Origin of the sequence: Vibrio floridensis, assembly GCF_021852965.1 — a bacterium.
In the GTDB taxonomy this organism is placed as follows: domain Bacteria; phylum Pseudomonadota; class Gammaproteobacteria; order Enterobacterales; family Vibrionaceae; genus Vibrio; species Vibrio floridensis.
Genome location: NZ_JAKGCY010000008.1, coordinates 57,082 through 114,752, shown reverse-complemented (window position 1 = coordinate 114,752; position 57,671 = coordinate 57,082). Strand labels below are relative to the sequence as shown.

The 57,671-nt window shown below is 47.3% G+C and carries 43 protein-coding genes, 1 other RNA gene and 1 other annotated feature (2 of these 45 only partly in view); of the genes, 29 read left to right on the top strand and 15 right to left on the bottom strand.

Features of this window, described 5'->3' with window-relative positions; translation table 11 throughout:
• Nucleotides 1-139 carry the 5' end (the start) of a penicillin-binding protein activator gene (locus tag LZU85_RS13545; RefSeq protein WP_237287267.1) on the bottom strand. It extends 1,673 nt beyond the left edge of the window, so 139 of the gene's 1,812 nt are visible here — the first part of the coding sequence; the start codon lies at nt 137-139; the stop codon falls past the left edge of the window.
• 68 nt (nt 140-207) lie between these two features.
• Between LZU85_RS13545 and rsmI the strand changes: the two genes are divergently transcribed.
• From rsmI to lpxC, 16 genes are all read left to right on the top strand, one after another.
• Nucleotides 208-1,071: a 16S rRNA (cytidine(1402)-2'-O)-methyltransferase gene (gene rsmI, locus LZU85_RS13540; protein WP_176298433.1), complete on the top strand. Its 864-nt coding sequence runs from the start codon at nt 208-210 to the stop codon at nt 1,069-1,071.
• A 99-nt stretch (nt 1,072-1,170) separates the two neighbouring features.
• Nucleotides 1,171-1,612: RNase P RNA component class A (gene rnpB, locus LZU85_RS13535), an RNA gene on the top strand.
• A 181-nt stretch (nt 1,613-1,793) separates the two neighbouring features.
• Complete coding sequence (gene rsmH / locus LZU85_RS13530; protein ID WP_237287266.1) at nt 1,794-2,744, top strand: 16S rRNA (cytosine(1402)-N(4))-methyltransferase RsmH; 951 nt, start codon at nt 1,794-1,796, stop codon at nt 2,742-2,744.
• Between the two features lie 9 nt (nt 2,745-2,753).
• Nucleotides 2,754-3,071: a cell division protein FtsL gene (gene ftsL, locus LZU85_RS13525; protein WP_176298435.1), complete on the top strand. Its 318-nt coding sequence runs from the start codon at nt 2,754-2,756 to the stop codon at nt 3,069-3,071.
• Nucleotides 3,068-4,798 carry a penicillin-binding transpeptidase domain-containing protein gene (locus LZU85_RS13520; RefSeq protein ID WP_237287265.1) on the top strand — a complete coding sequence of 577 codons (1,731 nt, stop codon included), beginning with the start codon at nt 3,068-3,070 and terminating at the stop codon, nt 4,796-4,798. Before ftsL ends, LZU85_RS13520 begins: the two co-directional genes overlap by 4 nt.
• A gap of 31 nt (nt 4,799-4,829) precedes the next feature.
• Nucleotides 4,830-6,311, top strand: a complete 1,482-nt coding sequence (murE, locus tag LZU85_RS13515) for a UDP-N-acetylmuramoyl-L-alanyl-D-glutamate--2,6-diaminopimelate ligase (RefSeq protein ID WP_176298437.1) — start codon at nt 4,830-4,832, stop codon at nt 6,309-6,311.
• Nucleotides 6,308-7,669 carry a UDP-N-acetylmuramoyl-tripeptide--D-alanyl-D-alanine ligase gene (locus tag LZU85_RS13510; protein ID WP_176298438.1) on the top strand — a complete coding sequence of 454 codons (1,362 nt, stop codon included), beginning with the start codon at nt 6,308-6,310 and terminating at the stop codon, nt 7,667-7,669. The genes murE and LZU85_RS13510 overlap by 4 nt, the downstream gene beginning before the upstream one ends.
• The gene (mraY, locus tag LZU85_RS13505; RefSeq protein ID WP_176298439.1) at nt 7,666-8,748 is read left to right on the top strand and encodes a phospho-N-acetylmuramoyl-pentapeptide-transferase; all 1,083 of its coding nucleotides are present in this window, start codon (nt 7,666-7,668) and stop codon (nt 8,746-8,748) included. The genes LZU85_RS13510 and mraY overlap by 4 nt, the downstream gene beginning before the upstream one ends.
• A gap of 35 nt (nt 8,749-8,783) precedes the next feature.
• Nucleotides 8,784-10,106 carry a UDP-N-acetylmuramoyl-L-alanine--D-glutamate ligase gene (murD, locus tag LZU85_RS13500; protein WP_237287264.1) on the top strand — a complete coding sequence of 441 codons (1,323 nt, stop codon included), beginning with the start codon at nt 8,784-8,786 and terminating at the stop codon, nt 10,104-10,106.
• A gap of 58 nt (nt 10,107-10,164) precedes the next feature.
• Entirely contained in the window at nt 10,165-11,358 is a 1,194-nt protein-coding gene (gene ftsW, locus LZU85_RS13495) for a cell division protein FtsW (RefSeq protein WP_176298496.1), read from the top strand.
• Nucleotides 11,345-12,412 carry an undecaprenyldiphospho-muramoylpentapeptide beta-N-acetylglucosaminyltransferase gene (gene murG / locus LZU85_RS13490; RefSeq protein ID WP_176298441.1) on the top strand — a complete coding sequence of 356 codons (1,068 nt, stop codon included), beginning with the start codon at nt 11,345-11,347 and terminating at the stop codon, nt 12,410-12,412. The genes ftsW and murG overlap by 14 nt, the downstream gene beginning before the upstream one ends.
• A 12-nt stretch (nt 12,413-12,424) precedes the next feature.
• Nucleotides 12,425-13,885, top strand: a complete 1,461-nt coding sequence (gene murC / locus LZU85_RS13485; protein WP_176298442.1) for a UDP-N-acetylmuramate--L-alanine ligase — start codon at nt 12,425-12,427, stop codon at nt 13,883-13,885.
• Nucleotides 13,886-14,077: 192 nt separating this feature from the next.
• Nucleotides 14,078-14,863 (top strand): cell division protein FtsQ/DivIB, encoded by a 786-nt coding sequence (locus LZU85_RS13480; RefSeq protein ID WP_237287263.1) that lies wholly within the window; start codon nt 14,078-14,080, stop codon nt 14,861-14,863.
• Nucleotides 14,856-16,118 (top strand): cell division protein FtsA, encoded by a 1,263-nt coding sequence (ftsA, locus tag LZU85_RS13475; RefSeq protein ID WP_011078660.1) that lies wholly within the window; start codon nt 14,856-14,858, stop codon nt 16,116-16,118. Before LZU85_RS13480 ends, ftsA begins: the two co-directional genes overlap by 8 nt.
• 32 nt (nt 16,119-16,150) lie before the next feature.
• Nucleotides 16,151-17,365, top strand: a complete 1,215-nt coding sequence (gene ftsZ, locus LZU85_RS13470; RefSeq protein ID WP_176298444.1) for a cell division protein FtsZ — start codon at nt 16,151-16,153, stop codon at nt 17,363-17,365.
• Between the two features lie 98 nt (nt 17,366-17,463).
• Nucleotides 17,464-18,381, top strand: a complete 918-nt coding sequence (gene lpxC / locus LZU85_RS13465) for a UDP-3-O-acyl-N-acetylglucosamine deacetylase (RefSeq protein WP_017421303.1) — start codon at nt 17,464-17,466, stop codon at nt 18,379-18,381.
• A 77-nt stretch (nt 18,382-18,458) separates the two neighbouring features.
• Here lpxC and LZU85_RS13460 read toward each other — a convergent pair whose 3' ends face one another.
• Nucleotides 18,459-18,911 (bottom strand): DUF721 domain-containing protein, encoded by a 453-nt coding sequence (locus LZU85_RS13460; protein ID WP_237287262.1) that lies wholly within the window; start codon nt 18,909-18,911, stop codon nt 18,459-18,461.
• Nucleotides 18,912-19,241: 330 nt separating this feature from the next.
• Here LZU85_RS13460 and secA point away from each other — a divergent pair, with 330 nt between their 5' ends.
• The 5 genes from secA to carB all read left to right on the top strand — a co-directional run bounded on the left by secA (nt 19,242) and on the right by carB (nt 28,205).
• Nucleotides 19,242-21,965 carry a preprotein translocase subunit SecA gene (secA, locus tag LZU85_RS13455; protein ID WP_176298446.1) on the top strand — a complete coding sequence of 908 codons (2,724 nt, stop codon included), beginning with the start codon at nt 19,242-19,244 and terminating at the stop codon, nt 21,963-21,965.
• A gap of 68 nt (nt 21,966-22,033) precedes the next feature.
• Nucleotides 22,034-22,432 (top strand): 8-oxo-dGTP diphosphatase MutT, encoded by a 399-nt coding sequence (mutT, locus tag LZU85_RS13450; RefSeq protein ID WP_176298447.1) that lies wholly within the window; start codon nt 22,034-22,036, stop codon nt 22,430-22,432.
• A 92-nt stretch (nt 22,433-22,524) separates the two neighbouring features.
• Nucleotides 22,525-23,334 carry a 4-hydroxy-tetrahydrodipicolinate reductase gene (dapB, locus tag LZU85_RS13445; protein WP_013572424.1) on the top strand — a complete coding sequence of 270 codons (810 nt, stop codon included), beginning with the start codon at nt 22,525-22,527 and terminating at the stop codon, nt 23,332-23,334.
• A gap of 481 nt (nt 23,335-23,815) precedes the next feature.
• Nucleotides 23,816-24,955, top strand: a complete 1,140-nt coding sequence (carA, locus tag LZU85_RS13440; protein ID WP_011149509.1) for a glutamine-hydrolyzing carbamoyl-phosphate synthase small subunit — start codon at nt 23,816-23,818, stop codon at nt 24,953-24,955.
• Between the two features lie 16 nt (nt 24,956-24,971).
• Complete coding sequence (gene carB / locus LZU85_RS13435) at nt 24,972-28,205, top strand: carbamoyl-phosphate synthase large subunit (RefSeq protein ID WP_237287261.1); 3,234 nt, start codon at nt 24,972-24,974, stop codon at nt 28,203-28,205.
• A gap of 102 nt (nt 28,206-28,307) precedes the next feature.
• Here the strand turns inward: carB and LZU85_RS13430 are convergent, their stop codons facing one another.
• A complete protein-coding gene (locus tag LZU85_RS13430; RefSeq protein ID WP_225485685.1) occupies nt 28,308-28,772 on the bottom strand; it encodes a hypothetical protein in 465 nt (154 codons plus the stop codon).
• Nucleotides 28,773-29,095: 323 nt separating this feature from the next.
• Between LZU85_RS13430 and LZU85_RS13425 the strand changes: the two genes are divergently transcribed.
• Nucleotides 29,096-29,875: a TSUP family transporter gene (locus LZU85_RS13425; protein WP_206635380.1), complete on the top strand. Its 780-nt coding sequence runs from the start codon at nt 29,096-29,098 to the stop codon at nt 29,873-29,875.
• On the opposite strand, the gene LZU85_RS13420 is transcribed toward LZU85_RS13425, so the two are convergent.
• The 10 genes from LZU85_RS13420 to gltB (LZU85_RS13375) all read right to left on the bottom strand — a co-directional run bounded on the left by LZU85_RS13420 (nt 29,826) and on the right by gltB (LZU85_RS13375) (nt 46,922).
• Nucleotides 29,826-30,671 carry a LysR family transcriptional regulator gene (locus tag LZU85_RS13420; RefSeq protein ID WP_011078649.1) on the bottom strand — a complete coding sequence of 282 codons (846 nt, stop codon included), beginning with the start codon at nt 30,669-30,671 and terminating at the stop codon, nt 29,826-29,828. The genes LZU85_RS13425 and LZU85_RS13420 overlap by 50 nt on opposite strands.
• Nucleotides 30,672-30,783: 112 nt before the next feature.
• A complete protein-coding gene (locus LZU85_RS13415; protein WP_011078648.1) occupies nt 30,784-31,404 on the bottom strand; it encodes a TRIC cation channel family protein in 621 nt (206 codons plus the stop codon).
• Between the two features lie 71 nt (nt 31,405-31,475).
• Nucleotides 31,476-32,297, bottom strand: coding sequence for a vitamin B12 ABC transporter substrate-binding protein BtuF (btuF, locus tag LZU85_RS13410; protein ID WP_176298449.1), 822 nt, complete (start codon nt 32,295-32,297; stop codon nt 31,476-31,478).
• Nucleotides 32,294-33,247: a cobalamin biosynthesis family protein gene (locus tag LZU85_RS13405; RefSeq protein ID WP_176298450.1), complete on the bottom strand. Its 954-nt coding sequence runs from the start codon at nt 33,245-33,247 to the stop codon at nt 32,294-32,296. Before LZU85_RS13405 ends, btuF begins: the two co-directional genes overlap by 4 nt.
• Nucleotides 33,248-33,258: 11 nt before the next feature.
• Nucleotides 33,259-33,954 (bottom strand): 5'-methylthioadenosine/S-adenosylhomocysteine nucleosidase, encoded by a 696-nt coding sequence (gene mtnN, locus LZU85_RS13400; protein WP_011149517.1) that lies wholly within the window; start codon nt 33,952-33,954, stop codon nt 33,259-33,261.
• Between the two features lie 96 nt (nt 33,955-34,050).
• A complete protein-coding gene (locus LZU85_RS13395) occupies nt 34,051-34,479 on the bottom strand; it encodes a DUF1499 domain-containing protein (protein WP_225484168.1) in 429 nt (142 codons plus the stop codon).
• 112 nt (nt 34,480-34,591) lie between these two features.
• Nucleotides 34,592-36,004: an FAD-dependent oxidoreductase gene (locus tag LZU85_RS13390; RefSeq protein ID WP_237287260.1), complete on the bottom strand. Its 1,413-nt coding sequence runs from the start codon at nt 36,002-36,004 to the stop codon at nt 34,592-34,594.
• Nucleotides 36,005-36,022: 18 nt separating this feature from the next.
• Nucleotides 36,023-40,486: a glutamate synthase large subunit gene (gltB, locus tag LZU85_RS13385; RefSeq protein WP_237287259.1), complete on the bottom strand. Its 4,464-nt coding sequence runs from the start codon at nt 40,484-40,486 to the stop codon at nt 36,023-36,025.
• Between the two features lie 428 nt (nt 40,487-40,914).
• Nucleotides 40,915-42,384, bottom strand: coding sequence for a glutamate synthase subunit beta (locus LZU85_RS13380; protein ID WP_176298452.1), 1,470 nt, complete (start codon nt 42,382-42,384; stop codon nt 40,915-40,917).
• Entirely contained in the window at nt 42,384-46,922 is a 4,539-nt protein-coding gene (gene gltB / locus LZU85_RS13375; protein ID WP_176298453.1) for a glutamate synthase large subunit, read from the bottom strand. The genes LZU85_RS13380 and gltB (LZU85_RS13375) overlap by 1 nt, the downstream gene beginning before the upstream one ends.
• A gap of 549 nt (nt 46,923-47,471) precedes the next feature.
• On the opposite strand from gltB (LZU85_RS13375), the gene mnmL reads away from it, so the two are divergent.
• From mnmL to LZU85_RS13355, 4 genes are all read left to right on the top strand, one after another.
• Nucleotides 47,472-48,428: a tRNA modification radical SAM protein MnmL/YtqA gene (gene mnmL, locus LZU85_RS13370; RefSeq protein ID WP_237287258.1), complete on the top strand. Its 957-nt coding sequence runs from the start codon at nt 47,472-47,474 to the stop codon at nt 48,426-48,428.
• Between the two features lie 41 nt (nt 48,429-48,469).
• On the top strand, nt 48,470-50,266 hold the full coding sequence (locus tag LZU85_RS13365; RefSeq protein WP_176298455.1) for a diguanylate cyclase domain-containing protein: 1,797 nt from the start codon (nt 48,470-48,472) through the stop codon (nt 50,264-50,266).
• Nucleotides 50,267-50,400: 134 nt separating this feature from the next.
• The gene (arcB, locus tag LZU85_RS13360) at nt 50,401-52,749 is read left to right on the top strand and encodes an aerobic respiration two-component sensor histidine kinase ArcB (protein WP_176298456.1); all 2,349 of its coding nucleotides are present in this window, start codon (nt 50,401-50,403) and stop codon (nt 52,747-52,749) included.
• A gap of 4 nt (nt 52,750-52,753) precedes the next feature.
• On the top strand, nt 52,754-53,203 hold the full coding sequence (locus tag LZU85_RS13355; protein ID WP_237287257.1) for a hypothetical protein: 450 nt from the start codon (nt 52,754-52,756) through the stop codon (nt 53,201-53,203).
• Nucleotides 53,204-53,272: 69 nt separating this feature from the next.
• On the opposite strand, the gene arcA is transcribed toward LZU85_RS13355, so the two are convergent.
• On the bottom strand, nt 53,273-53,989 hold the full coding sequence (gene arcA, locus LZU85_RS13350; RefSeq protein ID WP_176298458.1) for a two-component system response regulator ArcA: 717 nt from the start codon (nt 53,987-53,989) through the stop codon (nt 53,273-53,275).
• Nucleotides 53,990-54,351: 362 nt separating this feature from the next.
• On the opposite strand from arcA, the gene LZU85_RS13345 reads away from it, so the two are divergent.
• Nucleotides 54,352-54,768, top strand: a complete 417-nt coding sequence (locus LZU85_RS13345) for a DUF3293 domain-containing protein (RefSeq protein ID WP_237287256.1) — start codon at nt 54,352-54,354, stop codon at nt 54,766-54,768.
• A 48-nt stretch (nt 54,769-54,816) separates the two neighbouring features.
• On the top strand, nt 54,817-55,299 hold the full coding sequence (locus LZU85_RS13340; protein ID WP_176298460.1) for a putative 4-hydroxy-4-methyl-2-oxoglutarate aldolase: 483 nt from the start codon (nt 54,817-54,819) through the stop codon (nt 55,297-55,299).
• Here the strand turns inward: LZU85_RS13340 and LZU85_RS13335 are convergent.
• Nucleotides 55,296-55,760, bottom strand: a complete 465-nt coding sequence (locus LZU85_RS13335) for a ribonuclease regulator (protein WP_237287255.1) — start codon at nt 55,758-55,760, stop codon at nt 55,296-55,298. The genes LZU85_RS13340 and LZU85_RS13335 overlap by 4 nt on opposite strands.
• Nucleotides 55,761-56,078: 318 nt before the next feature.
• Nucleotides 56,079-56,200 (top strand) — a sequence feature (Thr leader region).
• Nucleotides 56,201-56,230: 30 nt separating this feature from the next.
• On the opposite strand from LZU85_RS13335, the gene thrA reads away from it, so the two are divergent.
• A protein-coding gene (gene thrA / locus LZU85_RS13330; RefSeq protein ID WP_176298462.1) for a bifunctional aspartate kinase/homoserine dehydrogenase I crosses the window boundary here: on the top strand, nt 56,231-57,671 show its 5' portion. Its footprint extends 1,019 nt past the window's final position; 1,441 of the gene's 2,460 nt are visible here — the first part of the coding sequence; the start codon lies at nt 56,231-56,233; its stop codon lies beyond the right edge, outside the window.

Sequence of the window (57,671 nt, the reverse complement as noted above, 5' to 3'; positions counted from 1 at the left end):
TTTGAACTGACAGGGTGGGCTCAAGTGTAATATCAACACTGGTTGGCGCTTTAGGGGCTGAAGAACAGGCCGCTAGTGTAATTGCCAGTGCAACAGGAGTGAGTAAGCGTGGTACACTGAGTCTCTTAGGGTTCATCATTGCCGTGAGTTCTCTTAAAGTCCGTACAAAATTGTCTCTATATTAATCGTTGAAGTGATGCTAAACAAATGACAGATAAAAATAACTTGCCTGCAGAGGGAGCTACTCTCTATATCGTGCCGACACCGATTGGCAACTTAGGGGATATAACCCAACGTGCTATCGAAATATTATCCTCTGTGGACATGATTGCCGCAGAAGATACGCGTCATACAGGTAAGCTTTTATCTCACTTCAATATTTCGACCAAAACTTTTGCCTTGCATGATCACAATGAACAGCAAAAAGCGCAAGTTTTAGTGGATAAGTTGCTTTCTGGGCAAAACATCGCATTAGTGTCTGATGCGGGCACGCCACTTATCAGTGACCCAGGGTATCACTTGGTCACTCAGTGTCGTCAGGCGGGCGTTAAAGTTGTGCCACTTCCCGGTGCATGTGCGGTGATCACTGCATTAAGTGCGTCAGGTTTACCTTCTGATCGCTTTAGTTTTGAAGGTTTCTTACCGCCCAAAAGCAAAGGCCGTAAGGATAAGTTCCTCGAAATTGCAAAGGTAGAGCGTACCTGTATTTTTTATGAGTCACCACATCGAATTGTCGATTCTTTGCACGATATGCTTGAAATCCTCGGTCCAGATCGCGAAGTTGTATTGGCGCGTGAGCTCACCAAGACCTTTGAAACGATTCAAGGCATGCGTTTGTCGGCGTTGGTTGAGTGGGTTCAGTCGGACGACAATCAGCAAAAAGGTGAGATGGTGCTGCTGATCCACGGTTACCGTGATTCTGCGGAGGAGTCGCTACCGGAAGAGGCATTACGGAGTTTGGCCATTCTGACCAAAGAGTTACCATTGAAAAAAGCCGCTGCGTTAGCTGCGGAAATCTACAATTTGAAGAAAAATGCGCTCTACAAGTGGGGCCTAGAGAACCTCGAATAACGGTTCTCCGGTTTGGTTGGTTTGCAAAATCGTCCCTATTTGCGCCAATAATGTGATCTCACTAGACACTCAGTGGAGAAGTCTATACAATCCGCCCTCGGAGTTGACTGGGTAGTCGCTGCTTTGTTGATGTCCTTCGGGAGACTGACGTTGAAGTCCTTTGGGAGACTGACGTTGACGTCCTTCGGGAGACTGACAAAGGGGAGGAAAGTCCGGGCTCCATAGAGCAGGGTGCCAGGTAACGCCTGGGGGGCGCAAGCCTACGACAAGTGCAACAGAGAGAAGACCGCCGATGGCCTTGATTCGCAAGATGAGAGGATCAGGTAAGGGTGAAAGGGTGCGGTAAGAGCGCACCGGACGACTGGCAACAGTTCGTAGCAGGGTAAACTCCACCCGGAGCAAGACCAAATAGGCCTCCACATAGCGTTGCTCGCGTTAGGAGGCGGGTAGGTTGCTTGAGCCAGTGAGCGATTGCTGGCCTAGAGGAATGGCTACCGCCGCGCAAGCGGAACAGAACCCGGCTTATATGTCGGCTCCACCCTTTTAAGCCCATCATTACCTAGTAATGATGGGTTTTTTGCATTTTACTGACGCAATGATTATGTGAACCAATAAACTTGGCGCTATATCACGCCTGAACTTTGTCAAATAGTGGCACTGAACAAGGAAATCAGTACACTAATGATTCGCCGTACAGGCTTTGAATATTCAACGAGAAAACCATGACCAACACATTCCAGCACATTTCCGTATTACTTCATGAATCTATTGATGGTCTCGCCATCAAACCGGATGGTATTTACATTGATGGAACATTTGGTCGTGGTGGTCACAGCCGTACGATTCTCTCCAAACTGGGTGAGAATGGTCGTCTTTATAGCATCGACCGTGATCCGCAAGCCATCGCAGAAGCGGGCAAAATTGATGATCCACGTTTTACTATCATTCATGGTCCTTTTTCAGGAATGGCGAGTTACGCTGAGCAATATGATTTAGTCGGTAAAGTGGATGGTGTGTTGTTGGATCTCGGTGTCTCTTCGCCACAACTTGATGACGCTGAACGTGGCTTTAGCTTTATGAAAGACGGCCCGTTGGACATGCGTATGGACCCAACCTCGGGCATTCCTGTTTCTCAGTGGCTGATGGAAGCGGATTTAGACGACATTACTTGGGTGATTCGTGAGTTTGGTGAAGACAAACACGCCCGCCGTATTGCCAAAGCGATTGTTGCGCATCGCGAAGATGAAACCAAAGAGCCACTGACTCGCACGAGTCAACTGGCAAAACTGATTTCGGAAGCAGCGCCAAAAAGCTTCAAAGAGAAAAAACACCCTGCGACTCGTGCGTTTCAAGCATTTCGTATCTACATCAACAGTGAGCTTGAAGAGATCGATACAGCACTGAAAGGGGCGGCGAGGATTCTGGCACCAGAAGGGCGCTTATCGGTGATCAGCTTCCACTCTTTGGAAGACCGTATGGTGAAGCGCTTTATGCGCAAAGAAAGTAAGGGACCTGAAGTGCCTCACGGCATTCCTCTGACCGAAGCGCAAATTAAGGCTATGGGCAGTGCCAATATGAAAACGGTGGGTAAAGCGATCATGCCAACAGCGCAAGAGATTGAATTGAATCCTCGTTCACGCAGTTCTGTGTTGAGAATTGCTGAAAAGCTGTAATTAAAATTTATGCGTCAAGCCAAGCCGAATCTCGCCAAAGAAATTTTCTTCGACCTACTGACAGTGGGTCGAGTTCCACTCATATTGCTTGTCTGTATTTTTGCTTCGGCTATGTCTGTCGTCTTTGCTACTCACCATACCCGTCAAGCGATAACCCAAAAAGATGAAGCACTACAAGAGCGTGAGCATTTGGATAATGAGTGGCGCAACTTGATGCTGGAAGAGACTGCTTTGGCTGAACATAGCCGTGTGCAAGAAATGGCGAAAAAAGAGCTGGAAATGAAGCGCCCTGATGGCGACAAAGAAGTGGTGATTAATCTGAAATGATGGGCAAAAAGAATAAGATCACCGTTAAAGCAAAATCCAGTGAGCAAGAGCCTTCCTTGCTGATTCGTTGGCGTTTCCATTTGGTTCTTGGCTTTGTTTTTCTCGCTTTTGCTGCGTTAGTGACGCGGCTTGCTTTCATTCAGGTGATTGAGCCTGACAACTTGATACGTGAAGGCGATTTGCGCTCCATACGTGTCAAGGCCCTTCCTTCTGCACGTGGTATCATTTCTGATCGCAATGGTGAACCTTTAGCGGTGAGTGTTCCGGTTGAAGCTGTCTGGGCTGATCCGGTGACGATTTTTAAAGAAAAGGCGTTGGATAATAAACAGCGTTGGTATGCGTTAGCTGATGTTCTTGGCCTGCAACGTGAAGAATTGATCGAGAGAGTTGAACGTAATCAAAGTCGTCGTTTCATTTACCTCCAACGCCAAGTTAGCCCTGCGATGGCCAATTATATTCGCGAACTCAAAATTCCAGGAGTAGGTTTAAAATCGGAATCTCGTCGCTATTATCCTGCGGGTGAAGTGAGTGCCCATCTTGTCGGCGTCACAGGGATAGACGGCCATGGCTTGGAAGGCGTTGAGCGTAGTTATGACAACTGGCTAACCGGTGAGGCGGGCAAGCAAACCATTCGTAAGGACCGTTTCGGTCGAGTCGTTGAGAACATCTCTTATGAAGACAGACAAGAAGGTAAGCCACTTAATTTGACGGTGGACCAACGTTTACAAGCGATTGCCTATCGCGCTATCAAACAAGCGGTTGCCGATCACCGTGCTACTTCTGGCTCGGCAGTGATGTTGGATGTGAAAACAGGCGCCGTGTTGGCGATGGTCAACGCACCTTCTTATAACCCAAACAATCGCAGTGATTGGCAAAGCTACAAAATGCGCAATCGCATCATCACCGATTCATTGGAGCCCGGCTCCACGGTTAAGCCATTTGTGATTCTCGCCGCGTTAGAAAATGGTGTTGCAACCAAAGACACGGTGATCGACACGGGCAACGGTATTTTGCAAGTGGGTGGAAGTCGAGTGCGAGATACGAGTAAGGTCGGTAAAGCGGATCTGACCGAAATCCTCAAAAAATCGAGTAATATCGGCGTGACAAAACTGTCGATGGAAATGCCCGTGGAAGCGATTCTCGGCATGTACAACTCTGTCGGTTTGGGAGAGCCTTCTGGCTTAAATTTGGTAGGCGAAGTGACCGGTATTTTCCCCACGCGTTCTCGCTGGTCTCCGATTGAGAGAGCGACGCTGTCATTTGGTTATGGCTTATCAATCACTCCGATTCAATTGGCTCATGCCTACGCCACCTTGGGAAACTTAGGTAAGTACGAGCCCATTCATATTATTCAAAGTCATGATCGAGATAACGCTAAACAAGTGGTGTCCAAACAACACGCTCGTGAAGTGCTCAATATGCTGGAAACCGTGACGCAAAAAGGCGGTTCAGCCAGACGAGCGGCAGTTCCGGGTTACCGGGTTGGGGCGAAAACGGGGACATCACGTAAAGCAACAGCCGGTGGGTATAGCGATGAATACATCACCTACACGGCGGGGGTGGCGCCAGTTAGCGATCCGAGAATTGCTTTGGTCGTGGTGGTCAATGAACCACAAGGGGATGATTACTATGGCGGTTCCGTCGCTTCCCCTGTTTTTTCAGAAATAATGAAAGGTGCCTTGCAAATCTTGAACGTGGCGCCGGATGAGAATGCATTCCAAAACTGATTTTTTGCTGAGCAGAGCTCGGAGAACAACAATGTTAAATAACGTTAGTCTGACAACCTTATTGTCACCTTGGTTTGATTGTCCACAATTGGCGGATATTGATGTTCGCGCATTGGAGTTAGACAGTCGTCAGATAAAACAAGGGGATACTTTTGTTGCCATCATTGGTCACGTGGTGGATGGCCGCCAGTATATTGAGAAAGCAATAGAACAGGGCGCAAATGCCGTCATTGCTCAATCTTGTCAGCAATACCCTTCCGGCTTGGTGCGCTATCAGCAAAACGTGGTGATTGTCTATCTTGAGAAGCTGGACGAAAAACTGTCGCAATTAGCGGGACGCCTGTACCAACATCCTGAGATGTCATTAATTGGTGTGACAGGAACCAATGGCAAAACCACCATCACTCAATTGATTGCGCAATGGCTAGAGTTAGCCGGGCAAAAAGCCGCGGTGATGGGGACCACTGGCAACGGTTTTCTCAACGCCTTACAGCCAGCGGCCAATACCACGGGCAATGCGGTTGAGATTCAAAAAACGTTGGCAGACTTACAGCAGCAAGGGGCAAAAGCAACGGCGTTGGAAGTCTCTTCTCATGGCTTAGTTCAGGGGCGCGTCAAGGCGCTACAGTTTGCCGCTGGTGTGTTTACCAATCTGAGTCGCGATCATTTGGATTATCACGGCACGATGGAAGCCTATGCCAAAGCCAAAATGACGCTGTTTACTGAGCACCAGTGTCAGCATGCGATCATCAATTTGGATGACGAAGTGGGTGCGCAGTGGTTTCAAGAGCTACAGCAAGGGGTCGGCGTTTCATTGTTTCCACAAGATGCAAGTGTAAAAGCACTGTGGGCCAGCTCGGTAGCTTACGCAGAAAGCGGTATTACGATTGAGTTTGATGGCTGCTTTGGCCAAGGGCGTCTGCACGCGCCATTGATTGGTGAATTTAATGCCACCAACTTACTGCTTGCGTTGGCAACACTGTTAGCCTTAGGCGTTGATAAGCAAGCTTTATTGGATTCGGCCGCAAGCCTGCGCCCAGTACTTGGACGTATGGAGCTGTTTCAAGTGAACAGTAAAGCCAAAGTGGTGGTCGATTATGCACATACCCCAGATGCGCTGGAGAAAGCGCTGCAAGCACTGCGTGTTCACTGTACCGGTCATTTGTGGGCTATTTTCGGCTGTGGTGGTGATCGCGATAAAGGCAAGCGACCCATGATGGCTGAGATTGCAGAGCGTCTGGCCGATCACGTCGTGCTTACCGACGACAACCCACGCAGTGAAGATCCCGCCATGATTGTGCAAGATATGCTGGCGGGCTTAACCCGTGTGGACAGTGCAGTGGTTGAGCACGATCGCTTCAGTGCGCTTCAATACGCGCTCGATAATGCACAAGCGGATGACATCATTTTGTTGGCAGGCAAAGGCCATGAAGATTATCAAGTATTAAAACAGGAAACCGTTCACTATTCAGATCGTGAATCGGCTCAACAACTGTTAGGAATTGCATCATGATTGAAACCTCACTGAGTCATTTAGCACAGCTTACGCAAGGGCAATTGCTTGGCGAAGATATTGTCTTTTCCGCGGTCTCAACCGATACACGTCATATTCCTGAGCAAGCGTTGTTTATTGCGCTGGTGGGCGAACGTTTTGATGCGCATGATTTTTGTCATCAAGCGGTGGACGCAGGTGCTGTCGCATTGCTGGTGGAGCGAGCGCTGGATCTTCCCATCGCACAAGTGGTGGTCAAAGATACAAAAATTGCACTCGGTCAGCTCGGAGCGGATGTGCATCAGCGCAGTCAAACCCCCACCGTGGCGATCACGGGCAGTTGCGGCAAAACCACGGTGAAAGAGATGGTGGCCAGTATTCTGCAGCAAAAAGGAAAAGTGCTGTTCACTGCGGGTAACTTCAACAATGATATTGGTGCACCGCTAACCTTGTTACGATCTGAGCCAGAAGACGATTTCGCGGTGATTGAACTTGGTGCCAATCACATTGGTGAAATTGCTTATACCACTCAACTTGTTCAGCCCGATGTGGCGTTGGTGAACAATGTGGCTGCCGCGCATCTTGAAGGGTTTGGCTCGATAGATGGTGTGAAACAAGCGAAAGGGGAGATCTACCAAGGTTTACCAACGGGTGGGATTGCCATTGTCAATCTAGACAGTAACGGTGGTGACCACTGGACACAGGTCCTAGCAGATAAACAAGTGGTGACGTTTTCAGCCACTTCCGAACAGGCTGATTTCTATGCAACAGATATCGTCCTCAATCGTGAAGGCAAGGCGTCATTCATAATGCAGATGCCAACTGAAAGCGTACCTGTATCTCTGGGCATCATTGGCAAACACAACGTCGCCAATGCGATTGCCGCCAGTATTATCGCATTGCAGTTTGGTGCCAGTTTAGCGCAAATTCAATCAGGATTGCTCAATCTCATGCCCGTTAAAGGGCGAGTTGATGTTCAACAATTAGCCGACAACATCAAACTGATTGATGACAGTTATAATGCCAGTGTGCCTGCAATGAAGGCGGCGGTGGACCTCTTAGGTAGTTTTACCGGACAGCGTTGGTTAGTTTTAGGTTATATGGCGGAATTGGGTGATGAAAGTCTTGCACTTCATCGTCAAGTCGGTGAACATGCTGCCCCATTAAATTTTGAACACGTCCTTACCTATGGTGAGGATACAAGGATCATTAGCCAGTTGTGTGGTGGAAAACACTTTTCAGACCATGGTGAAATGATTGCATACATCAAGCAGAATTTGGCCAACGAAAACGGAGCCTGTCATACCGTTCTGGTCAAAGGCGCAAACTCTGCTGGCATGAGTAAAGTTGCTGCTGCTTTGAAGGAGAACTATCAATGATCATTTGGCTTGCCGAGCTGCTACAGCCATATTTTTCCTTTTTCCGACTGTTTGAATACTTGTCGTTTCGCGCGATTCTAAGTGTTTTAACGGCGCTTGGTTTATCTTTATGGATGGGACCAAGACTCATTAAACGCTTACAGTTGTTGCAAATTGGACAGGTTGTTCGTAACGAAGGTCCAGAATCTCACTTCAGTAAACGTGGCACACCAACCATGGGTGGTGTGATGATTCTGGCTGCGATCTCTATCACCATTTTGTTGTGGGCTAACCTTTCAAACCCTTACGTTTGGGCGGTGCTAGCGGTGTTGATTGGCTACGGTGCGATCGGGTTTGTTGATGATTATCGTAAAGTGGTGCGTAAAAATACCGATGGTTTGATTGCCCGTTGGAAGTACTTCTGGCAGTCAACCATTGCACTGGTAGTGGCTTTCGCTCTATACGCATATGGAAAAGATACCGCAGCGACTCAGTTGGTTGTGCCTTTCTTCAAAGATGTGATGCCTCAGCTAGGGCTGATGTACATCGTTTTGACCTATTTTGTGATAGTCGGTACCAGCAACGCAGTGAACTTAACTGATGGTCTAGATGGTTTGGCGATCATGCCTACGGTTTTGGTGGCTGCAGGGTTTGCCGTGATTGCTTGGGCAACTGGCAACGTCAATTTTTCTCAGTATCTTCACATCCCGTATCTACCTCACGCCTCTGAACTGGTGGTGGTATGTACTGCCATCGTCGGTGCCGGTTTGGGCTTCTTATGGTTTAACACTTACCCAGCACAAGTTTTTATGGGCGACGTTGGCTCGCTGGCGCTTGGTGGCGCGTTGGGAACAATCGCAGTGCTGGTTCGCCAAGAGCTGGTGTTAGTGATCATGGGCGGCGTATTTGTCATGGAAACCCTATCTGTTATTTTGCAGGTTGGTTCATACAAGCTACGTGGCCAACGTATTTTCCGCATGGCACCTATTCACCATCATTACGAGCTAAAAGGTTGGCCAGAGCCACGTGTTATTGTGCGCTTTTGGATCATTTCTATGGTTCTGGTGCTGATTGGTTTAGCGACTCTGAAAGTGCGTTAAGTGGTTATTCACTCTTTTTAACGGTGTAGATAGATATGGATCGTTGGCAAGACATCAAACAGGTTGTGGTTGTAGGGCTCGGTATTACCGGGCTCTCCGTCGTTAGACATTTACAAAAAACACAACCTCACGTCGAAATAAAAGTCATGGATACGCGTCAAACTCCTCCTGGAGCGGATAAGTTGCCTGAAGCATTACCACTTCATGTTGGAGGTTGGAACGAGGCCTGGCTCGCTGAAGCAGATTTGGTCGTTACTAACCCTGGCATCGCTTTAGCAACACCGCAAATTCAAACGGTGTTGGCTCGTGGTATACCTGTGGTCGGTGACATTGAACTGTTTGCCTGGGCGGCAGATAAACCAGTCATCGCGATTACTGGCTCAAATGGCAAAAGCACCGTCACGGATTTAACCGGAGTGATGGCGAATGCCTGTGGGGTGAAATGCGCCATTGGCGGCAATATCGGTGTCCCTGCATTGGATCTGCTTGATCAAGATGTTGATTTGTATGTGCTTGAACTGTCGAGTTTTCAGTTGGAGACTACATCAAGTCTTGCTCTTGTTGCAGCCGCTTTTTTGAATCTTTCTGAAGATCATATGGATCGCTACCAAGGCATGGATGACTATCGCCAAGCTAAACTGCGTATTTTCCATCACGCACAAACTGGCGTAGTGAACCGTGATGATAAGCAAACCTATCCAGATTCGCTTCTGGCTTCGCTTCCTCTTGTCTCCTTTGGCTTCGATGAGCAAGAATTTGGCCTTATTCAATATCAAGGTGAATCATGGTTGGCTGAAAATCAGCAACCCATTATCCCTTGCCAAGCGTTGAAGTTGGTTGGACAACACAATGTTGCCAACGTCCTCGTTGTGCTGGCTTTACTCTCTTGCGCGGGCATTGACTACCGTAAGGGTTTGAGCGCGCTGAAGTCTTACACCGGGTTGACACACCGATGCCAAGTTGTCGCAGATAATCGTGGTGTCAAATGGGTTAATGATTCAAAAGCCACCAATTTAGCCAGCACTCAAGCAGCACTGTCAGGGTTGAACTGCACTGGCAAACTCTATCTGCTGGTCGGGGGTGATGGTAAAGGTGCAGATTTCTCACCGTTGCAGCCGATTCTCGAGCAGTTGAATCTGCAACTATGTTGTTTTGGTGCTGATGGTGATGAGTTTATGCCGCTTCATCCTTCCGCTATGCGTTTTATCTGTATGGAAGATGTGATTGAACATATATCTCCACGTTTGCAATCGGGAGATATGGTGATGCTTTCTCCTGCATGTGCTAGTTTTGACCAATTCAGTAACTTTATGGCTCGAGGCGATCGATTCGCACAGTTGGCGCGTCAATATGCTTAAGCGCTCGTTCTGCGTTTATTTTCGCACGGCATGATTTGGGGTGATGTGATTTTTGGTGATGGTAGGTACAAGCAAAAAAAATATGCTCGGTTGGTTTCGCCACTCACCGCCAGAGGCCTTATTTGATAGGCAGCTGGTTTGGATTGCGCTCGGGCTGATGCTGACGGGGCTCGTAATGGTCACCTCTGCTTCCTTTCCTATCAGTTCGCGTCTGACCGACCAGCCATTTCACTTTATGTTTCGCCATGCCATGTTTTTATGCTTGGCGTTAGGCACGTCAGCGGTGGTACTGCAAGTCCCGCTGGATAAGTGGCAACGCTATAGTCACTATTTACTCGGCCTCGCGTTTGCGTTGTTGGTGGTGGTTTTGCTGGCTGGTAAATCGGTCAATGGCGCCTCACGTTGGATCCCTCTAGGGCTTTTTAACCTACAGCCTGCAGAAGTGGCCAAGCTTGCACTATTTATCTTTATGTCCGGCTACCTCGTTCGCAAGCAAGACGAAGTTCGAGCGACCTTCTTCGGTGGCTTTATGAAACCGATTATGGTGTTTGGTGCGTTGGCATTGTTACTCTTAGGCCAGCCAGATCTTGGTACTGTAGTGGTTATGCTGGTAACGCTCTTTGGTATGCTTTTTATCGCAGGAGCGAAGCTAAGCCAGTTCTTAGCGCTAATGGTGGCGGGGATTAGTGCGGTCGTGGGGCTGATTTTAATCGAGCCTTATCGTGTTCGGCGGGTAACGTCGTTCTTAGACCCTTGGGAAGACCCGTTTGGCAGCGGTTATCAGTTGACTCAATCATTAATGGCGTTTGGTCGCGGTGAATGGTTTGGTCAAGGCCTTGGTAACTCGATTCAAAAGCTGGAATACCTGCCTGAAGCGCATACCGACTTTGTGTTTGCTGTCATGGCGGAGGAGCTGGGTTTTGTTGGTGTCGTTTTGATCCTCGCACTGATTTTTAGTTTGGTGGTGAAGGCCGTCTTTATTGGTAAGAAAGCCTTTGAACACCAACTGCAGTTTGGTGGTTATCTCGCCTTTGGTATCGGTATTTGGTTTGCGTTTCAGACCTTGGTTAACGTTGGTGCTGCTGCAGGTATGGTTCCGACAAAAGGATTAACGTTACCTCTCATTAGTTACGGTGGTTCAAGTTTAATTATCATGTCTATCGCCGTCTCGATATTACTCAGAATTGATCACGAATGCCGATTGCTCTCGGCAGAGAACAAAGCAGATTTACAGACAGATGAAAAAGAATAAAAGATTAATGGTCATGGCTGGAGGCACGGGTGGACACGTTTTTCCTGGCTTGGCGGTGGCGAAAAAATTACAGCAACAAGGTTGGGAAATCCGTTGGCTCGGAACCGCGGATCGTATGGAAGCCGAGTTGGTGCCTAAACACGGTATTGACATCGATTTCATTCAAGTAAAAGGGCTGCGTGGCCAAGGAGTTAAGCGATTACTGCTTGCCCCATTCCAAATCATTAACGCCATCTTTCAAGCGAAAGCGCACATCAAACGCTGGCAGCCAGATGCCGTGTTAGGGATGGGCGGCTACGTAAGTGGTCCTGGTGGTATTGCTGCTTGGCTATCTGGCATTCCAGTGGTTTTGCATGAACAAAATGCCGTTGCAGGTTTAACCAATCAGTGGCTTGCGAAGATCGCGAGAAAAGTGTTTCAGGCTTTTCCTGGGGCGTTTCAAAATGCTCAGGTGGTAGGCAATCCAGTGCGAGACGATGTGGCCGCCCTGCCCGAGCCGATGCAACGTATGCAAGATAGACAGGGACCGATTCGTATCCTTGTGATGGGTGGCAGCCAAGGAGCTCGTATACTGAACCAAACCATGCCAGAGGTAATGGCACAGTTAGGTACTGGATTTGAAGTGCGTCATCAAGCGGGTAAAGGTAACGCAGATGAGGTTCGTCAAGCGTATCATCAACGTGCAGTTGAGCATGTTGATGTCATGGAATTTATCGATGATGTTGCTGCGCAGTATGCATGGGCGGATTTGTTAGTGTGCCGCTCTGGCGCTCTAACGGTGTCGGAAATTTCCGCGGCAGGCGTGGGCGCTATTTTCATTCCTTTCATGCACAAAGATCGTCAACAAGCGTTGAATGCAGATCATCTCGTGGCGTGCGGAGCCGCACTGATGATTGAGCAGCCGCAGCTGACATCGGACAAGCTGGCGGGAGATATACAAAAATTAGGTCGAGATCAATTGCTCTTCATGGCTTTACAAGCAAGAGCCGCAGCGCAGAGTAATGCCGACCAAGTTGTGGCTGATGCCATCATCGCCCTAACTGAACAGAAATAAGAGAACAGGTTAATGACTATTCAACACAAGCAAGATCTTGCACAGATTCGCGCCATGGTTCCAGAGATGCGCCGAGTAAAATCCATCCACTTTATTGGTATTGGTGGCGCTGGCATGAGCGGCATTGCCGAAGTATTGCTCAATGAGGGGTATCAAATCACCGGTTCTGATATTGCGGAAAATGCTGTTACGCAGCGTCTGGCGGAAAAAGGTGCCAAAGTCTATATCGGTCATCAAGCGAGTAATGTTACAGAAGCCAGTGTTGTGGTCGTTTCCACCGCGATTAATGAGGCTAACCCAGAAGTCAAAGCGGCGCGTGAAGCTCGCATTCCGGTTGTTCGCCGTGCAGAAATGCTGGCGGAACTGATGCGTTTTCGTCATGGTATCGCCGTCGCTGGTACGCATGGTAAAACCACCACGACAGCATTGGTGACGCAAATCTATTCAGAAGCGGGACTGGATCCAACGTTCGTGAATGGTGGTCTGGTAAAAAGTGCAGGCACCAATGCGCGTTTAGGTTCTAGCCGCATTTTGATTGCTGAAGCCGATGAAAGTGATGCGTCATTTTTACATTTGCAACCGATGGTGTGTATTGTCACCAACATTGAAGCTGACCATATGGATACCTATGGCGGTGACTTCGAAACACTGAAGCAAACCTTCATCGACTTCTTACACAATTTGCCATTTTATGGTCAGGCGATAGTTTGCATTGATGATCCGGTGATTCGCGAGCTGATCCCACGCATCAGTCGTCAAGTGATTACTTACGGTTTTTCAGAAGACGCCGATGTTCGCATTGAAAACTACCGCCAAGAAGGTCAGCAAGGTAAGTTCACCGTGGTACGCAAAGGTTGTGAAGCCTTGCATATCACCTTGAATATCCCTGGCCGCCACAATGCACTCAATGCCGCTGCGGCGATTGCTGTTGCCACAGAAGATGAAATTGGCGATGACGCGATCCTTGCTGCTATGATTGGTACCCAAGGCACTGGTCGCCGTTTTGAACATCTAGGTGAGTTCGAAACAGGTAATGGTAACGTAATGCTGGTTGATGATTATGGCCATCACCCAACCGAAGTGGATGTGACCATCCATGCTGCACGCAACGGTTGGCAAGATAAACGTTTAGTGATGATTTTCCAACCACATCGCTACAGTCGTACTCGAGATCTCTATGATGATTTTGCGAATGTGCTGGAACAAGTGGATGTGCTGATCATGTTGGATGTTTACGCGGCGGGAGAGAAAGCCATTGCTGGAGCCGACAGCCGATCATTGTGCCGAACCATTCGTGGAAGAGGTAAAATTGACCCGATTTTTGTTGCTGATACTCAACAGTTACCAGAGATACTGGCGAACATCTTGCAGGAAGGCGATTTGCTGTTAGCGCAAGGTGCCGGTGATATAGGAAAAGTCGCTCGTCAACTGGCCGCACTTGAGCTAAATATCAGTAAAATGAAAGCGAACTAATCATTTGAGACGGACATTAGCCTGTTAGTAACGCAGATCTCGTATTTGCGATAACTTCGTTGCGATTTCTCTTTATCAGTGTTTGATAGTTTAGAAGAGCTCAGTATAATCCCGAAGTTAAAGTCATTACTTTTCGCTCGCGAATACCCGCTTGCAACAAGAGCAATTGAATAAAGTCAGGAAGCGTTAACGTTGATAGAAATCGCAGTTGATGAAGCTGATGTACTTCCAAATCCATGGAAGAAACAAAAGCACCAAATTATTGGCGCTGCTTTTTTTATGTTAGTTGTTGTTTTAATAGGCTCCATTTTGTATTCGACATTAAGTTGGATGTGGGATGATCAACGACTGCCTTTATCAAAAATTATTCTTGAGGGAGAGTTACAGTACGTCACCGCGAATGATGTGCAGCATGCCTTTGGCAGTATTGCTCACATAGGTACTTTTATGTCTCAGGACGTTTCGGTACTGCAAGAACGCGTGGAAGCCTTGCCTTGGGTTGCGCATGCCTCCATTCGCAAGCAATGGCCTGACACAGTAAAAGTCTTTATTACTGAGCACAAAGCCGCAGCAATTTGGAATGGAAATGCGTTACTTAATCAAGATGGAATGGTTTTTGACGGTGACGTCGCTCAGTTAAATGAAGAACGAGTAAAACTCTATGGTCCCGTTGCTACCGGAACGGAAGTACTGAAAAAGTACCAAGAAATGAATCCAGAATTTAGCCAACTGGGATTATCCATTTCGTCATTAGTCTTAAATGACCGACGGGCTTGGCAAATAATTTTGGACAATGGCATTCGCCTAGAGTTAGGCAAAGAGTCATTGGATGAGCGTGTAGCGAGATTTTTTTCGCTCTATCGCCAATTAGGCAGCAAAGCTGATAAAGTCAGCTATGTCGACCTCAGGTATGATACGGGAGCTGCCGTTGGTTGGTTCCCAGAGCAAGAGTCAGAAGAAGAGAGTACAGATGACTAAGACCGCCGATGACAACATTATTGTTGGTCTTGATATAGGCACTGCAACCGTATCCGCTCTGGTAGGTGAAATTCTGCCTGATGGTCAAATTAATATCATTGGTGCAGGCAGTAGCCCATCGCGTGGTATGGACAAAGGCGGCGTAAACGATCTTGAATCAGTAGTCAAATCCGTACAGAGAGCGATCGATCAAGCTGAAATGATGGCTGAGTGCCAAATCAGCAACGTATTTATTTCTTTGTCAGGAAAGCATATCGCCAGCCGAATCGAAAAGGGTATGGGTACCATTTCCGATGAAGAAGTCTCACAAGAAGATATGGATCGTGCTATACATACGGCTAAATCCATTAAAATCGGTGATGAACAACGAATCCTTCATGTGATTCCGCAAGAGTTCACCATCGATTATCAAGAAGGGATTAAAAATCCTCTTGGTTTATCTGGTGTGAGAATGGAAGTTAGCGTACATCTAATTTCCTGTCACAACGATATGGCGCGTAATATTATTAAAGCCGTTGAACGTTGTGGCTTAAAAGTGGAACAAATAGTTTTTTCTGGATTGGCAGCAAGTAACGCCGTCATTACGGAAGATGAACGAGAGCTAGGTGTGTGCGTGGTTGATATTGGCGCAGGCACAATGGACGTTGCAATCTGGACGGGTGGTGCACTTCGACATACCGAAGTGTTCTCTTATGCCGGTAATGCTGTCACTAGCGACATCGCTTTTGCCTTTGGTACACCCGTGAGTGATGCCGAAGAGATCAAAGTGAAATATGGCTGTGCTCTGAGTGAGCTAGTCAGCAAGGATGATACGGTTAACGTCCCAAGCGTTGGTGGGCGTCCTTCTCGTAGTTTGCAGCGTCAAACTTTGTCGGAAGTGATTGAACCGCGCTATTCAGAATTAATGGGATTAGTTAACCAAACTATTGAATCTGTTCAGATGAAGTTGCGAGAAGATGGTATTAAACATCATCTTGCAGCGGGTGTTGTCCTCACGGGAGGTGCAGCGCAAATTGAAGGTTTAGTAGAATGTGCGGAGCGAGTGTTCCGTAATCAAGTTCGCGTTGGTAAACCGCTTGAAGTGAGTGGTTTAACCGATTATGTAAAAGAGCCGTATCATTCCACGGCAGTTGGATTACTTCATTACGCACGCGATATGCGTTCGAGTGATGACAGTGACTACAACGAGCCCAAACGTTCGGCAGTCACTGGCTTGTTTGGCAAGCTGCGTAATTGGATACAAAAAGAGTTTTAACCTGAGAGTTGCAGGAAAAACGGAGATAACACATGTTTGAACCGATGATGGAAATGTCTGACGATGCTGTAATTAAAGTCGTTGGAGTGGGTGGCGGCGGCGGTAATGCTGTAGAACACATGGTGCGTGAATCCATCGAAGGCGTGGAGTTCATTAGCGTCAATACGGATGCACAAGCACTTCGTAAGACCAGTGTGGGCAACGTTATTCAGATTGGTGGCAATATCACTAAAGGCTTGGGTGCTGGTGCAAACCCACAAGTTGGTCGTGACGCAGCTCTTGAAGATAAAGAAAGAATTAAAGAATTGCTGATTGGTGCCGATATGGTATTTATCGCAGCTGGTATGGGCGGTGGTACTGGTACTGGTGCTGCACCCGTTATTGCAGAAGTTGCGAAAGAGCTAGGCATCCTAACGGTTGCAGTAGTAACCAAGCCATTCAGTTTTGAAGGAAAGAAGCGTTTAGCGTTTGCTGAGCAGGGTATCGATGAGCTTTCTAAGCACGTTGATTCATTGATCACCATTCCCAACGAAAAGCTGCTGAAAGTGCTTGGTCGCGGCATCACTTTGTTGGAAGCCTTTGCTAGCGCGAATGATGTACTAAAAAATGCAGTGCAAGGTATCGCCGAGCTAATTACTCGCCCTGGCATGATCAACGTGGACTTTGCGGACGTTCGTACAGTGATGTCTGAGATGGGTCACGCGATGATGGGTAGCGGTGTGGCAAAAGGCGAAGATCGTGCAGAAGAAGCGGCGGAAATGGCTATTTCTAGCCCACTTCTCGAAGATATCGACCTTGCAGGGGCTCGTGGTGTGCTGGTTAACATTACCGCCGGTCTAGACATGCGTCTAGATGAGTTTGAAACGGTGGGTAATACGGTTAAAGCGTTTGCTTCGGATAACGCAACTGTCGTCATCGGTACTTCACTTGATCCAGATATGGCGGACGAAATTCGAGTGACGGTGGTTGCGACAGGTATCGGTAACGATAAGAAGCCAGATATCACTTTAGTTTCTGGTGGTAAGGCCAAAGTGGCTCAACCTGCAACAGCGCCACAACCTGTTGTGGCTGCGAAAGTAGAGGAAAAACCGGCACAAACTTTGCAGGAAAGACCTCAGGTTACTCCGCAGTCATCGGCGTCAGTTTCCTCTTCTTCTGCGTCAGGCAGCCAGAATACGGCACCTAAGCCAGAAAAAGAGAGTGGCTACTTGGATATTCCAGCGTTTTTACGTCGTCAGGCTGATTAATAGACAGGCACAAATTTGACACTGTTCAAAATTGTGGTAGCATTCACGGTCGGCGTTGTAGACGACCGTGATTTGTAGCACTTCTGAGAGGCAAGCAGATGATCAGACAACGAACTCTGAAAGAAATTGTGAAAACAACTGGTGTGGGTCTCCACTCTGGTCGTAAAGTCACATTAACTCTTCGCCCAGCAGCTGCAAATACTGGCATCATTTATCGCCGTACCGACTTAACTCCAGCGGTTGATTTTCCTGCTGATCCCGCGTCTGTTCGTGACACTATGCTGTGTACAGCGTTAGTAAATGATGCAGGTGTTCGTATCTCGACGGTTGAACATTTGAATGCAGCACTCGCAGGTATGGGTATCGATAACATCATCATTGAAGTTGATGCGCCTGAAATTCCAATTATGGATGGCAGCGCAAGTCCATTTGTTTACTTGCTTCAGCAAGCAGGCATTGAGACACAAAATGCAGCGAAGCGTTTTATCCGTATTAAGAAACCAGTTCGTTTTGAAGACGGTGACAAGTGGGCTGAATTTGTACCATTTAATGGTTTCCGTATGGATTTTGAAATCGAGTTTAACCACCCTGCAATCGATTCTGATGAGCAGCGTCTGTTGTTCGATTTCTCAACGCAAGGTTTTGTTCGTGAAATCTCTCGTGCACGTACCTTTGGCTTTATGCGTGACATTGAATACCTGCAATCACAAAATCTCGTTCTAGGTGGTAGTTTTGACAACGCGATTGTGTTGGATGATTACCGTATTCTTAACGAAGAGGGCCTTCGTTTTGAAAATGAGTTTGTGACTCACAAGGTATTGGATGCGATTGGTGATCTCTACATGTGTGGTCATGCAATCATTGGTGAGTTCCGCGCATACAAATCTGGCCATGGTTTGAATAATCAGTTGCTACGTGCCGTTTTAGCCGATCAAGAAGCTTGGGAATGGACAACGTTCGAAGAAGAAGTTGGTTCTCCAGTTGCCTTTGCCGAACCAAACATGGTTCTCGCTTAAAAATGAATACAAGAAAAAGCCAGACGATAGTCTGGCTTTTTTGTATCTGCTGCTGTTGGCTCGATAATACCAAACCGCTATGGTTTCTTTTTCTCTGCCATGGCGGCGATACGCTCCAAGCGTGCTTTCACTTTTGGAGGAGCGATGTCGGCAATCATTGTTAGCGCTTTAGCGGCATTTTCCGAGATCTGAGGTCGTTTCTTGTGATCTTTGGGATCTTTATCGCGATAAAGCCCTGGATTGATTCGAACTTCAATACCCATCAGTTTTGCAAAACCTTTTGCGCGTAACGCATTTAAGATCGTCAATCGTTCATAATCAATCTTCATTTTAATCGCCGCGCTGGCGACATCGAGGATCAAACATCCCTGACGTAAATTTGCCGCACGGCAATGTTGCGCCGTCCCTTTTGGTAACAACTCCGCCAACATTTTGTTCAAAGCAAGGATCTCACTCGCGTGATCTTGAATTTTTTGCAGTGAGCTATTGTCGATAAGCTCTTGCGTTGAAGTGGGACGATGATCGCGCATATGAACAACTCAAAAAACATCTGTATATGCATTCTAAGTTACCACGTAAGTCCGCTTCAAGTTGCTTTGGAGTTATTTCACTGGTGAATCCATCGCCAATAACAATAAAAACTTCAAAGCGCTTCAAACAAATGGGGTTTGTGATGGTTGTCTTAAAGAAAAATCCTTACACTAGGCGACATTATTTGCCACCTTAGCCTTGAAAAAATAGCTCGTCAGTACAATATCTGAGTTACATGATTTATCTCAGTATCCTTAGTTTAAAACTGGTAGAGACTGAAGGCATTTATCGTAGGCCGAAAATGGTCTAACAAAGAGAGATTCATAAAAATGATAACTAAGCTACTGACAAAGGTGATTGGTAGTCGCAACGATCGCACACTGCGCCGCCTTAGAAAGATTGTTAAAGAGATTAACAACTACGAGCCGACCTTTGAGGCTCTCTCAGATGAACAATTAAAAGCAAAAACCGTTGAGTTCCGTCAACGCCTAGAGCAGGGCGAAACGCTTGACCAACTATTACCTGAAGCATTTGCTACTGTTCGTGAAGCGTCAAAGCGTGTCTACGGTATGCGTCATTTCGACGTTCAGTTGATTGGTGGTATGGTTCTCAATGCAGGCCAAATCGCTGAAATGCGTACGGGTGAAGGTAAAACTTTAACCGCAACTCTTCCTGCTTACCTTAATGCATTAGCAGGCAAAGGTGTTCACATTGTTACCGTCAATGATTACCTAGCGAAGCGCGATGCAGAGACCAACCGCCCTCTATTTGAGTTTCTTGGAATGACCGTAGGCATTAACGTGCCAAACATGCCACATCCAGCGAAAAAAGAAGCGTACCAAGCGGATATTCTATACGGGACCAACAACGAGTTTGGTTTTGATTACCTACGCGACAACATGGCTTTTCGTAATGAAGATCGTGTACAGCGTGAGCGTTTCTTTGCCGTCGTCGATGAGGTGGACTCGATCCTGATCGATGAAGCGCGTACACCACTTATCATTTCTGGCCCTGCTGAAGACAGCTCTGAGCTTTACACGCGTATCAATGCGCTGATTCCTTTATTGCAGAAGCAAGATAAAGAAGATTCTGAAGAGTATCGTGGTGACGGCCACTACACTGTCGATGAAAAATCGAAGCAAGTGCATCTAACGGAAACAGGCCAAGAGTTTGTGGAAGAATTGATGGTGAAAAATGGCCTAATGGAAGAGGGAGATACATTGTACTCTCCAACCAACATCAGCCTTCTGCATCACGTTAACGCGGCATTACGTGCGCATGTCCTGTTTGAGAAGAACGTAGACTACATCGTAAACGAAGACGGTGAAGTGGTGATCGTTGACGAACACACTGGCCGTACTATGCCGGGTCGTCGGTGGTCTGAAGGTCTTCACCAAGCGGTTGAAGCGAAAGAAGGCGTTAAGATTCAAAACGAAAACCAGACCTTGGCTTCGATTACATTCCAGAACTACTTCCGTTTGTATGAAAAACTGTCTGGTATGACGGGTACAGCGGACACCGAAGCGTTCGAATTCCAATCGATTTACGGTCTTGAGACAGTGGTTATCCCAACCAACAAACCAATGATCCGTAACGACATGCCAGATGTTGTTTATCGTACTGAAGCAGAAAAATTTGCTGCCATTATTGAAGACATCAAAGCGCGTGTAGAAAAAGGTCAGCCTGTACTTGTGGGTACGGTTTCTATCGAAAAATCCGAGCTGCTTTCGAATGCACTGAAGAAAGCGAAAATTAAACACAATGTTCTAAATGCTAAGTTCCACGAAAAAGAAGCGGAAATTGTTGCAGAAGCCGGTAAACCGGGTGCGGTGACCATCGCAACCAACATGGCTGGTCGTGGTACGGACATCGTGCTAGGTGGTAGTTGGCAAGCGAAAGTTGAATCGATGGCTAACCCAACGCAAGAACAGATTGATGAAATCAAAGCGGAGTGGAAGCTGGTTCACGATCAAGTGCTTGAGTCGGGCGGTCTACACATTATTGGTACTGAGCGTCACGAATCTCGCCGTATCGATAACCAGCTGCGCGGTCGTTCAGGTCGTCAGGGTGATGCCGGTTCGTCTCGTTTCTACCTTTCTATGGAAGATTCACTACTGCGTATCTTTACTTCGGATCGTATGGCGGCATTGATTCAAAGTGGCATGGAAGAAGGGGAAGCGATCGAATCTAAGATGCTTTCTCGCTCTATCGAAAAAGCGCAACGCAAAGTGGAAGGACGTAACTTTGATATTCGTAAGCAGCTACTTGAGTACGATGACGTGGCGAACGATCAGCGTAAAGTAGTTTACGAGCTGCGTGATGAGCTGATGAGTGTTGATGACATCAGCGATATGATCGAACACAATCGCGTTGATGTGCTTCAAGGTGTCATCGATGAATACATTCCACCTCAATCACTGGAAGACATGTGGGATCTTGAAGGGCTGCAAGAGCGTCTGAAGAACGATTTCGATATCCATGCTCCAGTGAAGCAGTGGTTGGAAGAAGACGACAAGCTTTACGAAGAAGCGTTACGTGAAAAAGTCATTGATACTGCGGTTGAAGTTTACAAAGCGAAAGAAGAAGTGGTTGGTGCACAAGTGCTGCGTAACTTCGAAAAATCCGTGATGTTACAAACGTTGGATACATTGTGGAAAGAGCACTTGGCGGCGATGGATCACTTGCGTCAAGGTATCCATCTGCGTGGTTATGCACAAAAGAACCCGAAACAGGAATACAAGCGTGAGTCGTTTGAGCTGTTTGAAGGCTTGCTTGAAACATTGAAATCCGATGTTGTGATGATTTTGTCAAAAGTTCGTGTGCAGCAACAAGAAGAAGTCGAGCGTATGGAAGCTCAACGTCGTGCTCAAGCAGAAGAGGCTGCTCGCCGCGCTCAAGCTCAACATGCTTCAGCTCAAAGCCAACTTGCCGATGACTCTGCTGAAGGGCATCATCAACCTATGGTTCGTGAAGAGCGAAAAGTGGGTCGTAATGAGCCTTGTCCGTGTGGTAGCGGTAAAAAGTATAAACAGTGCCACGGTCAAATTAACTAACACGCTGTATTTAAAGTACAAAATGATTCGAGAGTCGCTTAGGCGACTCTTTTTTTAAGGAAAAGGCGATGAAGCGCATTCATATCGTAGCGGCGATTATTTTTAATCGTGATAAGTCAGAGATCTTCATTACGAAAAGACCTGAAGATAAGCACAAAGGTGGCTTTTGGGAGTTTCCTGGAGGCAAAGTCGAAGAGGGTGAAAGCATAGAGCAAGCCATGGTACGTGAACTCGAAGAAGAAATCGGTATTACGGCGACTCAACAGCAGCTGTTTGAGCATTTAGAGTACGATTACCCAGATAAATCTCTCAAGTTTGACTTTATCACAGTGACGGATTTTAACGGTCAGCCTTATGGAAGAGAAGGACAGCAGGGAGAGTGGGTGGCGATTGCGGAACTGAGCCGTTACCCGTTTCCAGAAGCGAACGTACCAATTCTCGAAAGAGTGCTAAAAGAGTTTGCTTGAGATCTGGTCTCGCTTTGCAATAGTTGATAGTTTAAGAGCCTATTTGATCGATTTGCCCGTTTGGCAGATCCAGAAACACGGAGAAAAATGCAATGGTAAGAATTGCAGTGGCAGGAGCGGCGGGTCGTATGGGTCGCAATTTGGTTAAAGCAGCACATCACAATCCGGCGGCCAAGGTTGCTGCTGGCTCAGAGCGTCCAGAATCATCACTGGTTGGTGTCGATCTTGGTGAACTATGCGGTGAAGGTAAATTTGACGTTGTGGTTTGCGATGATTTAGCCAAACAAATTGATCAATTTGACGTAATTATTGATTTTACCGCTCCAGCAAGCACTTTGAACAATCTGGCGCTTTGCCAACAATATGGCAAGAGTATTGTGATTGGTACCACTGGCTTTACCGAAGAGCAACGTGAGCAGATCGATCTGGTCGCGCAACAGGTACCTGTGGTCATGGCGCCAAATTACTCTGTGGGTGTGAATCTTGTTTTCAAGCTGCTTGAAAAGGCGGCTAAAGTGATGGGCGACTACTGTGACATCGAAATTGTGGAAGCGCATCACCGCCACAAAGTGGATGCTCCATCGGGTACTGCAATTGGTATGGGTGAGGCGATTGCTGGTGCCATGGGTAATAAACTCAGTGATGTTGCCGTCTATGCTCGTGAAGGGATCACTGGAGAGCGAACCAAGGACGAAATTGGTTTCGCGACCATTCGAGCGGGGGATATTGTTGGCGAGCATACCGCGATGTTTGCTGATATTGGTGAGCGTGTAGAAATTACCCACAAGGCAACAGACCGTATGACTTTTGCTAATGGTGCCGTCAAAGCTGCAGTGTGGCTGCACGAAAAACCTGCCGGGTTTTATACGATGACAGATGTCCTTGGTCTTAACGACCTGTAAATAAATAATTATGCGCCAGCCAATGCTGGCGCTTCTTTTATCTGCTCTACTTTTCCTTAAAGTTTGCTCAAAGCTCTTGTCTTCTTAGCGTTAAGTTAATGTATTATTTCTTGTTGTTTGGCTTTGTTTTGCTCTGAAGTGCCAGAAAGTAAGTGTAATGGAAACTCGCGCAACGTTTGCTTTTTGGTGTAAATAAAAAATGTGATCTAGGTTTGCTTGGTTTTTGCTCGTTTCATAAAATTTTCATGAATTGGGTGGTTGAGGCTGAATAAAGTTATACTTTTGGGGCTGTTTTGCTGTTTTTTACCCTAGATGCTCTAAAGTGATATTTTGTTAGATGCGAAATGTTGACATGTATCAAGAGTGTCTTTAGAATACCGCCAATTTGTCTGAATTCCCCAAAATCACACTTTTCTGGTGATAGATAGGGCAGATTTGCAGTTTAATTTATTTTTTATGCATTTTTATTCTGGAGGTTGTCTTGAGTAAATCAGCACTGTTAGTCCTGGAAGATGGGACAGTGTTCCGCGGAGTGTCCATCGGCGCAGATGGTATTTCCGTTGGAGAAGTCGTTTTCAATACCTCGATGACGGGGTATCAAGAAATCCTCACTGATCCTTCTTATTCCCAGCAAATCGTTACTCTTACTTACCCTCACATTGGCAATACCGGAACCACTTCCGAAGACGAAGAATCCTCTTCCATTCATGCTCAAGGCCTTGTGATTCGCGATCTCCCTCTTATCGCTTCTAACTTCCGTAGTGAACAATCTCTTTCTGATTACCTCAAATCGCAAAACATTGTCGGCATTGCTGATATTGATACGCGTAAACTCACTCGTATTCTGCGTGAGAAAGGTGCCCAGAATGGTTGTATCGTTGCAGGTAACAACCTAGATGAAGCTTTGGCACTGGCGAAAGCAAAAGAATTCCCAGGTTTAAAAGGAATGGATCTTGCGAAAGAGGTTACAACAAAAGAAGCGTATCAATGGAAACAAGGTTCGTGGACGCTTGAGGGTGGACTTCCAGAAGCGAAAGATGACAGCGAATTGCCATATCACGTTGTTGCCTACGATTTCGGCGCAAAACGCAACATCTTACGAATGTTGGTTGACCGCGGCTGCCGCTTAACGGTCGTGCCAGCAGAAACGTCGGCAGAAGACGTTCTGGCGCTAAACCCAGATGGTGTTTTCCTGTCAAACGGCCCTGGTGACCCGGCACCTTGTACTTATGCGATTGAAGCAACCAAAGTGTTCCTAGAAAAAGGCCTACCAGTATTTGGTATCTGTCTTGGCCACCAAATTCTCGCGTTGGCGTCTGGTGCAAAAACGGTGAAGATGAAGTTTGGTCACCACGGTGCAAACCATCCTGTAAAAGATTTAGACCGCAATGTGGTGATGATTACTTCGCAAAACCACGGTTTTGCCGCTGATGAAGCAACTCTACCAGATAACCTACGTGCTACTCACGTATCGCTCTTTGATGGCTCTTTGCAGGGAATTCACCGCACAGACAAGCCAGCATTCAGCTTCCAAGGTCACCCAGAAGCGAGCCCAGGTCCACACGACGCAGCTCCGCTATTTGACCATTTCATCGAACTGATTAAACAACACAGCGCTTAATTTGGAGTAGTAGACAATGCCAAAACGTACTGACATTCAAAGCATTCTTATCCTAGGTGCTGGTCCAATTGTTATCGGTCAGGCTTGTGAGTTTGACTACTCAGGCGCACAAGCATGTAAAGCGCTACGTGAAGAAGGTTACCGAGTTATCCTAGTAAACTCGAACCCAGCGACCATCATGACAGACCCAGATATGGCGGATGCGACCTACATCGAGCCAATTCAATGGGAAGTGGTACGCAAGATTATCGAAAAAGAGCGTCCAGATGCGGTTCTACCAACCATGGGTGGTCAGACGGCTCTAAACTGTGCGCTTGCGCTTGAAAAGCACGGTGTGCTAGCGGAATTTGGCGTAGAAATGATCGGTGCAACTGCTGATGCCATCGATAAAGCGGAAGACCGTTCGCGTTTCGACAAAGCGATGAAATCTATCGGCCTAGAGTGTCCTCGTGCTGATACGGCGAAGACCATGGAAGAAGCGTACAAAGTGCTCGATATGGTTGGCTTCCCATGTATCATCCGCCCGTCATTCACCATGGGTGGTACGGGTGGTGGTATCGCGTACAACAAAGAAGAGTTCGAAGAAATCTGTCGCCGTGGTCTTGACCTGTCGCCAACCAATGAACTGCTGATCGATGAATCTTTGATCGGTTGGAAAGAGTACGAAATGGAAGTGGTTCGCGACAAAGCGGACAACTGTATCATCGTATGTTCAATCGAAAACTTCGACCCAATGGGCATCCACACCGGTGACTCTATCACTGTGGCACCGGCTCAAACGCTGACAGATAAAGAATACCAACTGATGCGTAATGCGTCGCTAGCGGTACTTCGTGAAATCGGTGTAGAGACCGGTGGTTCAAACGTGCAGTTTGGTATCAACCCGAAAGATGGCCGTATGGTTATCATCGAGATGAACCCACGTGTATCGCGCTCTTCTGCTTTGGCTTCAAAAGCGACAGGTTTCCCTATTGCGAAGATTGCAGCGAAACTAGCCGTTGGCTTCACGCTTGATGAGCTACAAAACGACATCACTGGTGGTGCGACGCCAGCATCATTTGAACCGACCATCGACTACGTAGTGACTAAGATTCCTCGTTTTAACTTCGAGAAATTTGCCGGTGCTAACGACCGTTTGACGACGCAAATGAAGTCAGTTGGTGAAGTGATGGCCATTGGCCGTAACCAACAAGAATCACTGCACAAAGCGCTGCGCGGTCTAGAAGTGGGCGCGACTGGTTTTGATGAGATGGTTGATCTTGATTCACCAGATGCACTGACCAAAATTCGCCACGAGCTGAAAGAAGCGGGCGCTGAGCGTATTTGGTACATTGCAGATGCATTCCGTGCGGGTATGTCAGTTGATGGTGTGTTTAATCTAACTAACGTTGATCGCTGGTTCTTGGTTCAAATCGAAGAGATTGTGAAGCTGGAAGAGCAAGTGAAAGCGGGTGGTTTTGCTGGTTTGACTCAAGATGTGCTTCGTCAAATGAAGCGTAAAGGTTTCTCCGACGCTCGCCTATCAAAACTACTCGGCGTGGCTGAAAGTGAAATCCGTCGTCTACGTGATCAATTCGACATCCACCCTGTATACAAGCGTGTTGATACCTGTGCGGCAGAATTCTCATCGGATACGGCTTACATGTACTCATCTTATGATGACGAGTGTGAAGCAAACCCAACCGATAAAGAAAAGATCATGGTTCTGGGCGGTGGTCCAAACCGTATCGGTCAAGGTATTGAATTTGACTACTGCTGTGTACACGCTTCGCTCGCGCTACGCGAAGATGGTTACGAGACCATCATGGTGAACTGTAACCCAGAAACCGTATCAACCGACTACGACACTTCAGACCGTCTCTACTTTGAACCGGTTACTCTAGAAGATGTGTTGGCGATTGCTCGCGTTGAAAAGCCAAAAGGCGTGATCGTGCAGTACGGTGGTCAAACGCCACTGAAATTGGCGCGTGCGCTAGAAGCGGCAGGCGTACCCATTATCGGTACTAGCCCAGATGCCATCGACCGTGCGGAAGACCGTGAGCGTTTCCAACAAGCGGTTGATCGCTTAGGCCTGCTACAGCCAGATAACGCAACCGTGACCACCATGGAGCAAGCGGTTGAGAAATCGCGTGAAATTGGCTTCCCATTGGTCGTTCGTCCATCTTATGTACTGGGTGGCCGCGCGATGGAGATCGTTTATGACGAGCAAGACCTACGTCGCTACTTCAACGAAGCGGTTAGCGTGTCGAACGAATCGCCGGTTCTACTGGATCGCTTCCTAGACGATGCAATTGAAGTCGATATCGACGCTATCTGTGACGGTGAGCGCGTGGTGATTGGCGGTATCATGGAGCACATCGAGCAAGCAGGTGTTCACTCAGGTGACTCTGCATGTTCACTGCCTGCTTACACGTTAAGCCAAGAAATCCAAGACAAGATGCGTGAGCAAGTCGAAAAGCTGGCATTTGAGTTGGGTGTTCGTGGTCTGATGAACACGCAGTTTGCTGTAAAAGATAACGAAGTGTACCTCATCGAAGTGAACCCTCGTGCTGCACGTACCGTTCCATTCGTATCGAAAGCGACCGGTGCACCATTGGCTAAAATCGCTGCACGTGTTATGGCTGGTCAGTCTCTGGAATCGCAAGGTTTCACCAAAGAGATTATTCCTCCTTACTACTCGGTAAAAGAAGTGGTTCTGCCATTTAACAAGTTCCCTGGCGTTGACCCACTATTGGGCCCTGAAATGCGCTCAACGGGTGAAGTGATGGGTGTAGGTGCAACTTTTGCTGAAGCGTATGCGAAAGCAGAACTGGGTTGTGGCAATGTGTATCCTGAAGGTGGTCGTGCGCTGCTTTCGGTACGCGAAGGCGACAAGCAACGTGTGGTTGACCTAGCGTCTAAACTACTGAAACTAGGCTACAAGCTGGATGCGACACACGGCACGGCAGTGATCTTAGGTGAAGCGGGCATCAACCCACGCCTAGTAAACAAAGTGCACGAAGGTCGTCCTCACATTCTTGACCGCATTAAGAACAACGAATACACCTACATCGTGAACACGGCGGCTGGTCGTCAAGCGATTGAAGATTCGAAAGTTCTACGCCGTGGCGCACTTGCAGAGAAAGTGAACTACACCACGACACTTAACGCGGCATTTGCAACCTGTATGTCTCATACGGCGGACGCGAAAGCAAGCGTGACGTCGGTTCAGGAACTACACGCGCAAGTGCAAGCGAGTTTGAAAGCGTAATAATCAGTAAGCCCTGAGTTCATAACTATAACGGCTTATATGACAACCTCATTGCCCGCTCATTTGAGCGGGCTTTTTTTTGTTTAAATTCGGTTAGTGGTTCTACTTATTGAAATTTTTAATTTGTCTTCGATGAGCTCTACGGTTTAGAGCTAGTTCATGGTAGAAGCTTATGAAACATTTGTAGGACGGTGTGTTCATCAAATAAAGTGCGAGAACTGGGAAAACGGAAGCTATTATCCAGAACAGATCTCCTATTTTTGATTCTGAAATACCAAACCATACCGCAATGAAAAGCTGTATCGTGGCATTAACAATATTGATTGGATTTAGGTGCTTCAAACCATGAATAATGATCATTCCATATGGAATCGTTACCAAAAGAGCGCCAAGTCCCATCATCACTACCCATAAGTAGAATGGGCCGTAGGTAGTAGAAATATCGACGAGTTGATCCAGAAAGAATATGTTTAGTCCACCCCCTATTGTTAAAAGCATTATCGTACTTAAAGCTATGACAATGCTTTTAGCGGATAGAATGAATACTTCTTTTTCCTGACTACTCAACGGAAAGCTCCTCGTAGATACCTACAGCAATAGCCCCGACGTTACCGGAGGTTGCGCTGCCCACGAAACTGATAGTTGCACCTATGGCATCTTTTAGTTGATAGGATTAAGCCCATATTTTCTGTTTTCTTCAAAACATTAAAATATTCTTGAGAGTGATCTCAATTGGAAATGTAACTGATATGTTTGATGCATTATGTTTACCCTTTTCCTAACTAATGAATTTTAGGAATGGATTACTGTCTTGGGTTTCCTTTTTACCTCGCTAGTTTTGATGCTACCGTCTTGTTCTTTACTCTTCCTCTTTGAAAAGGATGCTTGAATTGGACATAACGATTGAGGTGTTGGCAGCACTGTTCTTTGTTGCTTCTGTGGCTGGCTTTATTGATGCCATGGCGGGTGGTGGTGGACTGCTCACTCTTCCTGCGTTGTTGGCTTCAGGGTTGAGCCCAACACAAGCATTGGCGACCAATAAGTTGCAAAGCTCATTCGGCAGTTTCTCAGCCAGCTTATATTTTGTCCGTAATGGCATCGTCAGTTTAAAAGAGATGAAAGTCGCCATCGCATGCACCTTTATTGGAGCGGCCATCGGGGCAGAGCTTGTTCAAGTGATTGATGCCAGCGTGCTAACCAGCTTGATTCCCGTGCTGCTAATCGCGATTTCTCTCTATTTTTTACTCGCGCCGCCCACCCGCAATACAGGGGGACAGCCAAAGTTATCCGAGGCGATGTTTGCACTGTCGGTCGGTGGTGGTGTTGGTTTCTATGATGGTTTTTTTGGCCCGGGAACGGGATCGATCTTTACCGTTTGTTTTGTTGTGCTTGGACAGTTTTCCCTCGTTGAAGCCACTGCGCGAACCAAAGTGCTCAATTTTACCTCTAACATCGCGGCATTACTGTTTTTTGTGCTGGCGGGATTGCCAGTCTGGAAAGTGGGCTTAGTGATGGCTGTGGGGGGCTTTATTGGTGCGCGCTTGGGAGCAAAAGTGGTGGTGACCAAAGGACACAAATGGATCCGTCCTCTGGTCATTGTGATGTCGATGGCAATGGCCTCTAAACTACTTTGGCAACAGCATCAGCAATGGTTGTTATCACTGTTTTAACTCGGCTGTTTTGATGGCTTTTGGCTCGACAACATATCGTCACCGGACGAGTGAGATGACTAAGCTCGTCAAAGTGATAGCAATACTGTGGCTCTATTCGTAATGCGTTAATCACGGATTTCGGCACTAGGGCGGGTGCCATTCCACCCACAGCGAGCTGGGCTGACGCGGTGTAAGAGTCCATTTGCATCAAGGGCGTCACACCCACCGCTGACAATGCAGCCAGTTGATAGGTATTGGCGGGATTGTTGAGGTCATTGGTTATGATTGCTTTTGGTAGCTCAGTTAGTGGGTACTTACTAATGATGCTAAAAGATTCATCAAAGAGGTGAAAGGTCATTAGCCCATGATTTGGCGGTAAATAGCCGGCGCAAAATCCGAGTGTGGCTTTGCCTGACTGAACGTGTTCCACAATCCTAGGTGTGTGGTTGGTGGTCAAGGAAAGGTGACGATCCTGCTGGTACAGTGCTTCCATCGCATTGTTCAAATAACCCGCCAGTAGCGTTTCTGAACAATCGATTTTAATCAATGCATTATCTTCGATAAGTTGCTGATCGTAGATCTGCCCGCGCAGCTCATTAAAACTTGGTTCAATGCTCTTTATTAAGGCTTGAGCGTCAGCGGTTAAACGAATATGACGTCCATCAGGCTCAATCAGTTTCTTCCCAAGCTTTTTCTCAAGATTCGCAATGCGTTTACTGACAGCAGATTGACTAATATAGAGCTGACTGCCGGTGCGACTCATGGTCTTTTCTTTATGCAGAACCAATAAGGTTTCAATGCCTTCGAGTAACATAATGATTGATGACGAGTGGGAATAGGTAGTTCACTTTAGCGAGTAAGGACTCGGCTGCCAAGGCGAAAGCAAGTGAGGCGTGACGTTGGCCGATAAAGTCGGCCAACAACCACTACTTATTGAGGGCAAAGGTTGGGAGAGACAAATGCCAGCGAATGGCGCCCAAGCGGATGATCAAGGTCGAAAACACTCCTGCCAATAAGGCTGTAGAGTGATCATAGCCAAGGCTTAGGGCTGATGTGTGGAATATCCCACCAACAAGACAGGCAGTCGCATACACTTCACTTCGCAGCACCATTGGAATCTCACGCGCCAACACATCGCGAATGATCCCGCCACCACAGCCGGTAATGACGCCCATGATCACCGCGACCATCGCTGAATCTTGATAGGCGAGGGCTTTCTCGACGCCGATCCCAACAAATACCGCCAAGCCAATGGCATCGCAGACGGGTAATATCCACCACGCCAAGCGCTTAGGTCGTCGCACAACGAGCATTGTCAACAGACAGGTAACGATGATAACCCAAAGATAGGTGGTGTCCTTGATCCAAAAGACGGGGGTTGCGCCCAAGGCCATATCGCGAATAGTGCCACCACCAATAGCGGTCACGCTGCCTAATACAACCACACCAAAAGGATCCATCTTTAACCGTCCAGCCAAGAGAACGCCGGAAACAGCAAAAACAGCGGTGCCAAATAAATCGATAAAATACAGCAGCATGGAGTCCATGTTACTTAATGCCTTAAAATGTGAGGGAACAGAAAATGGGGGCAAATTGTACGAAATTTTCCAGCCAAACGTTAGCGTTTTTGCTCGATGCTGGCAAAGTGCTCACAGACTTGTTCAATCGCCAGTAAGGTGCGAGGGGTTGGTCGGTTTAACCAATCTGAATTGAGCTGCCAAAAATGCGCATTTTTTAATGCAGGAATCTCCTCAACCCAAGGACTCCACATGCCGTTATTTTGAATCGCGTGAGGAGAAACAAACATGGCTTGGGGTCTTTTTAGAATCACCTGCTCAATACTGACTTGAGGATAAGGCGCTGATGCGCCATCAAACACATTCTCACCGCCACAAAAACGAAAGACCTCTGTCGGCCAGTTTTGGCCAGCAACGGTGATGATCGGCGTGTCGCTGAGTTGGTAGAAGTAGCGGGTTTTAGGGAGATTTTGGTACTTTGCTCTTAGCGCTTCGAGATGAGTTCGGTAATCTTGAGCATTGTTTAGGCCGATTTGCGGATCGTCACTGTATTGACTGAGTTGTTCAATGTTATCGCCAATATCTTTAAGTGATTTGGTTTGTGAGTAATAGATCTTAAAGCCAAACTGCTCGAGTTTTTCTAGCTCTTTTGCAGGGTTACCCGCCGGCCATGCGATGATCAAATCCGGTTTTAAGGTGATGATTTTCTCTAAGTTAATCCCCTTGTAGTTGGAGACTTTCTCTAACGTTTTGGCTGCCTCTGGATAGTCGCTCATCTCACTAACGGCAATCAGTTTATCCCCAAGCCCTGCTGCGTACGCGATCTCGGTGGCGTGTGGTGCCAAGCTGATGACGCGTTCAATGGGGGCTGCTTGTAAACCGACCGAAAACAGTAGAAGAAGTGAAGAGAGAGTTTTCATCATATCCCTTGATAAATAAGCCCCATAAATAGGCTCTGAAGCAAAATCCAAACTAGGATCCTACGTGCTAATAAATGTTGTAGCTGATCAATATGCAAAGCGGAAGGCGCAATGCGTCCACCAATTTTGGCTCTTTCGGCTCTTTTACCTTGATAAATCGCTGGCCCACCCAAAGAGAGTTGCAGCTTGTTGCCTACGGCACACAGTAACCAAGCCGGACCAGGCAATGGCCAAGAAGCGGCTTGTTGACGCATGCCTTGCCATGTTTGACCTGCGTGTTGACCAAGCAGGATCATAACGGCAAATAAACGCAGAGGAATAAAATCCAGTACCGCGGCAAGTCGTACGGCTGCCATGCCAAATGGCGCATAGTTAGCACGACTTGGCGACCAAGCTCTTGCCAGTTCAACTGTGAGGCGATACATCAACGCTCCGATGCCGCCTGAAAGTGCGAACCAAAAGAGAACGCCAACCACATTTCTCCCATACCCCATAATCAAGGTTTCAGCGGCGGCTTTGCCGATCCCAAGCTGGGAGAGTGCGTTGGTTTCTCGATTGAGGTAGGAGGCCAATAGGCTTCTTGCAGCAGGTTTATCTTCATTGGCCATGGCACGAATCAACGCTTTGGCGAGGCTCTCGTTACTGCGCCAATCTAGCGCCAACAACAGCAACGCAAGTTCAAATAGCTGCGGTTGCCAAACCAAGGGTTTTAAAGCAAACAGGACCGCTAAACAAGGAAACAGCATCAACAATAACGCTAAATTGCCTGAGATGAGGCTTTGTTGATAGCTTTGTTGGGTATTGACTTTATCTGCCAACAGCTCGGCAAATTTGTGCCAGAGTGTGACGGGATGAGAGGAGCGTGGAATCGGGATAATGAGATGGAACAGTAACGCTCCCCATAGAATGAGGAGCGCGCCGTTGGCATAGAGTTGATCAAACAGCTCTGTCATAGATAGGGCGATTACTTCAGCAGTTCCAACATTTTGAAGACCATTTCTGACGAGCTCTTGGCTGCCAAAGGTAAGAACTCTTCAAAGCTCATTGGTGATTCTTTGTCTGCCACATCTGAAATTGCACGCACGACAACAAACGGCACTTTGAACTGGTGACAAGTTTGTGCAATTGCAGACGCTTCCATTTCAACCGCAATCACGGATGGGAAGTGTTGACGGATAAAGGCTTGACGCTCAGCGGTACAAACGAATGCATCACCAGTACAGATGAGACCACGAACCGCGTGCTGTCCGTCCATTTGTTCTAACGCTTTTTCAGCCAAGTTCATCAATTTTTCATCAGCGAGGAAAGCGGCTGGTTGACCTGCCATTTGGCCCATTTCATAACCAAATGCCGTCACGTCAGCATCGTGATGACGGACTTCAGTCGAAATGACCACATCACCAAGATTTAAGCTGGAATCAAAACCACCGGCAGAACCGGTGTTGAGGACCATATCAGGTTGATATTCATCGAGAAGGATAGTGGTGCCAATCGCGGCAGCAACTTTACCAATGCCGGATTGCAGTAGCACAACCTCAACACCATTGATTTGACCTGAATAGAAGGTGCAACCTGCTTTATTTACGGTTTGTGCGTTGGTCATTGCTTCTTTAAGGATGGCCACTTCTTGTTGCATGGCACCGATAATACCGACTTTCATATCAATCTCTTCATTTTTAAACAAACATAGAATTGGCGAGAGTATAGCAAAGCTCTGTCACAATAAGTACTTTCGCTTGTTGTTTACCCTTTGCCTTTACTCAATGAAACCCGCCTCAGTCAGTAAGCTTCTTAATTGCTCTGCACGCTTGCGATTGACGCCAAGATCGGAGTAACCAACGCGAGACTCTGAACGGACGAGTAATTGGCCATCGACGATTTTGAGTTCGAGATCATCAACAAAGCGAAACAGTCGCGAAGTGCATTCTACTCTTAAGTAGTGTTCCGTTTTATCCGCCACTTTTGCTCCTGGGAGCTCAAGGGCAACTTGCTCTATTTGATCTAAGGTGGCGTTGGCCGTGAGCTTAAAAGGGTCGAGTTGGAAACTCGCGCGCTCATCTTGTGTGGAAACACAGTTGGGTTTATTGCCACAAGGCTGAGAAGTTCGATCGGTCATTGTGTAAGCTCCATTGCTGCAAGCGGTCAGGGCTAAGGTGGCGCAAATCGTTAAAATGAGTTTTTTCATCCTGTACACCGACTGTTTTCCAAAGGGAATTATCCGCAGATCTTAAACATTAAGTCTAAAAGAAAAAAGGTTGGTGAGCGATCACCAACCTCTCATAACACACCGATAGATATTAGAGTTCGAGATAATCTAATATGCCTTCCGCGGCTTTACGGCCTTCATCAATCGCCGTCACCACCAAATCGGAACCACGCACCGCGTCACCACCGGCAAAAATCTTCTCATTGCTGGTTTGGAATTGGTAAGTCTGTTTCGCAGCAGCTTTGATGCGACCCCATTGGTCGAGATCAACCCCATAGGGTTCCAACCAACTCATTTGATGGGGTTGGAAACCAAAGGCCATGATCACCACATCGGCAGGTAACACATGCTCACTGCCTGCCACAGGTTCGGGGCGACGGCGGCCTGCCTCATCAGGTTCACCTAACGCAGTCTGCACCACTTTCACGCCCGTTACTTGCCCGCGAGTGTCCACTTCAATCGACAGAGGTTGCAGGTTAAACATAAAGTTCACCCCTTCCTCTTTGGCGTTTTTCACTTCACGACGTGAGCCTGGCATGTTCTCTTCATCGCGACGATAGGCACAAACGACATTGGCAGCGCCTTGGCGGATAGAAGTGCGAACACAGTCCATCGCGGTATCACCACCACCAAGCACAACAACATTTTTGCCCGCCATATCGATGAAAGGCTGGTCGTGTTCAAGGCCCATCACTTTGTAGGTGTTGGAAATCAAAAACGGCAGGGCGTCATAAACGCCGGAGGCATCCTCATTCTCCAAACCAGCACGCATGTATTTGTAGGTGCCGACGCCAAGGAACACGGCATCATACTCTTCCAGCAATTCTTGCATCTGCACATCTTTACCGACTTCGACGTTCATGCGGAACTCAACACCCATTTCGCTGAAAATGCGGCGGCGATTTTCCATCACCCCTTTTTCCAGTTTGAAAGAAGGAATACCAAACGTCAGTAGCCCACCGATCTCTGGGTAGCGGTCGAAGACAACGGGTTTGACCCCATTGCGCACCAAAATATCGGCAGCCGCGAGACCTGCAGGGCCCGCTCCAATGATGGCCACTTTCTTATCTGTCCATTCGACTTTGGACATGTCTGGCTTCCAGCCCATCTCAAAGGCTTTGTCGGTGATGTATTTTTCAATATTACCGATGGTGACGGCACCAAAGTCGTCATTTAATGTGCAAGAGCCTTCACACAGTCGGTCTTGAGGGCAAACACGACCACACACTTCCGGCAAGCTGTTGGTCTGATGTGAAAGCTCGACCGCTTCTAAAATTCGTCCTTCATTGGCCAGTTTTAGCCACTGAGGGATGTAGTTGTGTACCGGGCACTTCCATTCACAATACGGGTTACCACAATCTAAACAGCGATCCGCCTGAGCGGTCGCTTGCTGTTTGGTAAAGGGTTCGTAGATTTCGACGAACTCGATCTTGCGAATCTGCAGCGGCTTCTTAGCAGGATCGACACGTTGAACATCGATAAACTGGTATACATTCTGGCTCATGTTCATATCCTCCTTGAATTACTGGGCCTGCACGCGAAGTTCTGCCGCACTGCGGCTTTGGTGGCCAAGCAGGGTGTTAAGATCCGCTGCTTTCGGTTTCACCAAGTAGAACTTCGGTATCCATGCGTCAAAGTTGGCCAGAATATCTTCGGCGTGAACGGAGCCGGTCTCTTCAAGATGCTCGGCGATCAAACCGCGTAGATGTTCTTGGTGGATATAGAGATCAGAAAGCGAAATCGCTTCAACCGACTCACTGTTAACACGGCCTTGGAAATCTTCATTCTCATCCAGAACGTAAGCAAAGCCACCCGTCATCCCTGCGCCGAAGTTAACCCCAGTCGCGCCAAGAATGGCCACGATGCCGCCGGTCATGTATTCACAAGCGTTGTCGCCCGCGCCTTCAATCACGGTGATGGTGCCGGAGTTACGTACACCAAAGCGTTCACCCGCCTTACCAGCAGCGAACAGTTTGCCGCCTGTTGCACCATAGAGACAGGTGTTGCCGATAATGGTCGCATCGTTACAACGGAAGGCAGTGCCTAAGTGCGGTTTGATGACAATCTTACCGCCTGCCATGCCTTTGCCGACGTAGTCATTCGCATCACCAGTGAGATAAAGCTCGACGCCGCCTGCGTTCCACACACCAAAAGATTGACCAGCGGTACCATCGAGATAGAGTTTAATGGGCGATGCTGCCATACCTTGGTTGCCATAACGCTTGGCGATTTCACCGGAAAGGCGTGCGCCAATCGAACGATCGGTATTGATCACGTTGTAGAAGAAGTTGGCAGATTGACGGTTTTCAACCGCATCAAGCGCGTCTTCAATGATCTTCTGATTCAGTACCGCTTTATCAAACGGTGCATTGGGCTCTGTCCAGAACAGAGGTAGATTCTGTGGCGACACCGGTGCTTCAAGAATGCCTGACAGATCAAGCTTGGACTGCTTAGCGGTCATGCCTTGCACCACTTCGAGCAGATCGGTGCGGCCAATCAAGTCGGTGAGTTTTTCAACGCCCAGTTCAGCAAGCAAGCCTCGCACTTCATCAGCCAAACCGATAAAGTAGTTCATCACCATTTCTGGCAAGCCTTTGAAATATTCTTTACGCAGAGTTTCGTCTTGCGTTGCTACACCGGTCGCGCAGTTGTTGAGGTGACAGATACGCAGGAACTTACAACCCATTGCCACCATTGGTGCCGTACCAAAGCCAAAGCTCTCGGCACCTAGAATCGCCCCTTTCACCACATCCAAGCCCGTTTTCAACCCGCCATCCACTTGAAGACGAATTTTATGACGCAGGCCATTGGCCACTAAGGCTTGCTGCGTTTCAGCTAGGCCCAGTTCCCATGGACTGCCGGCGTATTTTACTGACGTCAGTGGGCTGGCCGCAGTACCGCCATCATAGCCAGAGATGGTGATGAGATCGGCATAGGCTTTGGCAACGCCGGTGGCGATGGTGCCGACGCCTGGCTCAGACACCAGTTTGACGGAAACCAACGCTTTCGGGTTGACCTGTTTCAAGTCAAAAATCAATTGCGCTAAGTCTTCAATCGAATAGATGTCGTGATGCGGTGGTGGCGAGATAAGTGTCACGCCTTGCACGGAATAACGCAGCTTAGCAATCTCGGCAGTGACTTTGTGGCCAGGTAACTGACCGCCTTCGCCTGGTTTTGCACCTTGAGCGACTTTGATTTGCAGTACATCAGCGTTGGTGAGGTAGTGCGGCGTGACGCCAAAACGGCCAGAGGCAACTTGCTTAATGCGCGAGTTGCGCTCGGTGCCAAAGCGACGTGGATCTTCGCCCCCCTCGCCTGAGTTGGAGTAACCGCCCAAACGGTTCATGGCGGTTGCCAACGCTTCATGTGCTTCCGGGCTTAATGCACCAATGGACATCGCCGCAGAATCAAAGCGCTTAAACAGTTCGGTACTGGGTTCAATTTTTTCTAACGCAAGTGGCTGGTCCGCTTTTTTCAGTTGCATTAAATCGCGCAGCATGGCGACAGGGCGTTGATTCACTTGTTGAGCGAACTGCTGATAATCACCGCTTTCTCCCGATTTCACCGCTTTTTGCAACGTGCCAACAACATCAGGGTTGTAGGCGTGGTACTCTCCACCATGCACGTATTTGAGTAAGCCGCCGTGTTCGATCGACTTACGTTTTGCCCATGCCTTGCGAGAGAGGTTAAAGAGATCTTGTTGGAAGTCCGCAAACCCGGCACCTTCAATGCGGGTTGTCACGCCTTTAAAGCACAACTCCACTACATCACGGCTCAAACCAACCGCTTCAAAAAGTTGAGAACAGCGGTAAGAAGCAACGGTGGAGATGCCCATCTTCGACATGATCTTATACAGACCTTTATTGATGCCGTATTGATAGTTTTGCATTACCTCGCGATAGCTTTTTTCGAGTGCGCCATCGTCGATCAATTTCCCTAGCACTTCATAGGCAAGGTAGGGGTAGACTGCGGTTGCACCAAAGCCGAGTAATACGGCAAATTGATGAGGGTCACGTGCGGTCGCCGTTTCCACCACGATGTTGGCATCGCAACGCAAGTTGGCGTTGACGAGACGAGTTTGCACCGCACCCACAGCCATGGCTGCTGGGATTGGCAGTTTACCCGCCACTAAAGGGCGGTCAGAAAGCACAATCAAAACCGTGCCATCACGGACAACTTGCTCTGCTTGATCGCAGAGATCCAATATCGCTTGCTTGAGATCTTTTTCACTTGGATCGTAGTTGATGTCCAAAATGGTGTTGCGATAGTGGTCATCGCTCAGCTCAAGTAGTTGCTGCATATCGGAATAGAGCAGCACCGGAGAACCGAATGTCACGCGGTGAGCGTGCCCGTCTGTTTCGCAAAAGACGTTCATCTCTTGGCCGATGCTGGTGGCCAATGACATGACGTGCTGTTCGCGCAATGGATCAATCGGTGGGTTGGTGACCTGAGCAAATTTCTGGCGGAAGTAATCCGTTACGAGTCGCTCTTTTGAAGACAAAACGGCCATCGGGGTGTCATCGCCCATAGAGCCGACGGCTTCTTGCGCCATATCACCCAACACGCGCAGTACTTGATCGACTTCTTCATTGCTCATCGCAAACTGCTTTTGATAGGTTTTTAGTGTGTCACTATCAAAGCTGCGTTCACCCACTTGATCTTCAGGTAGTTCAGAAAATGGTGTAAGGCGGCGAACGTTGTTGTCCATCCATTCGCGGTAAGGGTGACGGCTTTTAAGATCGTTGTCGATCTCACTCGATTGCCATAACTTGCCTTTACGGGTATCTATCACCAACAGCTCGCCGGGACCAACGCGACCTTTCTCCGCCACTTCATCCGGTGCGTAATCCCAAATGCCCACTTCTGAGGCTAGGGTGATCAATTTGTCTTTGGTGATCACATAGCGAGCTGGGCGTAGGCCGTTGCGGTCGAGGTTACAGGCGGCGTAGCGCCCATCAGAAAGTACGATGCCAGCAGGGCCATCCCAAGGTTCCATGTGTTTGGAGTTGAAATCGTAGAAGGCACGTAGGTCAGGATCCATATCTGGGTGGTTTTGCCACGCAGGCGGCACCAACATGCGCATGGCACGGAAGATATCCATACCACCAGCAAGGAAGAGATCCAGCATATTGTCTAAGCTGGAGGAGTCCGAGCCCGTTTCGTTAACAAATGGCGCAGCGCTTTGCAGATCAGGCAGAAGTGGTGATGCAAATTTATAGCCACGAGCGCGAGCCCATTGGCGGTTGCCTTCGATGGTATTTATTTCACCATTGTGTGCTAAGTAGCGGAACGGTTGAGCGAGCGGCCAACGTGGTTGAGTGTTGGTTGAGAAACGTTGATGGAACAAACAGATAGCCGATTCCATCCGCAGATCCGCGAGATCCAAATAGAAACGCGGCAGATCCGCTGGCATACACAAGCCTTTATAGACAATCACTTGTGTTGATAAGCTACAAACGTAGAAATCTCTATCGTCAGTGATCTGTTTTTCAATACGGCGGCGAGCAATATACAAGCGTCGTTCGATATCTCGCTCACGCCAGCCCGCGGGAGCAGAAATGAACACTTGTTGAATATCGGGTAAAGAATCCGCGGCAATGGGACCAAGTACCGCTGGATTGGTTGGCACTTTGCGCCAACCTGCGACCGTGAGTGTCTCTTTGGCGAGTTCTTTGTTGATGATATCGCGAGCGGTTTGCGCCTTAACGGGATCTTGACTGAAGAAGATCATACCGATGGCGTATTGTTTCGCTAAATTGAAGCCTTTTTCTTTGGCTATCAAGCGTAGATATGAGTCGGGTTTTTGAAGTAATAGCCCACAACCGTCGCCGGTTTTTCCATCGGCAGCGATACCGCCGCGGTGGGTCATGCGATCGAGTGCTGAAATCGCGGTACGGACCAGTTTATGGCTTGGCTCACCTTCCATGTGTGCGATAAGACCGAAACCACAGTTGTCCTTCTCTAAACTTGGATCATAAAGAGCCATTGCAATTCTCCCTTTGCTTCTCTGCCTTCCAGACAGAAATACCAACACAATTTATGTTGGTATGTATGACTAACTATGCGTTCTAATTATTTGTATTCGTATGTTTATGCAATAAAAACGTTCTAAATTCTTAACAATAAATGAGGCTTTATGTTGCACTGACTTCACAACGTATAGGTTATTATGAAAAAGGTCAAGTTGTTAGTGAATAATCACGCCAATATGCGATTTACCACGTAATGGTCTAAATAAGAGTATTAAATTCAAGTGGATAGATTTCTTGTTGTTACAAGTTTGCAACATGCTGAGGGTGTTTAGTAAAAAAAAGACCAGCATAAAATGCTGGTCAAAAGAAAAAGTTTGGAAGGATTGGATTATCTTTTCTCACTCGAACAGATGGGAGACCTGTCCGAGTGAGATATTGGCAACTAAGCCGAAAGCATGAGTGAATCGGCTTTTGCTTCCAGATTGGTATTGCCCATTAGGTATTGGTCGATAGCACGTGCACATTCACGGCCTTCGTTGATGCAGCGCACCACCAAAGATTGACCAGTACGCATATCACCTGCGGCAAATACGCCTTGTTGATTGGTCTGGAAATCTTGAGTTGCCACGTTACCGCGCTCATCCAGCGCGACATTCAACTGCGCAAGTACACCATGTGGTTCTGGGTGAAGGAAACCCATCGCCAAGAAAGCCATATCACATGGAATCACGCGCTCGCTACCTTCGACTTCTTTGAAGCTTGGGCGTTCGCCTGGTTGTGCATCTTGCCAAACAATATCCGCTAGACGCAGACCTGTGACTTCACCTTTGTCGTTGCCGATGAATTCTTTGGTCAGAATATTCCAATGGCGATCAACCCCTTCTTCATGCGAAGTTGAGGTGCGAAGAATCATTGGGTATTGCGGCCAAGGCATATTAGCAGGGCGCTTTTCTGGGGGCACAGGCATGATTTCTACTTGAGTTACACTCGCAGCACCATGACGGTTAGAAGTGCCCACACAGTCTGAACCAGTATCACCACCACCGATCACGACAACATGTTTCCCCGCAGCGTGAATTTCTTCACCTTTGAGGTCCATATTGTTTGCACGACGGTTGTTTTGTGCGAGGAACTGCATCGCAAAGTAAACGCCTTTCAGCTCGCGGCCAGGGACAGGAAGATCGCGTGGTACGGTCGAGCCGCCAGTAAGCAGTACAACATCGTATTCTTGGCGAATTTGCTGTGCGTTCACATCCACACCAACATGTTGATTGACTTTAAACTCAACTCCAGCTTCTGCCATGAGATTGATCTTACGGTCAATGACGTCCATGCCCAGTTTGAAATCTGGGATACCGAAACGCAGTAGACCACCGACTTTCTCATCGCGCTCGAAAACCGTCACCGAATGGCCTGCACTATTGAGCTGCTCAGCTGCCGCCAATCCTGCCGGACCGGAACCGATGATCGCCACTTTCTTACCTGTGCGCGAACGTGGAGTTTTGGGTTTGGCGTACCCTTCACGATACGCCGTTTCCACAATGGTTTTCTCAATGTTACAGATGGTGATTGGGTCTTGGTTGATGCCCAAGACACAAGCACTTTCACATGGCGCAGGGCAAACTCGTCCGGTGAACTCTGGGAAGTTGTTGGTTGAACTTAGAATGTTCCACGCTTCTTCCCAACTGTCGCGATAAACCGCATCGTTGAATTCCGGAATGATGTTGCCAATTGGGCAGCCGTTGTGACAAAACGGCACGCCACAGTCCATACAGCGAGACGCTTGGGTATTGATTTTCTTACCAAACTCCGCGTTGAGTACGAACTCTTTGTTGTTTTTGATTCGCTCTGCTGGTGCAAGCTTCTGTGGAAGCTCGCGTCCAAACTCTAAAAATCCAGTCGGCTTACCCATTACACTGCCTCCGCTTCACGTTGCTCTGCTTCTGCCTTGCGTTTTTGTAGTACCGCTTTGTAATCACGTGGCATGACTTTCACCAAGGATTTCAAGCTGGTTTCAAAATTAGCAAGGAAAGCTTGAGCTACTTCACTTCCTGTGAACTGAACATGTTTGTTCAACATATCCAGCAGTAGATCTTTGTCTTCTTGTTCGATTGGATCGAGGTCAACCAGTTCAGGGTTCAGTTTCGACTGGAAGTCACCTGATTTGTCCCAAACGTAGGCCACGCCGCCACTCATACCGGCGGCAAAGTTGCGACCTGTTGAACCGAGGATAATTGCTACACCACCGGTCATGTATTCACAGCCGTGGTCACCCACGCCTTCAACGACTACTTTGGCTCCGGAGTTACGAACACAGAAGCGCTCGCCAGCTAGGCCACGAATGTAAGATTCACCGGATGTTGCACCGTAGAAACAAACGTTACCCACGACGATGTTGTCTTCTGGCACCAATGTTGAGTTGCTGTCTGGGTAGAGCACCAGCGTACCGCCAGAGAGACCTTTGCCCCAGTAGTCGTTCGCATCGCCTTCCACTTCAAACTTCACGCCTTTCGCGAGGAAAGCACCAAAGGATTGGCCAGCAGAACCTTTGAACTTGACGTTCATTGGTTGTGGTAAACCTTGGTCTTTGTACACTTTCGAAATTTCGTTCGACAGCATGGTACCCACAGAGCGATCGGTGTTGATGATTGGGAATTCCGCGGTTACCGCCAAACCGTCTTCCAGTGCTGGTGTCGCCACTTGAATCAATTGACGATCAAGTACCGCTTCTAGCTGGTGGTTTTGTTTGGTTTGACAGTAAATACCATCTTGCTCGCGAGGCTGCTCTAGGAAGAGAACTGGAGAAAGATCCAAATTCTTGTATTTCCAATGAGAAACGTTGTCGCGTACTTTGAGTTTTTGCGCCTGACCCACCATCTCATCCACAGTACGGAAGCCAAGTTCCGCCATGATTTCACGCACGCCTTGTGCCATGTAGAGGAAGAAGGTCACCACGTCTTCTACGCGGCCATCAAAGCGCTCACGTAGCGTTTTGTTCTGAGTTGCAATACCAACAGGGCAAGTGTTTTTATGACACTTACGCATCATGATACAGCCTTCAACCACGAGGGCAGCGGTCGCGACACCCCATTCCTCAGCACCCAATAGCGTTGCGATTGCGATGTCTCGAGGGGTTTTCATCTGGCCATCGGCTTGAACTACGATACGGTTACGTAAGCCGTTCTTCAGCAGCGTTTGGTGTGTTTCTGCAAGACCGAGTTCCCAAGGTAGACCGGTGTGACGAATCGACGAAATTGGTGAAGCACCAGTACCGCCATCGTGACCGGCAATCAGTACTACGTCCGCTTTCGCTTTCGCCACGCCAGAAGCAATTGTCCCCACGCCAGCTTCCGAAACCAGCTTAACGTTGACACGGCCTTTACGGTTGGCGTTTTTCAAGTCGTAGATCAACTGAGCCAAATCTTCGATCGAGTAGATGTCATGGTGTGGCGGTGGCGAAATCAAACCAACCCCAGGAGTGGAGTGACGTGTTGCACCAATCCAATCGTCGACTTTGTCGCCCGGTAGCTGACCACCTTCGCCCGGTTTTGCCCCTTGTGCCATCTTGATCTGAATTTCGTCAGAGTTGGTGAGGTAGTAAGAGGTCACACCAAAACGGCCTGAAGCAACCTGTTTGATCGCAGAGCGCTCTGAATCGCCATTCTCATTCGGAGAGAAGCGAATTGGATCTTCACCGCCTTCACCGGAGTTTGATTTCGCACCGAGACGGTTCATCGCGACTGCTAGAGTCGAGTGTGCCTCGTAAGAGATAGAGCCAAATGACATTGCGCCAGTGGCGAAACGTTTGACGATGCTCTCTACGGGTTCCACTTCATCGATTGGGATTGAACCCGCTGGATTTTTCACGAAATCAAGTTGGCTACGTAGGGTAACGGCGTTGTCACCTTGGCGATCCACTTCCGCTGCGTACTTCTTGAACTCTGCGTAGTCTTTGTTACGAGTAGAGTGTTGCAGCAGGTGAATGGTTTCAGGGTTAAACAGGTGTTTTTCACCACGTTGTTTCCACTGATAAACACCACCCACATCGAGCATTTGAATTGGGATTTCACGAGTTGGGTAGCCTACGCGATGACGCACTAAGACTTCTTTAGCGATGTCATCTAAGGTCAAACCTTGAATACGTGTAACGGTACCGGTGAAGTATTTGTCGACCACCGCTTTGCTGATACCAAGGGCTTCAAAAATTTGCGCACCGTGGTAGGACTGCAGCGTCGAAATCCCCATTTTCGAGAAGATCTTTAATAGGCCGCCGTTGACCCCTTTACGGTAGTTGTTGAAGTACTCTTCAACCGACACGTTGGCATCCAGCTTTTTACGACGTTGTAGATCAACGATCGTTTCAATGACCAGATAAGGGTTCACTGCATTGGCGCCATAGCCTACGAGCGTGGCGAAATGGTGTGTTTCACGCGCATCACCCGTTTCCACTACGATGCCACATTTGGCGCGTAGCCCTTTACGAATCAGGTGATGGTGAACCGCACCCACTGCTAACATCGCTGGAATCGCTGCGTGGTTAGAGTTTACGGCACGGTCAGTCAATAGAATGATGGAGTAACCGTCGATCACGGCATCTTCCGCGTACTGACAAATACGTTTGAGTGCGCGTTCCAGTTTGCCAGCGTCTTCGTTGGCTTGGAATACGATATCTAACGTTTTTGCTTGCAAGTGTTCGTTGTCGATAGCACGCAGTTTTTCGAGCTCAGCGTTTGAGATCACTGGAGACTCAAGTTCTACTTTGCGGCAATGAACTGGCGATTCTGCCAGCAGGTTCTGATCTTTACCGATGTAGGTATTGAGTGACATCACCATACGTTCACGGATCGGGTCGATCGGCGGGTTAGTCACCTGAGCAAACAGCTGCTTGAAGTAGTTTGAAAGATGTTGCGATTGGTGTGACAAAATCGCGACTGGCCAGTCCGCACCCATCGAGCCAAGTGGTTCATAGCCGGTTTGTGCCAACGGCAGAATGATCTCATTCACTTCTTCTGCGCTGATGCCAAACGCTTGCTGGCGATGCAGTAGACGCTCTGGAGAAGGTTGGCTGTGTACGTTATCGGCATCTGGCAGCGATTTTAGGCTGAGCAGATTGTCCGTTACCCACTGCTCATACGGCTGAGCGTTGGCAATCGAATCTTTCACTTCTTCATCGGAAATGATGCGGCCTTGTTCGAGATCGGCGACGAAGATACGTCCTGGCTGCAAACGGCCACGGTATTCAACGTTTTCTGGTGGGATTTCCACGACGCCAGATTCGGATGCCATGATTAGCATGTTGTCTTTTGTCACGGTATATCGTGACGGGCGCAGACCGTTACGGTCTAGTGTTGCACCGACTTGTACACCATCGGTAAAGCAGACAGACGCAGGGCCATCCCACGGTTCCATGATGTTGGCATGGTATTGATAGAAGGCACGGCGTTTTGGATCCATGGTTTTGTTTTCTTGCCACGCTTCAGGAATCATCATCATCAGCGCGTGCGGCAGACTGCGGCCTGAAAGCACCAGCAGTTCCAACACCATGTCAAAGTTGGCAGAGTCAGAAGCACCTTCCTGACAGATCGGCAATAGCATGTCGATCTCTGCTTGTGTGAAGAGCTTAGATTCTAAGATCGCTTCGCGTGCTTTCATCCAGTTAAGGTTGCCGCGAACCGTGTTGATTTCACCGTTGTGCGCAATGTAACGGAAAGGCTGAGCCAAGCGCCATTTCGGGAAAGTATTGGTAGAGAAACGAGAGTGCACAAGAGCCAGTGCGGTGACCATGGTCGGGTTTTGTAGGTCTTGGAAATACTGAGGCACTTGCTCAGTGGTTAGCTGACCTTTATAGACCAAGGTTTTGTAAGACATCGAGTTGATGTAGAAGTCATCCCCGATATTCGAAACGCTCTCAAGGCAAACGCGTACGGTGTAGTTACGCAGCACATACAGCTTGCGCTCAAGTTCTTCCGGTGAGGTACCTGGGCCGCCAGAAATAAACACATGCTCAAATTGAGGCTCTGTGCTTAGCGGATCGGCGCCAATCATCGAATTGTCGGTTGGCAGAACACGATAGCCAATGATATCCAAATCAAGGCGTTTCGCATTGCGTTCTAGGATGTCACGGCATTGTTCGCGTTTGTATTCATCTTTCGGGAACAAAACGACACCGACACCGTATTTCTCAAAAGAAGGTAGCTTGATACCAAGCTTGACCGCTTCTTCTAACAAAAATTCGTGAGGCTTTTGCAGCAAAATACCCGCACCGTCGCCACTGCATGGATCGCAGCCTTGACCACCACGGTGTTCCATGCGAGCTAGCATATCTAGAGCTTGGGTCACAACCTGATGGGATTTGCGGTTTTTGAGATGAGCGACAAAACCGATACCACAGGCATCATGCTCTAGCTCAGGAGTATAAAGCCCTTGCGAACTTTGCTCTCTATCTACCATAGATACTTCCTTCCAGTTCTAGAAGGCGCAGCAACACCAATACGATGAGATCGCATTCTCGGGTTGAGCACCTTGTCCTTTATAGTTTTGAATCGCAATCAACCAGAGGGGGTTGATTTTGAGTCCTTTCCGTATCCCACAGGAAAAATTTTGTGGGAAAAACAATCCTTGGTGATAAGCCTGTTTTATTGATCACTTTTTAGTGATTTATATAGGTTGGAGTGGCTTATCGCAGACATATTCCGCATTTGATTTTGTAATAAAGCTCACAAAAATGACGGTTATGTGTAAGTATCCTACAATTTTGTGACTAAGGAATGCAACGAAAAGTAACCATGGTTAGGCAAAATTCTTGTTTAAAAATGCACCTTTTGTTTAACAAGTATGCAACATTGGCTTGTTTTACTTTGATTTGTGCATGTTTATTGATTTTTGCCATGAAAAGCTTCGTTTGAATTCACTAAAATTTTGTGTTTTTTCTTGCAGGTATGTAATTAATTTACATAAACCGTAGTGAGATTGATTGCGGTTTACAATTGGTGGTTTTCAATGCAATTACATGAGCTAGTGAATACGATTGGTCAGGATCTTCAGCGCCGATATGGAGAAAAAGTGCATAAATTGACGCTTCATGGAGGGTTTAGCTGTCCAAATCGTGATGGCACGATCGGCCGTGGTGGTTGTACTTTCTGTAATGTGGCATCGTTCGCTGATGAGCAAGCTCAAATCAAAAGTATTCGAGAGCAATTGACTGAGCGAGCGGGAGAAGTGCATCGCGCGAAGAAGTACTTAGCCTATTTTCAAGCTTACACCAGTACCTATGCGGAAGTGCAGGTGCTGAAAAACATGTATGAAGAGGCGTTGAAAGCCGCGGATATTGTCGGTCTTTGTGTCGGGACTCGCCCAGATTGTGTGCCAGATGCGGTGTTAGACTTGCTCTCGGATTACGTGCAGCAAGGTTATGAAATTTGGTTGGAGTTGGGGCTGCAAACGGCCAGCAATGACACCTTAAAGCGGATCAATCGTGGACACGATTTTGAGTGCTACGCAGAGATCACCCAGCGAGCCCGTGCGTTGGGTATCAAAGTATGTACGCATTTGATCGTTGGGTTACCAAAAGAGTCTCAAGACGATAACTTTACCACCTTGGAAAAAGTGATTGAGGTTGGTACGGATGGCATCAAGTTGCACGGTTTGCATATTGTCGAAGGCAGTACCATGGCCAAAGCTTGGCGGGCGGGTAAGTTGGATGCACCAAAATTGGAGCAATATGTCGAGATTGCCTGCGAAATGATTCGCCGAACACCGCCAGAGGTGATTTTTCACCGAGTCTCTTCAGCCGCTCGTCGTCCGACATTGCTATCGCCTTTATGGTGTGAAAATCGCTGGTTAGCCATGACTGAAATCGGTCAATACCTTGCTCAGCATGGCGGACAGGGCAGTGCGCTTGGCCATTCTTTTGTCTATACTAAACCGCAATTAAAAAGCGGAATTCACCCTCAATAGTTGGTATAGTCGCCGCACAAACAATTCATCTAAGAGTGAGAATGGACAAGCAGTTTGCATGGATAGCACACCTCGCAGAGCATTACGGCGCGATTATTTTAATGGCGGTGTTCGGATATGTTGTGGTTCGGCTACTGCATCTTCGCTATCAACGAGAGCTTGATAGTTTGATTTTGGATGTGATGTCCCCCGTAATAGTGGTAGACATTAATGGTCAAGATATTTTACTCGCAAACTCAGCTGCCATTCAGCAACTTGGCGTTCGCCGTCTTCATCGTACCTATCTCTTTCCTGCTGCATTTGCAGGCAGAAGTTTAGCGCATGCTTTGCAATCTCTATCGGGCAGGCAGTTTAGCCATGTCGCACTCCTTTGGCAGGCTTCGGAACACGACCATTTAGAATTGGAAGTGAGTGGCCGAAAAATCCGTTACCGTGGTCATCCTTCGTGGTTGCTTCAATTGCATTTGGCTCCCCATCGACCAAGAAATATGGTTGGCCTTGATGCTTACTCTGTCGCGAAAGCCGCTCTAGACTCACTCAGCGAGCTTATTTGTTTAAAAGACAGCGATGGTCGAACGGTGGCAACCAATCGAGCGTTTGAGCAGTTTTGGCAAGGGCGCCGTGATGAAGCCATCGTACCAGAAAGCCACTTAATGAAAGGACGGCAAAGCGAACGTCGTTGGACAACGGATCCTCACGGACGCAGTTGTTTACTGGAAGTGAACCAAAGTTTACTGATGTCAAAGACGGGGCAAACCATCGGCACACTGAGTATCAGCCATGATGTGACTGATTGGCATGCTATGCAGCAAAAATTACGTGATGAAATGGAGCGGCGTAAAGACACTGAGGTGGCCTTGGCTCAGCGGGATACCATTTTACAAAACATTCTAGAAGCCAGTCCTGATCCGATAGGTATTTTCAACGAAAACTTAGTGTATCAGGCATGCAATAAGCCTTTCGTTCGTTCTCTCGGTATTGCAGAGGTCACCGACTTGATTGGTAAGAGATTGCAAGATGTTGTGCCTCAAGAGATGTATCAGCGTTTTTCCAACAGTGATAGTGAAGTCTTGCATGAGGGGAGGTCGTTGCGATATATCGATAAAGTGCTAGACAGCAATGGTGAGTACGCTTGGTATGATGTGGTGAAATCTCCATTTCGCGACCCAGTCTCAAACACCAATGGTGTGTTGATCATGGCGCGTGATATTTCGGAGCGTTATCTTGCCGAGCAGAAATTGGAAGCCGCCAACCTAGAGCTGGAAAAACTGAGCTTTATGGACAGCTTAACGCAGGTGTCTAACCGCCGTCGTTTTGACGAACAACTCAGCACTTTGTGGTATCACCACGCAAGAGAAAAGTTACCGTTAGCGATCATGCTGTGCGATATCGACTTCTTCAAAGAGTTCAATGATAAATATGGTCATCAAGCGGGTGATGAAACCTTGCTCAAAGTGGCCCAAGTCTTCAGTAAAGTGGTCAGTCGCTCATCTGACTGTGTTGCTCGCTATGGTGGCGAAGAGTTCGCTTTTCTTCTTCCCAATACCACCTCGGAAGGCGCATTGAAAGTCGCTGAAAAGATTCATACTTTTATTGCAGAAATTGCGATTGCACATACCGGATCCAAAATTGCAGAATGTGTCACCATTAGCATTGGTCTTGTTTCTTACATTCCTTCTTCTGAAGATTTACCTGAAATGGGCGTTGCACTAGCGGACAGTGCGTTGTATCAAGCCAAATCGGACGGGCGAAATAGAACTTGCGTCCATCCGATATCTTTACGAGTGAGTGACTTGTCAAGCCGTTACGCTACTGAGATCACATCACAGCCCGATTGATCTCCTCACTATTGTGCTTGTTGTGATTTCAACGGGTTACCCCTACCGCCTAAACAGGCTACACTAAGTCTATCGCCTGAACCTACCTCATTTCAGCTCATCTCAGGCCACCCTATCATCCTTTGGAGCATTACATGAAACCGATGAAAAATCTTGCCCAGTACTATGTGGATTTGCTGGTTAAGCTGGGTATTGTTCGTTTTTCGATGTTACTCGCTTTAGCACTGGTCGCTTTGGCTGTTGTGGTTCAAGTTGGTATCACCCTTGTTCTGCAAGGCAATGTTGATGATATCGATATTGTCCGCTCGGTGTTTTTTGGCCTATTGATCACTCCTTGGGCAGTGTATTTCTTATCGGTGGTGGTGGATCAATTGGAAGAATCTCGCCAGCGACTTTCGAAGTTAGTATCCAAACTCAAAGATATGAGATCTCGAGACCAAGAGTTACATTTTCAGCTCCAGCAGAACATCGAACAGTTAAATCAAGAAATTGAAGAGCGTATTCGTGCGGAAGAAGCCCGCGAAGAAGCGATGAAGGATTTGGAAAATGAGGTGTTTCAACGGGAAAGGACCCAAGTGGAACTGGCGGAGCGTACAGCGTTATTGCGCTCGTTTATTGATGCCTCTCCGGATTTGATTTACTACCGTAACGCCGAGGGGGTGTTTTCTGGTTGTAACCGAGCAATGGAAGAGTTGACCGGCAAGAAAGAGCATCAATTGGTCGGCTTAAGCCCTTGGGATGTTTACAGTAAAGAAGTTGCTCAGCAAATAGTCGATACCGATCAGCAGGTGTTTGTTAATAATCGAGCGTTAACTTATGAGCAGTGGCTGGAATATCCAGATGGAAGAAAACACTACTTTGAGCTGCGAAAAGTGCCATTTTATAGCAAAGATGGTCGTCATCTAGGGTTGGTGGGTTTCGGTCGTGATATTACGGAGCGTAAACGCCATGAAGAGTCGCTCGAAAAAGCTAGCCGAGATAAAACCACTTTCATTTCAACCATCAGTCACGAGCTGAGAACACCACTTAACGGCATTGTTGGTTTAAGCCGTATGTTGCTTGATACGCGTTTGACCGATGAGCAGCGCAAGTACATGCAAACCATCAATGTCAGCGCGATCACCTTAGGTAACATTTTCAATGACATCATAGATATGGACAAGTTTGATCGTCGCAAACTCGAGCTATTGCCCGCGCCGCTTAACTTCGAAGATTTTGTCGCAGAAATTGAAAGTATTTCAGCGTTGATGGCGGAGCAGAAAGGATTGCGATTTGACTTGGAGCGTCTGAGTGAACTGCCAAAAGCAATTGAAGTCGACGGTACGCGTTTACGCCAAGTGATTTGGAACTTAATCAGCAATGCGATGAAGTTTACCAAAGAAGGTGGCGTAGTGATGACGGTCAGTGCAGAAGTTGAAGACGATTTTGCCACCATCATTATTGAAGTGGAGGACACCGGAATCGGGATTCCGGAAGCAGAACTGGATAAGATTTTTGCCATGTATTACCAAGTCAAATCCGGTAAAGACAACCTTCATGCCGTTGGAACCGGGATTGGTTTGGCGGTTTCAAGGCAGTTGATCAACATGATGGATGGTGACATTACCGTAAGTAGTGAAGAAGGTTTTGGTAGCACTTTCACGATCTCCATTCACGTTCCTGTGATAGAGTCTGCGCCTTCGCAAAACGACACGCCAAAAGCGCAAGTAAATTTGAGCATTTTCATGGTGGAAGATATTGCACTGAATGTCACTGTTGCCCGTTCTTTGCTCGAAAGCCTTGGCCACAAAGTGACGGTTGCCATGACGGGAGACGAAGCAATTCGCTCTTTTGACCCTAGTCGTTACGATTTAGTACTACTGGACATTCAACTTCCCGATATGACGGGTTTTGATGTCGCAGCTTACTACCGTAAGCACTACAAAAAGTTGCCCCCTTTAGTCGCACTAACCGCTAACGTATTGAAAGACAAGCGTGAATACTTTGATAATGGTATGGACGAGGCGATTAGCAAACCACTTTCGGTGCACGCCATTCAAGATGTCATTGAAAAATTGATACTTGTGGGCGAAAAAACGATGTCAGAGTCAGAAACACAGGTAACTGTGGAGAGTTTATCCGCCGCAGGTGTGTTGGAAAATCAAATCTTAGACCTGGTGATGTTGGAGTCGTATGTTGATATTGTCGGCGCGAAACCTGTGTTGGACAGCATCCGCATGTTTGAAGAGATGATGCCTGCATACATAGAAATTCTTGACTCTAATATGATGGCAAAAGATCAACCAAGCATTGTTTCTGAGGCCCATAAAATAAAAGGGGCTGCAGGTTCGATAGGATTGAAGCGAATTCAAAGTGTTGCACAAAAAGCTCAGTCGCCAGATCTGCCTGCTTGGTGGGAAAACATTGCTGATTGGGTAGAGGAAATCAAGAATGAGTATCACAATGATATTCAAGTACTGAAGAGTTGGTTAGAGCAGAGGTGAGGACATGAAAAAACGATTAATCGCACTACTACCGTTAATCTTGTTAGCTGGATGTGCTACTGAGCCGCCTGCTAATTGGCAGCAGGATAATCAAATCACCATTGCAGACACGCGTATACAACTGGCAAGCAACCTGTGGATCAATCAAATGCCAACCTTGGGTGAGTCACAGCAAGATAACTTGCATGGAGCACTTTACCTCTCGTCTGAAAATGATCTGCCAGCCAGTTTGATCGTGACTGAGTTGACGATTAAGCAGGGCGATCGGGAGTGGAAAATTGATGGTGAGGTGTTGGAGCTAAGAACACACAGTGAAAATAAGTGGGAAATTGCTTTTGTGTGGCAGGTAAATTTTGATACGGATAAACACGTCGATCTATTGGTCGAGCTTGAATATGCAGGAAAGCGACAATGGTTGGTAGAGAGAGATGTTGCCATTGACAAGATTTATTAATCTTTACAAACGAACACCTAACAGCGGAAAAAAAGGTTGGCTAATTGCCAACCTTTTCTTTTAGACGACTTACGCGTCTAAATCACCACAGAAACGGTAACCTTCACCGTGAATGGTCGCGATGATTTCTGGCGTGCCAGAGACAGATTCAAAGTGCTTGCGAATACGACGAATGGTCACGTCAACGGTACGATCGTGTGGCTTAAGTTCGCGACCGGTCATTTTCTTCAGCAGATCAGCACGAGTTTGAATTTTGCCTGGATTCTCGCAGAAGTGCAGAAGGGCACGAAACTCAGATCGTGGTAGTTTATAACCGTCGCCTGATGGGCTGATGAGTGAGCGGCTATTAATATCCAGTACCCAACCATTAAATTCGTATTTCTCTACAGAACGCTTTTCTTCAGGAATGCCACTGCTGCTCATTGAGCGGCTTAGAAGATTACGTGCGCGAATAGTCAACTCACGTGGATTGAATGGCTTAGTGATGTAGTCATCAGCACCAATTTCCAAACCAAGAATTTTGTCGACTTCGTTGTCGCGACCCGTGAGGAACATCAGGGCTACATCTGCTTGTTCACGTAATTCACGAGCCAAAAGAAGCCCGTTCTTACCAGGCAGGTTGATATCCATGATCACTAGATTAATACTATTATCGGACAGCATGTGATGCATTTCATCACCATTGCTGGCTTCAAATACAGCATATCCCTCTGCTTCAAAAATACTCTTAAGAGTGTTACGAGTTACTTGCTCATCTTCAACGATAAGAATCTGCGGGGTTTGCATTGGCGGTACCTAAATTTGTGACAAAATTGTACGAATAGAATAAATTCTAGGCAAAAACATAACATACAGGTAATGATTTTTTGATAATAAAACAAAGTGATCAAAAAAACACATCTTTCAGTTATCTGCCTTCCGTGGGTTCTCGCCAAATGTATACAGCATCCAACTGCTACTGGATTATTCTACTGGGCTGTTTACCTTTCAAGATGACTAGTTCAATGTTGAAAGGTAAACATCCCAAGGCTTTTGAGCGGATTCTATAATGTTAACAGCATGCTAACAATGCTCAAATGTTAATTCCATTCACTTTGTTGATTTATATCAATTGATGAAATGTAACAAATATTAATCAATGAAATCTTATGATAAATAATGGTGAACCAACTGTAGATGCGGCATTATGGCATGCTTATTCAGCCTCTTTTTTCCATTTTAGTGATAAATGGGAGGTTGAATCTTTCGCCATAATAACTGCTTGTAATCCAGCGAGTGTGTTGAGGTCAAAAGCAGAAAATTGCATAAATAATCAACGCATGAAAGCTAGAATAGATGGGCTTCATTTCTGTTCTGTAATAGTTGCAGATCAAGCCTGCTCTTGGAGTGAAGAAAGTTTCGCAGTCGAGACAAATTTGAACAACGCACTAAACTTAGCAAGAGAGTTTGAACAAAATGCGATTTATTTTGTTGAACGAGGGGAGCTTTTTTTAGTGTCTTGTTTGAGTGATCAAAGGAAAGAGTCAATTGGATCGTTTGATCTGCGAGTTAAAGGTGGTTTTTGATTTGAGGCTACCCATGAGGTGTAGCACAGTTTTTCTCAAGGAGGATCTATGAAGGACATAACCCCAGATATCTGTGATAAGTACGAGAGTAAGGTGACATTACTCAATCTGCCATTACAGAACTATGGGCAGAAAACCGCGTTTTGTGGTGAGATTGTTACTGTTCGTTGCTATCACGACAATTCCAAAGTGCGAGATGTTCTGAGTGAAAATGGCAAAGGCAAAGTACTTGTTGTTGATGGACATGGCTCTTGTCAAAAAGCGTTGCTCGGCGATCAACTGGCGATTCTTGCTATTGAAAATGATTGGGAAGGGGTTATTGTTTTTGGTGCAATCCGAGACGTGGCTCAAATGTCGCAAATGGAACTGGGTATTCAAGCATTAGGTACCTCGCCGTTCAAGACAGAAAAGCGCGGCTCTGGCGAGGTCAATGTGACGTTAACCATGCATAATCAGATGGTTCAACCCAGAGACTATATTTACGCGGATTGGAATGGCGTTTTGATATCTAAAGAAGCGCTTCCAGTTTAAAAACGAAAGCCAAGACCAAACTCTATACCCTGTTGCCACTCTTGGAAATCGAGAGTGGCATGTAGATCTATTTGTTCATTGATTTTCACTCGGCTGGTGACTTCCGCCGCAAAATTGCTATTTTGATCGGACTTGTTTTCCAGCGTATTTTTAAATGAACGAATGGTACTTTTTACCATCACTCTATCGGTCACTTGATAACTGATCCCGCTTAGAAAGCCATTTTGACTGGTGTTTTGAGAATTATTGACACGAGCTCCCACATAGAGATCAAACGAGTCAAACAACTGATAGGCGTAGCCACCATCGATATTCCAAACATCAAAGCTATCTTCTGCTTGGCTTTCACTGGTGAGGAAGAGTTTGTGTGGCGAACTTTTTGTTGGATTGAGTGCTGGCAGATTATTGGCAGATGCCTGAAAAAACACAAAGAAAAGCAGCAAGATAGGCCATGTTTTCATACCACTACTCCTTGTGATTATTATGAGGATTTTTTTATTGTACTCTCAAGTTAAGCACAAAATTCCTCCCATGTTGGGAAAAATTTTTCCGTCGAAGATCTAGGTTAGCGAGTTTTCTACAGCCATTTTGCTGAGAAGATCAAAATGCTGAGATTTAAGATCCTGAAAATGAGAACACGATCCTAAAATGTGCGCATATGCATAACCCTCGCGATAAAAAAAACGTAACTTTTTGTTGACGAACTGCTTAGAACTACGGTAAACGTAGATACAAGCAAACAGACAACAGCAAACAGACAACATTTATGACCCTTAACAGCCAACTAGTAATGACCACAACCATTATTATTACCGACATCACATATGTTGGGGCGGGCTGCTGAGCGAAAAACAAATTTCAAAAAAAGGCCTGTATCCAACAAGATGCAGGCCTTTTTTTATACAGGTTAAAAATAGTCCGGGAGGAAGGGATGCGAGTATTAAAGTTTGGTGGCTCATCGTTAGCCGATGCAGATCGCTTTTTAAGAGCGGCAGATATCGTTGCCAATAATGCAAAACAGGAAGAGGTTTCTGTAGTGTTGTCGGCGCCAGGGAAAACAACCAATAAACTGGTCGCGGTGATTGAATCCGCGCTTAAGAATGGCGAAGCAGAAAGACAGGTAGAAGAGCTCAATGAGGCTTTTCTCCAGTTGTTCAACGATATCAAGGTGCAACTCCCGAGCCTTAATGGCGAGGCGTATTTAAAACAAGTGACAGACTCGCTTTCGCAGTTGCGCCAATTTGTCCATGGCATTGGTCTGCTTGGCATGTGCCCTGACAACGTCAATGCTCGCATCATCAGTAAAGGTGAACGAGTTTCTATTCAATTGATGAAAGCGGTGTTGGAAGCGAAAGGGCACTTGGTCAATCTGATTGATCCTGTTGAGTATTTGCTAGCCCATGGTGATCATCTTGAAGGTATGGTGGATGTTGATGTCTCAACGCAAAATTTCCGTAATCGCCCGCTTCCTGCAGGTCATGTCCATATTATGCCTGGTTTTACCGCTGGGAATAAAAAAGGAGAGCTAGTGACGCTAGGCCGCAATGGTTCGGATTATTCTGCCGCGGTGTTGGCTGCGTGTTTGCGCGCCGATTGTTGTGAGATCTGGACGGATGTGGATGGGGTGTACAACTGTGATCCGCGTTTGGTTGAAGATGCACGACTGCTGAAGTCTCTGAGTTATCAAGAAGCGATGGAGCTCTCTTATTTTGGTGCATCGGTCTTACATCCAAAAACCATTGCACCCATTGCACAGTTTCACATCCCATGCTTGATTAAAAACAGTTTCAACCCTCAAGGGGCTGGTACCTTAATTGGTCAGGACACTGGTGAAGATAAGTTGGCGATAAAAGGTATTACCACGCTAAACAATCTCACCATGGTTAACGTTTCTGGTCCAGGTATGAAAGGCATGGTGGGCATGGCTAGCCGTGTATTTGGTGCGATGTCTGCTTCGGGTGTATCGATTGTTTTGATTACTCAGTCTTCTTCTGAGTACAGCATCAGCTTCTGTATTGAAGCAGCCGACAGACCTTTAGCTGAACAGGCGCTCTCAGATGCTTTTGAACTAGAACTCAAAGATGGCCTACTTGAACCGGTAGAATTCTTAACTAACGTTTCCATCATTACGTTGGTGGGTGACGGCATGCGTACCTCTAAAGGCGTTGCATCACAGTTCTTCGCGTCACTGGCGGAAGTCAGTGTGAACGTCATTGCGATCGCACAGGGCTCTTCAGAGCGTGCTATCTCTGCGGTGATTCCAGAAGATAAAATCTCGCAAGCGATCAAAGCGTGTCACGAGAACTTGTTTAACTCAAAACACTATCTTGATGTGTTCGTAGTTGGCGTCGGTGGCGTTGGTGGTGAGCTGG

Excerpts from the sequence above, each read along its gene's own strand:
- rsmI (WP_176298433.1), top strand. The coding sequence starts at position 208 with ATGACAGATAAAAATAACTTGCCTGCAGAGGGAGCTACTCTCTATATC.
- rsmH (WP_237287266.1), top strand. The coding sequence starts at position 1,794 with ATGACCAACACATTCCAGCACATTTCCGTATTACTTCATGAATCTATT.
- ftsL (WP_176298435.1), top strand. The coding sequence starts at position 2,754 with ATGCGTCAAGCCAAGCCGAATCTCGCCAAAGAAATTTTCTTCGACCTA.
- LZU85_RS13520 (WP_237287265.1), top strand. The coding sequence starts at position 3,068 with ATGATGGGCAAAAAGAATAAGATCACCGTTAAAGCAAAATCCAGTGAG.
- murE (WP_176298437.1), top strand. The coding sequence starts at position 4,830 with ATGTTAAATAACGTTAGTCTGACAACCTTATTGTCACCTTGGTTTGAT.
- LZU85_RS13510 (WP_176298438.1), top strand. The coding sequence starts at position 6,308 with ATGATTGAAACCTCACTGAGTCATTTAGCACAGCTTACGCAAGGGCAA.
- mraY (WP_176298439.1), top strand. The coding sequence starts at position 7,666 with ATGATCATTTGGCTTGCCGAGCTGCTACAGCCATATTTTTCCTTTTTC.
- murD (WP_237287264.1), top strand. The coding sequence starts at position 8,784 with ATGGATCGTTGGCAAGACATCAAACAGGTTGTGGTTGTAGGGCTCGGT.
- ftsW (WP_176298496.1), top strand. The coding sequence starts at position 10,165 with ATGGTAGGTACAAGCAAAAAAAATATGCTCGGTTGGTTTCGCCACTCA.
- murG (WP_176298441.1), top strand. The coding sequence starts at position 11,345 with ATGAAAAAGAATAAAAGATTAATGGTCATGGCTGGAGGCACGGGTGGA.
- murC (WP_176298442.1), top strand. The coding sequence starts at position 12,425 with ATGACTATTCAACACAAGCAAGATCTTGCACAGATTCGCGCCATGGTT.
- ftsA (WP_011078660.1), top strand. The coding sequence starts at position 14,856 with ATGACTAAGACCGCCGATGACAACATTATTGTTGGTCTTGATATAGGC.
- ftsZ (WP_176298444.1), top strand. The coding sequence starts at position 16,151 with ATGTTTGAACCGATGATGGAAATGTCTGACGATGCTGTAATTAAAGTC.
- lpxC (WP_017421303.1), top strand. The coding sequence starts at position 17,464 with ATGATCAGACAACGAACTCTGAAAGAAATTGTGAAAACAACTGGTGTG.
- LZU85_RS13460 (WP_237287262.1), bottom strand. The coding sequence starts at position 18,911 with ATGCGCGATCATCGTCCCACTTCAACGCAAGAGCTTATCGACAATAGC.
- secA (WP_176298446.1), top strand. The coding sequence starts at position 19,242 with ATGATAACTAAGCTACTGACAAAGGTGATTGGTAGTCGCAACGATCGC.
- mutT (WP_176298447.1), top strand. The coding sequence starts at position 22,034 with ATGAAGCGCATTCATATCGTAGCGGCGATTATTTTTAATCGTGATAAG.
- dapB (WP_013572424.1), top strand. The coding sequence starts at position 22,525 with ATGGTAAGAATTGCAGTGGCAGGAGCGGCGGGTCGTATGGGTCGCAAT.
- carB (WP_237287261.1), top strand. The coding sequence starts at position 24,972 with ATGCCAAAACGTACTGACATTCAAAGCATTCTTATCCTAGGTGCTGGT.
- LZU85_RS13420 (WP_011078649.1), bottom strand. The coding sequence starts at position 30,671 with ATGTTACTCGAAGGCATTGAAACCTTATTGGTTCTGCATAAAGAAAAG.
- LZU85_RS13415 (WP_011078648.1), bottom strand. The coding sequence starts at position 31,404 with ATGGACTCCATGCTGCTGTATTTTATCGATTTATTTGGCACCGCTGTT.
- btuF (WP_176298449.1), bottom strand. The coding sequence starts at position 32,297 with ATGATGAAAACTCTCTCTTCACTTCTTCTACTGTTTTCGGTCGGTTTA.
- LZU85_RS13405 (WP_176298450.1), bottom strand. The coding sequence starts at position 33,247 with ATGACAGAGCTGTTTGATCAACTCTATGCCAACGGCGCGCTCCTCATT.
- mtnN (WP_011149517.1), bottom strand. The coding sequence starts at position 33,954 with ATGAAAGTCGGTATTATCGGTGCCATGCAACAAGAAGTGGCCATCCTT.
- LZU85_RS13395 (WP_225484168.1), bottom strand. The coding sequence starts at position 34,479 with ATGAAAAAACTCATTTTAACGATTTGCGCCACCTTAGCCCTGACCGCT.
- LZU85_RS13390 (WP_237287260.1), bottom strand. The coding sequence starts at position 36,004 with ATGAGCCAGAATGTATACCAGTTTATCGATGTTCAACGTGTCGATCCT.
- gltB (WP_237287259.1), bottom strand. The coding sequence starts at position 40,486 with ATGGCTCTTTATGATCCAAGTTTAGAGAAGGACAACTGTGGTTTCGGT.
- LZU85_RS13380 (WP_176298452.1), bottom strand. The coding sequence starts at position 42,384 with ATGGGTAAGCCGACTGGATTTTTAGAGTTTGGACGCGAGCTTCCACAG.
- gltB (WP_176298453.1), bottom strand. The coding sequence starts at position 46,922 with ATGGTAGATAGAGAGCAAAGTTCGCAAGGGCTTTATACTCCTGAGCTA.
- mnmL (WP_237287258.1), top strand. The coding sequence starts at position 47,472 with ATGCAATTACATGAGCTAGTGAATACGATTGGTCAGGATCTTCAGCGC.
- LZU85_RS13365 (WP_176298455.1), top strand. The coding sequence starts at position 48,470 with ATGGACAAGCAGTTTGCATGGATAGCACACCTCGCAGAGCATTACGGC.
- arcB (WP_176298456.1), top strand. The coding sequence starts at position 50,401 with ATGAAACCGATGAAAAATCTTGCCCAGTACTATGTGGATTTGCTGGTT.
- LZU85_RS13355 (WP_237287257.1), top strand. The coding sequence starts at position 52,754 with ATGAAAAAACGATTAATCGCACTACTACCGTTAATCTTGTTAGCTGGA.
- arcA (WP_176298458.1), bottom strand. The coding sequence starts at position 53,989 with ATGCAAACCCCGCAGATTCTTATCGTTGAAGATGAGCAAGTAACTCGT.
- LZU85_RS13345 (WP_237287256.1), top strand. The coding sequence starts at position 54,352 with ATGATAAATAATGGTGAACCAACTGTAGATGCGGCATTATGGCATGCT.
- LZU85_RS13340 (WP_176298460.1), top strand. The coding sequence starts at position 54,817 with ATGAAGGACATAACCCCAGATATCTGTGATAAGTACGAGAGTAAGGTG.
- LZU85_RS13335 (WP_237287255.1), bottom strand. The coding sequence starts at position 55,760 with ATGAAAACATGGCCTATCTTGCTGCTTTTCTTTGTGTTTTTTCAGGCA.